Below are 57,671 nucleotides of genomic sequence, written 5' to 3'. Positions count from 1 at the left end.
GTAACGAAAAAGCGATTGCTGAAGCTTTGGCTGAGCAACTCGGTGAACTAGGTTTTGAAGTTCACAAACTGGCGGTTCCTGAAGAAGTGTCTAATGGTTTCAACATCTACGCTCGTCTAGATGGCACTCTTCCAGGTAGCACAGTGTTCAGCTGCCACATGGACACAGTAACGCCAGGCATCGGCATTGAGCCAATCATCGAAGACGGTATCATCCGTTCAAAAGGCAACACAATTCTAGGTGGTGACGACAAGTCTGGTATCGCAGCTATCATGGAAGCGGTTCGTTGCATTAAAGCTGAAGGACAAGAGCACAAAACTATCGAGATTGCATTTACTGTATTCGAAGAAGGCGGTCTGTTCGGCTCTTTGAACTTCGATATGTCTTACATTCAATCTGAGCACGCAATCGTACTTGATACAGGCGGTCCAATTGGCACTATCGTAAACGCAGCGCCTGGCCAGCAGAAGATTGTTGCTAAAATCAAAGGTCGCCCTGCTCACGCTGGTTTAGCACCAGAAGAAGGCATCAGCGCAATTCAAGTTGCTGCAGACGCTATCACTAAGATGAACCTACTTCGTATCGATGAAGAAACGACAGCAAACGTTGGTATTGTTGAAGGTGGTCAAGCAACTAACATCGTAATGCCAGAGCTTAAAGTCGTGGCTGAAGCACGTTCTCTAAACGGCGAAAAGCTAACGGCTCAAGTTGAACATATGATCTCTACATTCCAAGAAAGTGCTAAGCAGTTCGGCGCTGAAGTAGAAATCGAATCAACTCGTGCTTACGATGCATTCGTTATTGCAGACGATCATCCGCACATTCTTTCTATCAAATCGGCGTTTGAGAAGCTTGGCGTCACAGCGAACACTAAACGCACTGGCGGCGGTAGCGATGCAAACAACTTCAACGCAAAAGGCCTGACAACAGTTAACCTTTCTACTGGTATGGCGAAAGTTCACACCACTGAAGAGTACATTGCAGTGAAAGACATGGTCGCAATCACTGAGTTTGTTGTGGCTTACGTAACGCAATAATCGAATCCATTAGTTGGGTAGTCACTTCTATCTAGCACAATGAAAAAAGCCGAGACATCAACACGATGCTCGGCTTTTTGCTATTTAGGTGAACATAGAAGGTCGAATCTAAAACCCTCTACGCTTCCAGAATTGGCCTTCGTCTTTTGCTACGAGGTCGAATGTCTTATCAGCAATAATGTTGCCTTTTAGCTCAACCGTCATGCGCCATTTACCTAACTTGTTCGAGACAGGTGCCCAGATAGTGTCACCTAAGTAGAAATCCCAGTCATTGTTGCCGACATACTCTTCACCATCGAACGGTTCGAGCACTTCGCCCTTGTCTGTGGTGATATTCGGGTGATAGATGCAGTAGCGGATCTTTTCGCCTTTGGCTTTTTTGATATTCAAGATATAGCCAAATTCCACGTCGATTTCAGCATCAACGGTGGTGGTGAACTCTTGGATTTTTGGAAGGTCTTTAGATTTGGAATCCCACGTGGAATAGATACCATAAGAAGTCATGTCGACCACAACTGAGCGCTTTGCCATTTCAATCTTTACCTTGGAGTTATTCTATTAATTTAATTCTATTTGCCATTCAGCCAAAGTGGATAAGCACGAGGCTATTCTTGCCAATCTTTTGCCATGCGCTTAATCACAGACGGTTCGATGTCGTGAATGCTGCCATATTGCTCTCGGCATACTTCGATGATCAAGTCAGCTTTGTATTTTCTTGCAAGTTGACGGTAAGCCTTCATTTCCCAATGCTTAATAAAGGTATTCGAAACAACCACATCCAACCCTTGCTTCAAGCCATTTTCTGCCGTGTTCTTACACCACCCATGAGCTTGTTGCAGCTGCCTAGGGTCAAAATGGTACTCACCTTGCTCATTCACGTAATACATATCCGCTTCGACATGCAATGCATCGTAGGTTTTTGCTTTTGTTGATTTGCCAGAACCGGGCAACCCTCGAATGAGTATTAACTTCATCTGTCACTGTACAGGCTAATTTGAAAACATGAGTTTATCGTAAATAGTAACGAGTTGCTCTGATAACTGCCTCTGCTCAGCATACGAAAACCAAGTACTTACACACGACTCAGACAATCACTGAATACAATGAGACTCCCCTCGAAGCGCGTGGATTGCTTCTGATAGAAAACACAAATAATTTACATCTATCCATTTTGCATATCGACAAGCGTATCAAACTACTATAGATTTAGATGTATAGACGTCTACATATCTAGCTTAGGGAGAAAGCTGTGCCTATTCGCATTCCAGACCAATTGCCAGCATCCGATGTTCTTCGTGAAGAAAACATCTTCGTTATGCCGTTATCAAGAGCATCGACACAGGAAATTCGTCCACTTCGAGTCTTGATCCTCAACCTAATGCCGAAGAAGATTGAAACTGAAACTCAATTTTTACGCCTACTATCGAACAGCCCATTGCAAGTGGATGTAGAGCTGCTGCGCATTGATGACCGACCAAGTAAAAACACACCGACTGAACACCTTGATAACTTCTACCGCCAATTTGAAATGGTCAAAGAAAGAAACTTTGATGGATTGATCATCACTGGTGCGCCGCTTGGCTTGGTTCAATTTGAAGATGTGATCTACTGGGACCATCTGAAAACCATCATGGAATGGGCAAACAAGCACGTTACTTCAACGCTATACGTGTGTTGGGCAGCTCAGGCTGGTTTGAAATTACTCTATGATTTGCCAAAACGCACTCGTAAAGAGAAGCTGTCTGGTGTTTACAACCACGAGATACATAACCCATACCACCCTATTTTACGTGGCTTCGACGATACATTCTTGGCTCCGCACTCTCGCTATGCGGACTTCTCTCAAGAGTACTTAGCGGAACATACTGACCTTGATGTTCTTGCGACTTCTGATGTTGCGGGCGTATACCTAGCGGCGACCAAAGATAAACGAAACGTGTTTGTAACGGGTCACCCTGAGTACGACTCTCACACACTTCACAATGAGTACATTCGTGATTTGGGTGAAGGCATGGAGCCTGTGATACCAATCAACTACTACCCGAATAACAATCCAGACAACAAACCGGTTGCAAGCTGGCGCAGCCACGGACACTTGTTGTTCTCAAACTGGCTAAACTACTGCGTTTACCAACAAACGCCTTACGATCTGGATCATTTCAGCGAAGACAACTTTACCAAAGACGATTAAGTTCTTTCTTCCGATTCACAAACACATAAACCGTGTTCAGTATGTTGTTGATAAAACGACGAATTGGACGCGTTTTTTTTATGGTGTGTGGGTCGCATTCCATGATAGATTTACGACTTCAATGGGTTTGATTTCATATGATGGGTTGGTGTTCATAAGGAGCTTCACATGCCTGCCAAGCCATCATTTTCAAATCCGATTTCGTTGTCCCGCCCTCTTTCGTTATCAAGTGTGGTACTACTTGCCTCGCTTTCCTTGGCCGGTTGTGTCTCTGTCACTGAAGGACCGCCAAAGATTGAAAGTGATCCTATCGCGATGTCTGAATCTCGAATCGAATTAGGTTTGGGCTATATGGGACAAGGCAATATGGTGAGAGCGCGTGAAAACCTTGAGCTCGCGATTAAACACGCACCTAGCTACTACCGTGCTCGGCTTTCAATGGCGCATTACTACGAACAAGTGGGTGAAGTAGATGAAGCGAGAAGCACTTACCGCAAAGCACTCAGTCTTGATTCAAGAAATGGCAATGTATTGAACAACTACGGTACCTTCTTGTGTAAACAGGGCGAATACGAACAAGCCGATAATTACTTCAATCGCGCCATCGACCAACCCTACTACTACTTGGTGTCTGCAAGTTATGAAAACGCCGCGTTTTGCGCATTTAAGGCTGGCAATACCGACCAAGCGAAGTACTACTTCAGCAGAGCGATTGACCACGATCCAAACCGCGTAAAATCGATACTACAGTTATCAAAAATTGAAGTGAGTGACGCCGATTACAATGACGCTCGAATCCGTTTATTCAAATTCCACCAGCGTTATGGCTATCAAATTCCATCGCTTAAAATCTTGGTCGATCTCGAAAACAAAGCAGGTAACAAAGCTCTAGAGCAGAAATATCAGAGTAAGTTAGATGAGTTGCTTTCTGGTTAGGTTATATGCAAAACACAAAAAAAAACGGGCTTGTTGCGTTAACAACAAGCCCGTCCGTATTTCAGCTTAATATCTTAACTAAGTGCAGCCGCTATTTTAGCGCGATCCACTCTTGTCTTTGCTCATCGTCCATAAAGGTCCATGCGATAAAGCGACTTACCTTCTGGCCTTGTGACATCTCGACGACTTTCACTTGTTTAGCTCTAAGCTTGCCAAGCTCTGAACGAACCATATCGACGTTATCTTTCTTAGAAATCAATGTCGTAAACCACAAAACTTGAGTAGCAAAAAGTTGACTCTCTCTCGCCATCTTCATAATGAAAGCGGCTTCACCACCTGGGCACCAAAGCTCGGCTTTTTGACCACCAAAGTTTAAGGTTGGTTTAGCTTGCTTAGTTGATTTATCTAACTTAACTGGCTTCTTGTTCGTTTCAGGCTTGAATGACTGACCGGCTTTCTTAGCACGGTTCGCCGCTAGATTATCCAGTTTACGTTGTGACCCCTTTTCAGCCTCTTCAAGAGAGCTGTGGAATGGCGGGTTACAAATAGTGACATCGTAACGTTCATTATCCTTAATCACGCCCTTAAAGATAGATTCAGAGTCAGCTTGTAGGCGAGCGCGGATCTTACCTTTTAGATTAGGGTTGCTTTCCGCTATGAAGTTCGCTGTTTTGATGGAGACTGAATCAACATCTGTCCCTGTACAACGCCACTTATACTCTGTCGCACCAATGATTGGGTAGATACAGTTTGCACCGACACCAATATCTAATGCTTTCACAGACGCGTGGTTATAGGGTTCACCTTGGCCATCGCTATTAAGGATGTCGGCCACTCTGTGAATGTAGTCTGCACGACCAGGAATTGGCGGGCACAAGTAACCAGCAGGAATATCCCAATGTTTAACGCCATAGTGATGCGCCAACAAAGCTTTGTTGAGTAGCTTAACGGCCAATGGATCAGAGAAATTAATGGTGTCTTCGCCAACCGGATTCTTGATCAGATGCTCTTTTAGCTCAGGCAAGGCTGCAACTAGTAACTCGAAGTTATAGCGGCCAGTGTGCTGGTTTCTTGGGTGTAATCCACCTTGAGGTTTTTCAGCCGAGCGTCTTTTCTGAGCTGCGTTCTTGTTAAAAGCCGTTTTATTGAAAGAACCCTTATTCGATGATCCTTTATTGGCACCCGGTTTACCTCTGCTATCTTTTGCAAAAGGTCGCTTTGCTTTGTTATTGCCCGCGCCTTTAGGTGCACTATTCTTGCGGCTTTTATCAGATGTGTTCTTTGTAGAAATACGCTTGTCGCTGCTTGGCTTAGCTGTACTTGGCTTAACATCAGCTTGGTTGTCTTTTGTTTTTGCTGATGAAGTGCTGTTTTTCGACAGGCTTAGCGTCGTTCTATTTTGTGATTGGCTCATTGGGCTACTTCTTTAAATCTAAATACATCATGAATAAACGGGCATCCAACTCAAGTTGATGATATTCCGGTTCCATGAGACAGCATAGTTGGTAAAAGGCTTTGTCGTGCTCTTTCTCTTTGATATGCGCCAGTTCGTGTACCACCAGCATTCTTAGCAAAGGTTCTGGTGCATTTTTAAAAACACTGGCGATACGAATTTCATTCTTTGATTTGATCTTTCCACCGTGATTCTTAGCAACGTAAGAATGCAGACCTAACGCATTATTGATTAGGTGTATCTTGCCGTCGTAAATCACTTTGCTGATCGGTGGTGTTTTTTTCATGTAGCGATTTTTTATCTCAATCGCATAGTCAAACAGGGCTTTCTCGCTTTTTATTTCATGATTCTTTGGGTAGCGAGCTTCAAACCAAGGCACCAATTTACCCGACTCTACAAGTTGAGTAACAGGATCAAGAATGTGCTTAGGATAGCCTTGAATATAGCGTAAAGAAGGATGCATGCTGAAAGACCGTACAAGTTACACCACGACAATACGTTGTGGTCTTGAAAATTGAGCCGCATAGTGTAACTGATCACACTTTTCTAATCACCTAGGATTCGTTACACTTTAGCGAGATTCACCAAGAGAATGAAAAAATGAAACGTGTTGTATTGTACGTCGCAGACAAATGCCCGCACTGTAAAGATGCCCAAAGGTATTTAGACTCTAAGAAAATTGTTTACCGCCTGACGAATGCAAAGATGCAGCGTGGCCGTAAAGAATTGCAAGCAATGGGTGCTCGTTCTATCCCCGTGCTTAAAATCGGCGATCAAGTGATGGTCGGCTGGAATCAGAAAAACTTCGATAAGATGTATAACTCAAAGAACACCTAACGTGCTCTGAGCCAGTCATACTTCTATACAACAAAGCCCGAATATCCAATCTAGGATGTTCGGGCTTTGTTTATTTAAATCTTACTAAATCACACATACCGCTTAACGAAATCAATAAAGGTTCTGTCAGCTTTCGACAAATACCCTTCCTTTCTCCAGGCCAACGATAGATTCAGTTTTACAGGGTCTTTAAATGGCACGCCTATCACGTCTTTCTCATATTCCGTCACCAAGCTAAGCAACGCGGTGATGGCAAACTCTCGCTTCACGATAGAAAGAATCATTGGCAATAAATTGGTTTCGAACGCAATGGTCATATCGAGATTGTACTTCTTACAAGTCGCATCGATAAAATCGCGGTGGAAGTAGCCCGATTTGAACATGATCAGCTCTTGAGCAAAAAATTCTTCAAAGGTGATGGATGGTTGCGTTGCCAGTGGGTGATCTTTGCCAACTACAGCTAACATTTCTGAGCTTAACAGGTGGTCAGTTTCAAGATCATCAGGCACGTTTTCATGGTTGATTACGCCAATATCGAGTTCGCCGTTTAACAGCATTTCACGAATAGATGCGGTGCCTGCATCAATCAAGGTCAACTTTAGGTTTGGGTATTGGCTTTTAAATGCCATCACTACTTGGGGGAAAAAGTAACTGCCCATCATACTTGGAGCGCCTAATCGAACCTCGCCTTTTTCTAGCCCCTTTAGTTCATTCATCGCGAGCTGAGCATCATCAAACTGCTGGGCGATTCGCTTTGCATGCTCAAACAGTACTTTGCCCTCCTCCGTTAAAGTGACGGATTTATCGCCTCGACGAAATAGAATCAACTCTAGTGTCTGTTCTAGTTTTTTAATAGAAATACTCAATGCAGGCTGAGCGATATGCAGCGCTTTGGCGGCCTGAGTGAAGTTACCAAACTGCGCAACAGCCAGAAAATGTCGAAGTGGTTTTGATTCAAGCATGGCGATATATTAAATATATAGAGGTGATATTTTTAATATATTTCTTTAATCACACTTGTACTGATAACTTGTTCACAAATAGCTTACTAACTCGTGCAGGCACAACGTAAATGTTTGATAAAGGCAGTCCTCAATACAAACGCATCACCCAATCATTGGCGATTGGCTCGTTTATCATTTTCTGTAACCTTTACCTCTTTCAGCCAATCTTGCCGCACATGGCGGAGCACTTCCAAGTATCGGAAACTCAAATCAACTGGCTGTTTGCCGCGACAACACTTGGGCTTTCCATCAGCTTGGTGCCTTGGGCAATTGCCTCTGAAACCTTTGGTCGTAAACCCATTATTCTGTTCAGTCTGTTCGCTATCCCATTAATAGGGTTAAGCATGGTGTTCACGACTACCTTGTTGCAACTCGTTATTGCCCGCGCATTTATGGGCATCGCTGTGGCGGCGTTTGCTGGTGTGGCGGTTGCCTATATGGTTGAGGAGTTAACACCCAAAGCCTTTGCTGTCGCGATTGGAGGTTATATTGCGGCCAACTCATTGGGTGGAATCTTCGGACGTGTATTAGGCGGCTTAATTACAGACTATTTCGATTGGCATGCAACTGTACTGTTTTTCGTTGTCGGTTCATTGCTTGGTGCACTCTTTATTGCCTATCGCCTACCTGACCAACAGAACTTCAAACCTCAAAAAGGGCTGTTCTTTCATCACAACCGCTCCGTTGTAATGCACTTAAGAAACCGTACCTTGTGGCTTGCCATGTTGATTGGTGGTGCTAACTTCGCGCTGTTTGTTAACCTGTACTCTGTAATGGGCTTTAGGCTAGTCTCTGCGCCTCATTCAGTGCCTGTAGGTTTAGCTTCGCTGATATTCCTATGTTACTTGGCCGGTACGGTCAGCTCTAAGCTATCAAACAAATGGACACTTCGCTTTGAACCGTTAAACGGAATTTTGATGGGCGTGTGCATTAGCTTAATTGGAATGCTGGTTTCTGCGGTCGATAAAGTCCCGTTCATGTTAGCTGGCTTGTTATTGATTAGTGGCGGTGCGTTCTTTGCCCACACTCTTGCCTACTCTTGGGTGAGTCAAAAAGCACCGAGCGCTAAGGCGACAGCGACCGCGCTCTATCTGGTTCACTATTATATTGGCGGTAGTTTAGGTGGATTCTTGCTTTTATATTGCTGGCAACTGTTCGGTTGGAATGGCGTGATTGCAGGTGGTTCAATCTTCTATGTTGCGATATTTGCTTGGGTCTACCAGTTGAAACAGCTACAAGTATCGGCGTCCAAACTCGCACAAGCATAACTACGACTGAGTTTGTAACTCAATTATTGCTTTTGATTAACGTCCGTTCTGATATCCTACGCAAAATTTCATTTCGGAACCTGTTATGTCGAACACTCAAAGCACAGATCTTCAAACCATCCACGACCAAGTTAAACAATGGTTAGACGATGTCGTTATTGGCCTAAACCTGTGCCCATTCGCAGCCAAGCCACAACGTAATAAACAGATTAAGATCTTTGTGAGTGAAGCGAATACGGAAGAAGCGTTGTTGGAAGACATCATGACGCATTTCGTAGAGTTAGATAACACGCCAGTCGCCGAATTGGAGACGACTTTGGTGGTTGTACCTAACATGCTGCTAGATTTCTTCGACTACAACATGTTCATTGATTGGATTGAAGCGTTGATCAAGCAAGAAGATTGGGAAGGTGTTTACCAAGTGGCAACCTTCCACCCAGACTATTGTTTTGGTGGTGCGGATCCAGAAGACGATGAAAACCTAACGAACCGTTCTCCGTACCCGGTTTACCATTTGATTCGTGAAGCGAGTATGGAAAAAGTGTTGAAGCACTACCCTAACCCTGAAGCGATTCCTGATACCAACATCGCGAGAGTCGAGTCTTTAACGCCAGAAGAACGCCGTCAACTGTTCCCTTACTTGTTTAGCTAATAGTTCAGTTAATCGCTAACATGATGGCTCATATTCCTGAGCGCTCTTGATGATATGGACGAGAAATGAACTGATCTCGTCCATTTTGTTTCGCAATGTACAGACACTCATCGGCAACTTTGATGAGCTTATCTAACGCCGACATCCTTTCCCCTTTGGTATCCCCTGTACTCAACTCAAAATGACACGCACCAATTGATATAGTGACAGGCTTTCGATCCAGTGTGATTTTCTTCATCTCTTGCAAAAGAGTCATGAACTTATCTTCAACATAATTTGGTGTTTTATTTGGATACCAAAGAATGAACTCTTCACCACCAAAACGCGCCACAAACTCACCCTTTTGAGTGTTATTGTTCAGCACGCTCGCCACTTTCTTTAATACAACATCGCCCATTTGGTGACCGTAAATGTCGTTAACCTGTTTAAAGAAGTCGATGTCGACAACCGCCAAGGTTCCCTTTCCTAAAGAGCCTTTTAACTGCTCGACTTCCGCATTCAACGTTTTAAACAAGCAACGTCTATTTGGCAAGTGTGTCAGAGGATCATACAGAGCTTGATACTCCAATTTCTCATTCAACTCTTTGAGTTTTCGTTCTTGCTGCCTTCTAACCAGCTCCACTTCGATCCATGATGCCATTAGTCTCATCACGTCGACATCGAACTCTTTGAACTCACGATGATAGGGTGCTGGGCTTGAAAAGTTTAAGGTGCCATAAAGCTCATCATTAACGAAAATGGGAACCCCAATATAAGACTCCAAGCCAAAAGACTGGTAAGCAGGATGCTTCGCATACTTATCGTGTTTGCCACAATGCTCAATACAGATAGGACCAATCGATTTACAGGTAATTTCGCAATAGGTTGAACGATAATCAAAAGTGTCACCGCTATTGAGTTCTACCCCTTCAGGCGTAACACAATGTTCAACAACATAAGTATTGCCATCGACTTTCGATAAGATACCAATATCAAGGTTGAAGCGTTCAAGCCCCATAATAAGCAGCTGAGCGATCTGAATATCGAAGCCCTTTCGATAATCATTGGTGATTTGATACAAGCGGCGTATAACAATTTCGCTTTCACTGGCTTGGTTCATAAATGGGATTCCACTACTGCTGACATTAATGGCAACATTAATATTTCGTATATTAAGAAGAGTAAAGTGTAAAAAAACATAATAATCAATTAGTTTGTATGCAAAATACCTCATTGGTCCAATGAATAAAAGTCGCGTTCTTCCACTTTGCGTTAGCACCCCATTCCTACCTTTGTTAAAATGGTCCATTAACGAAACAGAATGGATAGGAATATGAACCTTTCTCAACTAAACCAAGAAATCTACGATCACCTTTACCGCGACATTGAAGAGTTCCGCAGTACTTTTGATCTGCCGGTTGCTGCTCCTGAAACAATGGACGAAAAAGGCGATACGCTACATACATCTCTAGCGATCGAAGAGCTAACAGAACTTGCAGAAGCTGACTCTAAAATCGAACAAGCGGACGCTATTGTAGACAGCGTTTATGTTTTGATGGGACGTTTGGTTCACCTTGGCCAAGCTAAGGTTGAAGACAACCTAGCAATCAGCTACCTGATCGACCTACTGTTGAATGTTTCTAAAAACCGCTCAATTGACTTCTTACCTTGCTGGGACGAAGTACACTCAAGCAACATGAGCAAAGTATGTCGCAACGAAACTGAATATGCTGAAACAGAAGCTTTCTATGCTGAGCAGAACATCAAGCTGATGGCGGTTCAAAAAGGCGAATACATCATCGCTAAGTGTGCGGAAGATTTCGTATCGGAAGGCAAGACAGTTCGCCAAGGTAAAGTACTAAAATCTGTACACTACCGTCCTGCGAACCTTGAGCCACTAACGGCTTAACTAAGTTTACGACTGAACTAAGGTTATGGCTGTAGCTCTTTAAAGCACCAGCGCACCAAAATAGCAAACGCCACGTTTAAATAACGTGGCGTTTTATTATCTGTCAGTTAATTCTAACTGTGTTAATCGTAGCTGTGTGTTAATCGTAGCTAAATGCTATACCAGTCGAGCCATATGATAAGCCGCCACATATTCGCCATTTCTGAAAGCGAACCCTGCGGACTCTCCTTCAATCACGAAACCGAACTTCTTATACAGGCTGATCGCTCTTTCATTATCGGTGTATACCGTTAACTCCATTCGCTTGATGTTAATCCAGTTATCACACAAGTCGATCGCGGTCGCGAGCAGCTGACTACCCACACCTTTGCCTAGCACATCGTCTTTAACACCCATACCAAATGAAGCCACATGTCGTCTTCTTGGATTCACGCACACTTCCATTCCCAAGTTGCCAACAATCTCATCGTCGATCATCGCGACATACGAGTACACGTTGTCAGGTATATTAGAGATTCGTTTTTGCCAGCTTTCCAGAGATGGATTTGGGAGTTGCAGCGTACCGGTATAAGCATTAGTGCATTCGTAAACTTCTTTTATTCCCTTCGCATCTGACGGCTCAGACCGTCTCACTATAATACTCATCGCAACTCCTAATATTTCTTCGCTAAATATGAAACACATCCTCAATGTGCACCTAAACACACTAACAAATAGTGAATATTTAACAATAGGTTAGATGAACTTATCTTATTGGGCTTAGTTGATACTGAGTAAACGCCCTCTCTCAATATCTTGTTCAAGTACCTCTGGCGTTAAATCGCCATGTCCATGGTGATCGTGATTATGGTTATGTCCATGATCGTGGCCGTGTGAATGACTTTGATGTTCATTTGCTCTTTGAGCTAACTTGTGTGAGTCCAAATAGGTATCAGTTAAATCAGCACAATATTCTTCGGTCCATAAACGTCGAGCCTCATCATCACTCATGATTTGCTCGGCTTTAGGGCCCAATTTGTCCATGTAGAACATCCCCAGCTCCTCACCTTCTACATTGGCGTGGTTGATAAGGTTCATAAACGCAGGCTCTTGATTCTCATCTGATAGATGACCATTTTTGTAACACACGGTTAGACCAATAATATCGTCGCCAAGTTTCTCTAATTCAGGGTTAAAATGATTGTGACTATGATTATGTTCGGCAGCGGCGACAAGCATTGGAGTAAGTAAAACACATGCGATAGCCAGTAGCTTAATGGTATTTTTCATGGGATAGACCTTCTGTATTTTCGAATACAAATTTGATTAGTTGGCTGACTTAGCTTCTTGTGAGATGAGCTAAGTTAAGGGGAACTTCAAGACCATTTCAGCCTGAGTACCCCTCTGTCTCACTACAAATAATCAATATGATTGGATAACGAGGCTCGATATAACGAGCGTTCTATAGACAAAAATCACTTATCAACTATGATTCTTGCTGGTGCGATGGTGTAAGTCATTGGCTTCACCTCCCATTCACCTTTTGCTTCCAATGCAACCGCTAGTGCTTGCGCCTCTTCACATACCTTCGCTGGTTTTCCGTCAGCCCAGTATGATGGACCCGAAGTGTAGCCGCACATCACTGAAAACGTGTGTTGCCCATTCTTTGTGGTGTATTCCGTCATAATGACACCACCTTCTCCATGCGTTATTTTTAGCGAGCCTTCATCGGCGACATGCATTGCATCGGAAGGATTCGGTTTGACATACGTTGTGTAGGTCCCGCCATCAGACATGGATTGGTTGTCATACATGGTGTAGCCTTCTTTTTCTGAAGGTAAGGTCAGTTCGTAGTTAGGATCAATATCCGCTAAACGTTCTGAGTTATTCGTCGCACCAGGTTGATAGTTGTGAGCATTTGATTGTCCGTTAGCGAAAACAGACGCTGACACTAAAGATAGAATGACGACCGCTAAAATTGATTTTTTCATAATGAACTCCAGATATTCTAAGCAAAGATGTTGTAAGCAATAGTTTTTATGATTGAGTAAGAGAATGGGTTTATTTACCTAACTTTTTAGGATGTGAGGGCAATATCAGCCCTCGCTACAAATACCCTATTTGTTGTCGGTTCCTGCTCCTTCACCAGGCTCAGTTGGACGACTTACCGACTTGCGCTCAAGATTGTGGTGAGCACGCACTCTATCCATGTATTCTTGCTTGGTGTTCATACCTTGCTTCATTGCTTCTGGTACTTGTTCAGCTGGGATCACGATGTCACGGTCGACTGGCCACTCAGTTAACAGCTCTGGGTGGTAGCCTTCTGGGTAGTACAGTTTTGGATCCAACTCTAAATCACGAATCTCTTGTTCTTGTATGTCTTCACGGCTGTTTTTCGGTAATGGAATTCTAAAATCAGACCCATCGGCCATATCAAATTGTGGCGCTCGCGCATTCGGGAAATCAGGTAAAATACCTTCACGAACCCACGCATTATCTTTAGTCATGTTAACGACAATGCCATCTGGCGCACCGAAGTGGTAAGGCCCTTGCCAATGGTGGCGAACCTCTGCAACGGTTTCCTCATTGAGATATGGGTCGAATGTCATGTGCGTTGTCATGAACAAGCGCGGTTGTACTTCATTCGCCACATAACCCGCCGCGTACGCTGGTGTATGGTGAGTATCAACGGTGTAACGTGCTAAGAATGGCGGCACACCTTGAATAATCGAAGACACACCAAACGTTTCGGTTTGCAGCTCAGTAATGAACAAGTCTGCACCTTTTGCGTATTTCAAATCTAACTCGGTTGGGCGACCGTCTCCTGTCCAAACAAACGAAAGCACTCGACCGTCATCTTGAGTCCAATTCAAGCGGTAACCAGACGCGCCATCTTTTGCGTGACTGCGTCGCCAGTGAATCACTTCCACATTGTCTTGGTCATAGATAACACCTCCGTCGTCGCGGAAATCAAACTCGTGTACCACTATGTCGTTGCCTGATGGGAACACATCAAATGCGTCGGTGTGCCAGTTCAACATTTGCTGCATGCCTTCAATCATATGACGAGTGCCATATTCTGGAGTCGCACCACTCGGACCATAAATGTTAAGCGGCTTTTCCCAGCGACCATTCCAACCACCAAATTGATACAGGTAAGGTAACGAGCCGTAATGGTCTACGTGTAAGTGAGTAATGAAGATATGGTCGAGTTCATTCATCGCGACACCCGCCGCTACGTAGTTCGCAATTGATCCTTCACCTAAATCAAAGACAAAGTTAGAGCCGTTACCCAATTCGACGTATATCGAGGTGTTTGCCTGCCCCGGGCGAATCATTGGTGATGTCCCCATGAACGTGACACGCATTTCATCCGGTTGAACTTCTTCAGTGCGTGGGAACCAGTTGGCGCCCGACACCATGTGATCGCCATAAGGTGCAATGCCCTCAAACATCAGGCCTTCTTTCCAACCTGAATTGGTTTCTTTGCGATAGTCACCATTGTTTACACCGCCCATTAACACAGAAAGCACTTCTTCTTCTGAAGAATACAAGTTCCCCTTAGGTTGAGTGCTCAGATACTCTTCAAGGGTTTCACCCTCGTGATATTCAAATTTCTCGAGTTTTTGAATATCAGAGTTAGTTTGCTTGGTGTTGTATTGCATCATTGGGTCAGCAGCAAAAGCGGTTGTCGTGATGATCATTGCTGTAGAGATGATTGATAATTTTGCGAAAGTTCTCATAGTTTCACCTATCGGTCTGAGTATTTAGTAAATGAATGAAGTTCCTTCCTCACTCCGATGCAAACAAGTTTATTAATAAACAGAACCTTGATATATAGTGTAAACTTTACTTAAAACCTCCATTTCATTTATGAGTTAATGATAACTCCACCATGATTTGGATGAGTGGCAATAAGAATAGAGGGAACTGAATTTGGACCTTAATCTACTGACGACATTTTTGGCCGTTTACAAACACAGCTCTATCACCGTGGCATCAGAGCAGCTCGATATTTCTCAACCCGCGGTAAGCGCGGCGATTAAGAGACTCGAAGGTGTCGTGGGCAAGGCTTTATTTGTGAGAGAAGGACGAGGTATCGCGCCCACTGGAGCAGCGGTATCACTCGCTAATAAGATAGAAGACCCATTGAACATCATTGGAACGGTTGAGCAGCAAAAGAATGACCTTAAAGTCTATTGCACAGAGAGCTTGCTTCATTTCGTTAGCCAGGTTGAAGGCGTAAGCTTTACGGAAGCGCCACTCGAAGAGGAAGAACTGTTTGATGCGCTTACTGCACAAAAAGTAGATATCGTCATTGATGTACTTTCGAGTAAGAAACACTCATTGATTGAAGAAACCATCGTCGATGAGGAGCCCGTGTGTCTGACTCGAATCAACCACCCTCGAATTGGTGAGACACTAAGTAAAGAAGAGTATTTCCAAGAGGAACATATTGCGCTCAAGATCAAACGCGCCAACATGAACACGGTCGAGTTTTTATCAGAGAGCGATATCGAGCCGAGAAAAGTCAGAATTGAAACCAGCTCAATTTCAAGCATGCTGATTTTGGCAAGCACGACAGATTATATCGCCGCTTCTACTCGCTCTTTTGCAGAAATGCTTGCACCAGCGCTTGGCTTACGCGTTCACCCTATCCCCATCAAATTAAGACCGATCACGTTTCGAATGCTCTATCACCGCCGCTACGCTAAAGACGAACAGCACATCAAAACCCGTGAAGCAATCAAATCAGCATTAAGGAAACATAAATGAAACTGAGGTTTTAACTAAAGTTAACCCTATTAATATAAATTCAGTTTAATCACATACTCTCCAGCAAGTTAATTCAATAGAACGACACTGGAGAATCCATGAAAAAACTTAACCTTATTGCTCTACCACTTACGTTACTCAGCAGCGCAGCGTTTGCGACTTCGACTCAAGTTTACATCGAACAAAACGTTGCCTCTAATGCTGCTGATAACGGTGTCTACACCACAGAAGCTGGCGCATTAATCGATACCTCAGAAAATGGACAAGTCTATATAGGTTTTGATGACCAGGGTTGGTTGGCAGCGGGTTACGGGCACGATTTTCACATCAGCGAATCTTTCACGTTCAACTTATACGGTGAACTTAGTAAATGGGACAACGGTGAAGAGTTATTAATCGAAGGTATTATCGATTATCAAGTGAACGACAACTTCAATGTATTCGGTGGATTGGGATATAACCAGTCAGGGCAAGTACTCGAGAATGTAAGCGACACCACGATCAACACCAATAAGTTCATCGCCGGTGCGGGGTACTCACTCGCAGGCTGGGATTTAGCTTATCAATACACTCACGAAAACAGTGATGGATCCAATGGCGGGTTTACCCACAACGATGACAACGTAATCTTTCATCAAGGCGACTACCGTACCAATGAGCACGAAGTCGTTCTCTCTAAAAGCATCGACGACTGGACACCCTACGTGAAATACACCTATTTCAACACCAACGAAGGTGACCTTTACTTGAACGGCCAATCGATGGGCCCGATCGACAACGACAGCATCATCACACTTGGTTTGTCTTACGACTTCTAAATATCTCAGATTCAATTCTCATAGGCAGATGGATTTGCCCACCTTTCGAGGGCACTACTATGAAAATTACTTCTCAACGTAACAAAGCCATTAATATCGCTGCAGCGATCAGTATCGTTTTGTTTTCTGCGATTCCCACCTACGTAAGTGCTGATCACTTAGACTCCCATTATCTAGAGCCGAGTTATCTAGAAACCAGCTATCTAGACTCCTCCTTCGTCGAATTCATGACACCAGATTTTGATCAGGGGTATCTTAACGATGAGATTAAGCAAAACCTTACTCTGGAATAATTCTTCAACACATTACAAAACGTTATATAGCTCTTGTTTTCTATATAACTCTCATCTTGTTATAGAGCCGTGCTGAGTGATTAAGACTCCGTTCCTGAATCACTTTTTCTAGGCTGATGACATTCAAAACCGCAAATGCAGACGCTAAAAAAGACACCACACTCGTCAAAAAGTGTGGTGTCTTGGTTATTATTGCAAGGCTAATTAACTAACAATAGTTAAGATTAGTTGGCTGGACGCCAAACGCCCCATTTGTCATTTTCGTAAGTCGCTTTAGGGTTAGTACCACCTTGAACCCACCATTGTGCTTTCCATGACTGGTTCGAGTAAGTCACGACTTCGCCACCAAGGTAAGTCGCTGATGAGTCCCACGTACCTGGATCTGGCGTAGGGTCTGGGTCAGGAGTCGGATCAGGATCCGGCGTTGGATCTGGGTCTGGTGTCACGCCACCGTCATCGACAATTACTTCAAAAGTGAAGGTTTCAACACTGTCGCTTTCAATCGAGCTAGCCATAAACGATAAAGTTTCGTTTGCAGTGATGCCAGTGGTATCAACTACGATAGAAGCCGTGCCGTTATTTTGAATGCTTACAGAAGTACCTTGAGTTTGAGTCAATGTCGCCGCTTCGCTTGTTGCAATTACAACTTTGTCGCCAGCATTCACTACGTTGTCACTCTTCACTAGCTCGTAGATGTCACCTTTCAATGGTTCAACACCACCATCAATCAACGTTAACTGACCAGAAGCACGGCTATCTTTTGAGTTGAAGAAGTTACGTGAAGGATCGTTTTGGAAGTACATGTAGTGCTGCATTTCAGCATGCCAGTCACCAATGAAGATCGCGCCATCTTTAAACTCTTCGTGCCAGCCATTAATTTCTGAAGCTAACAAACGAGCCCAATCGTTAACGTTTGAAGCATCAATGACGATGTCGAAGCTTCGCGCGACTTCACCATACTTGTTGATGATGTCGTATTTAACCGTATCACCAATTTCTGGCGTGCCAAACTGGTCAGAAACAAACAGGTCACCACGCACTAGATCAGGCTCTGGACCCGGCTCTGGTGGAGGGGTTGTGCCACCCGCGATAGTGATGTCTGAACAGTTGTAGAAGCCTTCGCCCGCAGCATCATCACGTTGCCAACGAACGAATAGAATCGCATCGCCAGAACGGTCTGAAGGAATAGTGACATTAATGCGGTACTTGCCGCCATTAACCGGAACGTTACCCTCTTCTTGGATAAGATCTAAGTCTCCCCACGCTAGGCCTTTGCTTAGGTCCGCGTTTGGTTTCGTTAGGTAGAACTCCCAGAAAGAAGGGTTGTGTGGCGCTGTCGCATTGAATACATATTCAAACGTACCAGTATTTAGCTCGGTACGAGTCCAACCAGTATGAGGCGCACCCATGCCGCGTTTTTGCGAATCGTTGGCATAACATAACGTGCCGTCAGGAATCGCCGCTTTTACAGCATTGATATTATTGAAATCTTGGACATTTTTCGCGTACTCGTTACGTTGAACAAACGGGTATGAACCCGAAATGTCTTTTGCTTGAGCACACGCAGCATTAGGTGGTGTACCCGACCAAATCCCGCCTTGCTCGTAACACGTGTTCTGACGCGCGCTTGGAAACTCAGACCAACCATGAGCATTTGCCACTGACGGCACACTCGATAGCATAGCCATACCCACTGCTATTTTTAGAATATTATTATTTATTGTTGTCACTTTCCCACTCTCTATTATTTTACCCTAAACACAAAACCAATTGGTTACTAACCAACCAGCACTGTAATTCGAAGGTTTATAGTTTCCGACTTAAAGAACAACGAAAAATATATACGTCAATTTTATCAATAACAGCGGGTTTTATATTAATAGGAATCAGCATCACACAACTCAAACAAATGCGTTGTAGATAGATGATATTGGTTCGAATTATCAATTTTTACCGACAAAAATTACGCATTCCCTAAGAAAATAGAGCGCTAGGAAGGTATTTTTTCATTGAATTAATTGGAGTGAAACGCTCGCATAAATAATGATATTGAGTGCTTTTTATCATCATTATTATTACGTTGTTGAGACTGCTGTAAAGTCGCTAAGCTATTGAGCGTATACGTTTATAAATGGATAAATCATTAAACGTTAATTTGAACGAGCTAAACTAATAGCGGCTATTCATGCCAAATCGATTCGACATATCATCGTCCATACGACCGCCCTTCCAACCACCACCGCCCAACAAATTAAGTACATCACGCGCGTTATATTCCTCACCACCGAAGAAGTCATTAGACACATTATTACGCAGCAATTGAATGGCTGGAGCAATTTCAGCAGCAAGGTCTTGTGGATCAGCAAACAATGCTAAGGCAACCAGTTGTTGGCGCTTACTTAATTCACATGAACTCGTTTCTACTTGCCCAATAGAGAAAAAGTCACTGCTTCCGTACGCTTTCACCAACTTTGCAGAAAGTGATTTGATTACTTTCTTGATTCGTCGTCGTTGAATATATCTAAACATATAGATTGCCTTGTATTGATGAGCTTAAGTTAACCAAACAGCAGATAAGTTTGATTGTCGACCGAGATGCTTTTTACTTGCGTGTTAAATACGGATTCTAGCTGTTCAGGCACAAGCACTTGCTCTGCACTGCCAGATGCTTGTAGTACGCCCTTTTCGAGCAGCAGTACTTGGTCGGCATGCCTCAAGGTTCGGTTCAGGTCGTGGTTAGCCATAATAACCGCAATGCCCTTCTCAGCCACTCGTTCGATAAGCTTATACAGCAACGCTTCTTGAGCAATATCCAACGGCGCTGCAGGTTCGTCTAGGATCAGCAGCTTTGCGTAAGGATTGAGCGTCGGCCAAATTTGCAGGCACATTCCCGCCAAACGAACGCGTTGCCATTCACCACCAGACAGTGTCTGAATTGAACGATGAAGTTTGTCTGTGATGTCCAACATCTGGCTTATCTCTTCCAAAGCCGTGTTGATTTCAGTATCAAGGCCATGTGATGAACTTGGCAGTGACAATGCAAGATATTGGAACACTTCTAAGTTGAAGGCTGGCCTTGCGCTTTGGCACAAGTAAGCACGATGCAATGATAAATCTTGTAAAGACAGCTCCGACAAATCCTGCCCGTCGATCTTGATATCACCTTTGTAACCATCACCAATGCCAGATATCGATTCGAGTAAGGTACTTTTACCGCTGCCATTCGGGCCGATAACGTGAGTCACCTGCCCTTGCTTGAGCTCAAATGATAGTGGTAATAAACGAGCGCCAACGCTCAGGCTCTTAATTTGAATCATGATTTTTAATTAACATCCAAATGAAGATAGGCGCACCGATACTGGTGGTCATCACACCCAAAGGTAGCTCTGCGGAATCGAGTAATGTACGTGCGCAAATATCAGCAAACACCAACAACGCAGCGCCAGCAACAGCAGACAAAGGAAGAAGGTATCGATTATCGGTACCAATCGCTAAACGCAATAAGTGTGGCACAACCAAGCCAACAAAGCTGATCACGCCACCTAAGGCAACCGCACAGCCGACTAAAATAGACACAGCGAAAATTAGACGCCAACGTAATCTCGGAACGTTCACACCCAGTTGCGCGGCATGCGTTTCGCCAATCATCAGCTTGTCTAGCTTGCTACCTTGTAGACACAGCCAAATAATCACGGGGATCATCACTAACGTGAGCGAGTGTTGATACCAAGTCACGCCACCTAAGCTGCCCATCAGCCAATACATCAACAAGCGTAGGCTTAAGTCATCACTAAAATAGAACGCCCATGTCACCATCGCGCCAGAAAGAATACCTAGCGCCACACCCACCAGCAGTAGTTTAGCCGTGGTGAGTCGCATCGTTTTTACCATGCTCACCAGTATCACGGTGAAACAGAGCGAGCCTAAAACGGCGGCAATCATGAACAGTTCTGGTGTGGGAGCAAACGGCAAGAAGAACAGTACGATAACCATCGCCAAGCTTGCGCCACCAGAAATGCCGAGCACACCTGGCTCTGCTAATACATTACCCAATAAGACTTGTAGGCTTGCGCCAGATACTGCTAGCCCTGCCCCGATAGCAATAGCTGCTAATAATCGAGGTAAGCGTAAATCAATCAGTAGTTTTTGTTCTAACGTGGACAAGGTGTCCAGAGGGGAAATGAAGAGATCGCCAACCATTAGGTAAATCGCACTCAGCGCGACAAGCAGTGCTGCCATCAGATAAATGGCTCGGGTCCATTTGCGCTGTTTTTGGTGAAGAAGTTGTTGGAAATCCATATCAAGCTACTTTGAAATTGTTCGCGTAACCTTACCTGTATCCCTAAATAAACTCAAGGCTCACACAGTAATGTGAACCTTGATATTTCAACCAGTTGAGCGGTTGTTTTCGTCGCTTTAACCCAGCTCAGTATTAATCGTATACAAGCTGACCGTGGTCGAATCGTGTTTCAACTTCGCACACCATTAAGGCCGCTCGTTGACCGATAGCCACGTTACGATTTGGGAATACCACTGCTTCGTTTTCATTCTTCGCCATCAATGGCTTATCACCATCATGACCAAACACTTCTCCGTGCTTGAATGCCGTAAAGTTTTCTACGTCATCAGAGAACATGAAATCAAAGTCATCGTGCAAACGAACAATGGTTCTGCTCACGCGATAAGTGATGGTTCGCTTAGGTAAATGCTCTGGCTCAACTTCAGCAATCAAGTTACGCATCGCCAAGTCAAAAGCCGTTAGCTTATCAAGTTGGTTCTCACCAATTCTCGCGACCTGCCCTAGTTCCATTGTCAGTGCTTGCGCTTCGAAGTTTTCAGCACTGTACCAACTGAATGTACTGGTTGGCGCATTTGACAACAACACTGCTTCCACGTGCGCACTGTTAATGAAATCAAACAGCTCTTTACTGCGTACTTCGTGGCGAACTTTAGGGCTCACTGCAAACGAGTAATGCTTAGATAAACGGATTGCACAGTGCAAATCTAGATGCCAACGAGTGGCAGGTTCCGTTTCTTTGTAAAACTCAGTCACCAAGAACTTCAAGTTCTTCGCGATATCCACTTCTCGATTGCTCTCGTACTGCTTTTCATCAAACAGACGATTCATGTTCACATCAAGAAAACGAGTATGCGCGTTAGTGGCTTCTGGGTGAGCTATGATAAACAAGCATCTCGCGTTTACTACTTGGAAACCTGTTTCAATATCCTCAATGAGCTTATCGATCAGCTCCATTGGTGAAGTTTCGTCGCCATGAACACCGGTTGAAAAAATGATGTTCTTGGTTTCAGAATTAAAATCCGCGGGAATCACTTCCAAGACACCGCGTTGATGAAGCTTAATTTGAACACCGTTACTCAGTACGGTCTGTCCTGCAAACACTTCTTGCTCAAGATCTAGGCTGTCAAAAAGAAATGATTGGCGAAAGAGGGTCTTCGTCATGCGCTACTCCTTAATTGCACGGCCGTATGTTAATAAATTGTACATAGAAATTGTGTTGCTAGGATCGCACTTATCAACAGAAACTCCGTTATCACTCACAAATACTACCCATATATTTTTATATTACCTGCTGACTTTACTAACCGACATCTGTTCCAAATAACTTTCTCTATTTAAAGAGACTTTTGGTTGTTTCGGCTTATCTCAGGTTATGCCAGCAAGATAAGAGCCACGTAAGCTAACACAGCTCTTACCTGCTATGAACAGATTGAGATCAATTAATCTTCCTGATCGAGCAATCTTTCAAATTCATCGATTTGAACTTTGACCATGTCGATGCTTTGTTGCCAAAAATCAGCTTGAGTCAGGTCCATTCCTAAGTGCTTTTGAACGACTTCTTCCGCCATCATGCTGCCCGTATCACGAAGCAACGAAACGTAATCGCCGTAGAATTGCTCACCTTTCGCATCGCGCTGAGCGTAAACACCTTTACTGAACAGGTAACCGAACAAGTATGGGTAGTTGTAGAAGCTTACTTGAGAGATGCTGAAATGCAGTTTGCTCGCCCAGAAGTAAGGGTCAGCTTCTGTCATTGCATCGCCATACCACTCTTTCCAAGTCGTTTCCATCAAGTCACACAGCTGCTGAGCCGTTAGCTCGCCTTTTTCACGCTGCTCGTAGAAGGCTTTTTCAAACTCAAAACGAACGGGAATGTTCACCATTAATGCCAAAGAAGAAGAAAGCTCTTCCCACAGCATTTCAAGTTTCTCATTACGTGTTTGTGCTTGTTTTAACAAATGGTCTCGAACGATATTTTCAGCAAAGATCGAAGCGGTTTCTGCTAGCGTCATTGGGTAGCGTGTTTGACACAACGGCATGTCTTTCATCACCCAGTTGTGGAACGCGTGGCCTAACTCGTGTGCCAATGTCATTAAATCTGAGCGGCTACCGCTCCATGTCATGAACACAAGCGGAGTGCGTGTAGCAGCAAACTTGGTGCAGTAAGCGCCTAAACGTTTGTTGGCTGCTGGTGCGGCATCAATCCAACCATTATCAACCATCAAAGCGACAAAATCAGCCATCTCTGGATTTACTTCAGCGAACGCAGTTTTGATCACGTCGATCGCCTCATCAAATGGGTAAACCTTAGATTCAGCGTCACCCAGCGGCGGCATCGCAGCTAAGTGATTCCAAGGCTTCATTTCATCTAGCCCGTGAACTCTTGCCATTAACAAACCTGCTTTCTGACCAACAGCTCGATTAGCTTTCGCTACCGACATCATGGTGTCTAGCGTTTCTGGCACAATGCGGCTGCCGTGTAGGCTTGGATCTAGGAAATGCACATCGCTAATCTTCGAACGCTTTTTGTTTTCAGTCAGTCGCCAACCCGCCAATGCATTTAGAATCGAAGCAAAAGACTCTTGGTGCGTTTTCATCGCACCTTGAACCGCGCGCCATGCTGGTTCTTGTTTGTCGAATTCGCTGCCGTACAACAGGCTCGCGGCTTGTGAAAAGCCTAGGGCTTCCTCTTCACCGTCCAGCTTTAGCGACAGTTTTAAAGATCCGGTTAGGTTATCGTATAAACGACCCCATCCGTCACGACCATCAACCTTCATCGCTGCCAATAACTGCTCTTCAGCAACACTGAGTCGGCTGCTTGATAACTTACGAGAGCTTTCAATCGCAAAGCGCTGCCCTGCTACGTCCGCACTATCATGCTCTAATACTGCATCAATAAATTCTGGTTCTGCGTGAATTAGCGTATCTTCGTAAGGGCTGAACGCTTGAGACATTTCAGAGTTCAGCTTCGCTACACGACCAAGCAATACTTTCGCTTCTGTGTGTGTCGCGTCGACCGATGCGTGGCAATTAGCGAAGGTGTTGATTGTACTCAGTAATGTGCCTGCCGCTTCTGAAGTCTGAATCGCGTTTTGCATCGCTAGAATGATATGACGCTTTTCAACGTGTAGGTTCAACAGCTCAATGCACTGCTGAATGAGTTCAATGTCCTGTTCGATTTTTGCATCATTAAGATCGCTATAAGCAATGCTTAGATCCCAACTTGGTGTTGTCATGACTAAATTCCTTTCACGTAGGTAGTAATACCAATCAGGTATAGCGGCTGTGAACGCCGCTTTATACTTCTATTTATATTTCTGTTTCTATTTACGGATCTAAAAGATTGTTAATTCTTAAACTGTGTTTTTTGAACACTCAGAGAACAGGTATCCCTATCGATTTAACGCTGATAAAGCTCTGCGCAAACTGAGTGATTTGAATATGCGTTATCGATGCGTTTTCTATCGATAACTTCGAGTACAAACTCGGGTTTTTCCAATCAATATTAAGGCAGTGCGCTAGCAGTATGCGAATCACACCACCATGAGTAACCAACAATATGTTGTCACTTGAATCATTCAAAAGTTGCGACCAAGCTTGAGTTACTCTGTCGTGGAAGCTCTGTAAACTTTCTGCGCCAGTTAATTGATGATTAGCAGGGTCTTTCCAAAAGGTTTCTAACATTCCCCACTTGTCTTCAAGTTCATCAAATGGGACACCATCTACTTCACCGAAGTTCATTTCCTGAAAACCCGATACAACTGATAAAGGCACAGACATACGCTCTGCAAACAAGCTCGCGAGATCACCACATCGTCTTAGTGGAGAGCTAACCACGCTATCAAAGGTAATGTCTTGTGTAGTTAGTGCCTCACATATCTGTTCTTGAAGATCAGAGTTGACCAGCACATCAGATAAACCATTGAGCGCAGCTTTTCCTTCGACTTTGCCATGTCTTAACAAATAGATGTTTTTGGTTGTTCCATTGACCATGTGTGCGACCTAGCCTTGAATATCAAGCAAGTGATTAGATGGTTTTAAGTGCAGCGGCAATCCGGCAGCAATCAGCGTGACGCGCTCAACGACACGAGCTAGCGCTTGGTTCATTCGTCCTGCATTGTCCACAAACAAGCGAGACACTTTACCCAGCGGCACCACACCTAAACCGACTTCGTTAGAGACCATGATAATTTGCGCCGGACTTTGCTCGACGCTTTTGACCAATACTTCAACCACGGCTTCAACCTGTTCATTAGTTGCGTCATCACCCAGTTCAAAGATGATGTTGTTCAACCACAAGGTTAGGCAATCAATCAATACCACATCTTCTTTCTCAAAAGACTGCAGTTTTTCGGCTAATTCGACGGGTACTTCATGCTCAATCCACTGCTCGCCACGACGTTGTTGATGGTGCGCGATTCGTTCTCGCATTTCATCATCAAGATATGTCGCTGTCGCAATATAATTGAGGCGTCCATTTGAACATGCTTCAAGCGCACATAATGCTTGTTGCTCCGCAAAACTAGACTTACCAGAACGAGCCCCGCCCAATACCAAATGGCTGTTTCGCTGACTTGCTTGATTAATTTGATTAGCTTGAATAGTTTCATTCGTGTTGGTCATAGGAAGCCGTTATAGAAAGCCATTGTAAAATGCAGTAATGAATACAAGGTAAGTCAGCAACTCCATTAACTGTTGAGCCGCACCCAAGCAGTCCCCAGTAAAGCCGCCAATTCGAGCCGTTAACCACGTTTTAAAACCTGTTCTGAACAGATAGGCGACGACAGATAAAACCAAAGCGAATTCAAGACCAAACCACAGGCTAGGCAGCACGCCTACCAGCAACAAGAAGACAAGTTCGCCTTTGGTTTGCTTGTTGGCCAATGGTTTACTCTTGCTCGTGTCTAAATCACTGACATAAGGCATGTCGTAAATTAGCGATGCAGCAATCGCGCGGCTAAAGGTATAACTGGTCACGATTACCATAAACAGTCCCGTCATGCTTATGAGTTCATTCAACAGCACCCACTTGCCAAGCAGAGCCATAATCAGAGCAGACGCACCATAAGTACCGATTCGACTGTCTTTCATGATGGTCAAACGGCGTTCTAGGGTCATGCCGCCACCAATGCCATCGGCCATATCAGTCAAACCATCTTCATGGAATGCGCCAGTGAGCATCAGGCTAAAACTCATCATCAAAAAGATCGCTACTGCACTCGGCAGTACCACATCAAGTAGCAAGAACACACCGCCACACAGAACACCAAGCAACAAACCAACCGTTGAAAAGTAGCGACCAGAACGGTTCATTCGCTCTGTAGAATAGGGCGTGTTTTTCGGCATTGGCAAGCGAGAAAAGAAACCCATCGCCAGCGCAAAAAGCTCCCACTGATAAGTAACTCGATCTTTCAACGATCTTTCTGGTGCATCACTCATTAAACCGTGACTCCAGCACTTTCGAAGCTCGCCATGTTGTTATAGAACTCGGCTGCCGCACGAATGATTGGCATAGCTAGCGCAGCACCTGTGCCCTCGCCTAATCTCAATCCAAGATCGAGCAGTGGCTCAGCGTCGAGCAGATCTAACAGAATTTTGTGTCCTGACTCTTCAGAGCGATGGGCGAAGATCATATAGTCTCGGCAACTCGGTTCAATTAAAGTCGCGACATACGCCGCAACCGACACGATAAAGCCATCGACTAATACTGGGGTTTTGTTTTGGTAAGCGCCAAGGAAAGCACCGACCATTTGAACGATTTCATAGCCACCGACTTGTGCGAGTACCTCTTTAATATCTTTAACTTCATTCGCATCTAAACCTTTGCAACGCGCGACACCTTGCTCAACCACAGCCACTTTACGTGCAAGCTGTTCATTGTTGATGCCAGTGCCTAGGCCAACACACTCCGCTGCAGCACGATTCGCTAATGCACTTAAGATCGCTGATGCGCTGCTGGTATTTCCGATACCCATTTCACCAAACATGATGATATTGGTGCCATTCGAAATGGTTTTAGATACAAGATCTGTACCCAGTTCAATCCCACGTTCAACCGTTTCTAAACTCATTGCCGCTTCATTGGCAAAGTTATTGGTTCGCGTACCCAAACGCTGAGAGATCAACATGTCACTGTCTGATTCCACAGGCAACAATATCCCCGTGTCGACTACCGTGATATCGATATTATTCACCGCACAGAAGCAATTGATCGCCGCGCCATCGCTTAAGAAGTTCAACACCATCTGTTGTGTTACCGCGCTTGGAGCAATACTCACGCCTTCGTCAGCAATGCCATGGTCGCCAGCAAAAATGATGATACTTGGCTTATTCAATTCGATGTGTTCAACCGCAGCTTCTTTGCCTTGGCTCTGAATCAAAGCCAGTTGATGTGCGACTTTTTCTAGTAAGCCAAGTGCGCCAAGTGGCTTGGTTTTTTGGTCAATTCGGTGTTGGATGTACTGCGAGTATTGGGTATCTAACATAGTTTTTAAAAACGCTTATTCTGGGTACTTTGATTTAGGGACTGCTACTTAAGGATTGTTACTTAGGGCGTGCGACAGAAAACACATTGGAAAGCGTCGTGTATTCACCGCCACCAAGGCGAGACAAAGGGTCCAATGCCAACGCATCAATCTTAAGACGTTCACTCTCTTTATCGATCACTTCTTCGGAAATATACACGGTTTCGACTTGAGCAAAGATGAGGCTTTGTGGCACCTCTCCAACCTCTTTTACTTCGTATAAGGTGCAGCCAAAAGCGACCGCGCACTCTTTCACTCTCGGTAAAGAGAAGCCTTCAAATTCAACCAGCTCAATGTTATTCGCGGTGACTTCCGAATCACCATGTTCAAGGGTAGCTGCTGTCGCCGTCATGGTTTCGGCAGAACTTGAAGAAGCAATGTGAATCACTAGCTTACCCGTTTCTAGGGCATTACGAGTGGTATCTTTGATTTCGCCGGACGGCTTCTTCCCAACCGATAACATCAGTAACGGCGGATTGCTGGAAACAGGCGTGAAATAAGAGAAAGGCGCTAGGTTGTACTCTTGTTCAGAAGATTCCGTCAATACCCACGCAATCGGGCGAGGAACAACGGTTTGTGTCATCAGGTGATAAATCTGAGTGGGAGCAAGAGTATCAAGCTTGAGGTTCATAGCACGTCCTTGGTCTATGTGAATTACGACTCAGTTTACGTGTTAAGCAATGCTGTATCTATGCCTAATCAACAGAAACCGTAGAGAGTGTTCTTAATTTAAACAGATCACACTGGTTTTTTCTCAAATTGACAATCAAATTGACGAACCCTAAAACACCTGCAATGCTGATAATAGATTTATCAATAACTTACATTTTGGCATCGTTTATGCTTTATCTAAAGTACTTGTTAATCTCTCCATTGATAAGTACCCATACAGTGAATGCCCACAACACTGACGCTACACAAAGAAAGACAATCGATTGAAACACAAAACAGAACAACGATTTAGGAGGTGTAATGATTCCAAACTCAAGTAAAAGAAAACCAAATAAATCAAGTAAGAAAACCAGCAAAAAGGTAAGGAAAATCCCACTATCCTTCACCTAGAAAGCAGCAAAGTAAGTAACAAAGCCCGTCGCCCAGCGGGCTTTGTTATGTTTAACATCTTAGTTATGTTTGACGCCGTACTTATGTTTCAGACCGCATTTATATTTCGCACCACAATTATGTTTCATACCGTATTAATGCTTGAGACCGTACTTATGCGTCGAGCCAAACTAAATCATCTCTTTTTCCATAAACAGGCGACTCCCCACATACTACTGACCACTCGTTTAACAAACTTTTATTCGCTTAAAATTCAAACACTGTTTATATTAAACAAGCACTTGTGGAGTAAATAAGGGATTAAAATGAGCATTGCTGGAGACAAAACATCGGTTGTTGTGGCTGGTGCAACAGGGCTAATTGGTCATCATGTGATGAGGCAGCTCATTGATGAGCCCGCTGTCGACAATATCTATGCGTTATCCCGAAGATCACTCAATGCACAGTTTGACTCCAATAAACTCCACACACTCATTCACAATGACCTGCAAGTCACGAGTTGGGATGATACGAATGCGACGCCTAAACTTGGCGTTATCTGCTTAGGTACGACTAAGAAAAAGGCAGGATCAAAAGAAGCACTTCGCAAAGTCGATGTTGAATTGGTTAGCCAAGTTGCACAATCGATGAAGTTTCTTGGGGTACAACGCGTTGCCGTCGTTTCGAGCTATGGCGCTTCACCAGATTCTTATTCACACTACCTTCGTTGCAAAGGGCAAATGGAGCAAAACTTAAAACGTATTGGCTTCAAGCAACTTTTCATCGCACGTCCGGGGCCGCTGGTTGGTGAACGTGATGAACCAAGAGCCGATGAAAAACTCCTGCAAAGCATCTTTCCTTTAGTCTCTCCCTTTATGTTTGGTCAGTTCAAAAACCTACGCCCTATTCAAGCGGAAGACGTCGCGAAGGCAATGTTGTTCCGATTATTCGAAAATAATTTCAAAAATACCGAAATTTACTCGTCAAGTGACATGCTCAATTTATTGGCAAAATATCGCTAAAAAGCTCACCTATTCATCACAATGTTGAATATCCACCCATACCATTGAGTGGATATTACTAATCGTTCTAATAAATTACTTTTCCTTATTTTACGTTTTGTAACAGAACGCTATTTTAGCAGCAGTACTGACACCTATACATCTAGGTGCCTAATTGATTTAGAGTTATTCATAAGGAAAACAAATGTCATTTTCAGCTATCGCTGCCTTAGCGGTATTCACTGGTATCCTCTTTTTTCTCTACGGACAGCAGAAAAAAGAAAACACACTTTCTCGCCTCGTTTTACTCGGTTTAGTTTTTGGTAGTGCATTCGGCCTAGGCTTACAGCTGCTATTTGGCGAAGGCAATCCAGCCATCAAAGAAACGTTGGATTGGGTAAATGTTGTTGGCAGTGGCTATGTTGGCCTACTAAAAATGGTGATCATGCCATTAGTCTTGGTTTCAATGATTGCGGCTGTAGTGAAGCTTGAAAAAGGCGGTTCACTGGGCAAGATTTCTGGTATCACTATTTCAGTATTACTCGCAACAACAGCGATCTCTGCAATTGTTGGTATTGCAGTGGCTCAAGCATTCGGTCTTTCGGCTGAAGGCTTAACAGAGGGCGCGCGTGAAACAGCTCGTATTGCAACACTAGAAAGCCGCATGGGAAGTGTTTCTGACCTAACCATTCCACAAATGCTGGTTAGTTTCATTCCGACTAACCCGTTTGCTGATCTAACCGGTGCTCGTTCTACTTCAATCATTGCGGTTGTTATCTTCGGCGTGCTAACAGGTATTGCTGCTCGTAAAGTAATGGCTGAGAAAGAAGAGCTAGAATCACCGATCCGTACGTTTGTTGAAGCGGCGCAATCTATCGTTATGCGCTTAGTTAAGATGATCATGGCACTCACGCCATACGGCATCGCTGCGTTAATGGCGAAAGTAGTCGCAACATCGAGTGCTTCAGACATCCTAAGCCTACTCGGTTTCATCGTTGCTTCTTACGTAGCAATCATCCTGATGTTTGTTGTTCACGGTGTGTTGGTCTCTTTTGTTGGTGTAAACCCGAAAGAGTACTTCCAAAAAATCTGGCCTGTCCTAACGTTCGCTTTCACTTCGCGTAGTTCTGCTGCAACGATTCCACTGAACGTTGAAGCTCAAATCACTAAGCTAAATGTGCCACCAGCGATTGCTAACCTGTCTGCTACTTTCGGTGCGACGATTGGTCAAAACGGTTGCGCGGGTATCTACCCTGCAATGCTAGCAGTTATGGTTGCGCCTACAGTTGGCGTCGACCCAATGGACATCAACTTCATTCTGTCTCTGATTGCTATTATCACAGTGAGCTCATTCGGTATTGCTGGCGTAGGTGGCGGTGCAACGTTCGCGGCGCTTATCGTACTTCCTGCTATGGGCCTTCCTGTAACGATTGCAGCACTGCTTATCTCTATCGAGCCACTTATCGATATGGCACGTACGGCGCTTAACGTATCTGGTGCTATGACAGCCGGTACGATCACAAGCCGCCTATTAGGCAAGAAAGACAAGCAACAAGATCTGGAACAAGCGAACGCTTAATGGGTTCGATTGATTCAAGCACTTGAGTCTCGTTAAACAAAAAAACCGATGCACATGCATCGGTTTTTTATTATCTGTTACTTCTAACTTCCATTACTTCACGAGCAACAGCTTAGAACACAAGTTGAATGACTTTTTCGGCAAGTGCTTCATCGTCGTCTTCACTTAATCCGCTGACACCAATAGTGCCAATCACCTGCCCATTTAATTCAATGGGAACACCGCCTTTAAAGCCAGTGATCTTTGGGTCAGTCCAGTAACTTAAGTCTTTACCAGTTTCTCTCGCCCAAGCACCTAAGTTACCGCTTGGCTGTCTATCTCTTGCAGATGTATAAGCTTTGTTCTGTGCTAACAATCCGGCTTGAACACTCACATTATCCATGCGAATAAACGCCAGTAACTCACCGTGCGTATCACACACGCTCACCGCGATTGCTTGTTGATTACGCTCAGCAATGTCTAGAGCGTTAGACACCAGTTGTTGCGCGATCTTTTGATTCAACATATTCATTCCTTATGGCAGTGCTTGACCACGTGAGTACACGTATAGGTTGTACCACTCTTCACGAGACAGGTTCATCTGAGTCGCGACTGCCGAAGCTTTGATTCGCTCTAGATTTGTGGTGCCAATTACAGGTTGGATACGAGCAGGGTGACGAAGCAAAAATGCCAACACAATCGCTTCACTTTCTACGCCATATTGGTTCGCTAACTGAGCCACGTAGTGCGCTGTCTTTTTCACGTTTTCATGTTCTGAATACAAACCTTGCTCAGCAAATCGGCCTTGTGCCAAACAGCCCCAAGCTTGCAGTTGGATGTTATTCAATTGGCAATGTTCAAGAGTGCCTGCGGCGAAGTCTGATTGATGGTGCCCTTGCGAGTTAATCATCACCCCATCATTCAACCAATCCAATTTGGCTAAGCTCATCTCAACTTGATTCGCGACGATGGGTTGCCCAAGCGCAGATTGCAGGTACTGAATTTGATGGCTGTTCATGTTCGACACACCAAAATAATCGACCTTACCTTGCGCTTTTAAGTTCTCTAACGTTCTTGCTAGCTCATCGAGTTCCATCAAAGGATCAGGGCGGTGCAATAACAGCACATCAAGCTTTTCAGTATTCAATCGATTGAGAATACCGTCTACCGATTGGCCTACCCAATCAGCCGAGAAATCATAACGACCAACATTGCCCTCGCCTTCAAAACGAATCCCACACTTAGATTGAATGAACATCTGTTCACGCAGATCAGGCGCTTGTTGTAATGCTTGACCAAAGGCTTGCTCAGCTTTGCTGAAGGTATAGATATCCGCATGGTCGAATAAGTTAATGCCCGATTCTAGTGCGGTGCCGATTACGCTTCGTGTTTGAGCAACATCCGCACTCGTCACTGGATTATCATTCCAGCCACCACCTAACCCCATGCAGCCATAGGCAATTTGCCCAACATTCGGTAGATAATTTGATAATGGGATACGTTTTTTGTCATTCGTTTTGTTTGTAGATTCAGTGCTGTTCGTCATATCGATTCTCGCTTAGAAGATTTGCTGACCAGAAATATGCCTCTATCATATTGTTCTTTTTAAAAAACAGAATATGCTAGTTACGAAATGATTGTTTGATATGACGAACAATAGATTGGTAGGAACGCGCGAATGAACGAACACAAAAGAATAGAACGACTGATCCTGTTTGTAGAACTTGCTCAGCAACTCAACTTTACCAAGGCAGCCGAAAAGCTCGGTATCTCTAAGAGCTACCTTTCTGAACAGATCAAACGTTTAGAGAACGATTTACAGTGCCCGCTTTTGGTCAGAACCACTCGCAGTGTTCGTTTAACCCAAGAAGGCGAACGCGCGTTACAACAAGGCTTAACGATTCGCTCGCAAGTCTTACAGCTTGAACGCAGTGTTTCTGAGCAACACGACATCGTCAAAGGCCTATTACGCCTCACTGCGCCAAAGATGTTTACTGAGGTATATCTATTCGATATCTGCCAACAGTTTAGGCAGCAATACCCTGAGATTCGTTTCGAGATAAACAGTAGCTACACCAACTTTAATCTCAATCAAGATGATATCGATATCGCGTTTCGTGCCACCAATACGCCACCTGACAACATGGTGGCGAAACACTTGATTAGCTATCAACATGATTTAGTCGCGACTCCCGGTTATCTTAACCAATTTGGTCGCCCTACCAATGTGAGTGACTTAAGTGATCATCAATGCTTAGCAACTCTGCACCAAACCGAGTGGCCTTTAAAATCGGTAAATATTGATGTGTCCGGCTGGCTTTCAAGTAATGACAACCACCTGCTTAAGCAACAAGCTATGGCAGGCAGTGGCATCATCCGTATTGCAAGTTACTACGTTGCGAAAGAGGTCGAACTGGGAGAATTAGAGCGAGTGCTGCCTGATGAATGTCTGCAACAAGGCAACAGTATTTATCTGTTCTATCCGCAAGTTATTTATCCGGCAAAGAAACACCAAGTGTTCGTTAAATTTGTTCAGCATTACTTTGAAAACTTGAGAGCTTGATAGTTTAAGATCTTGAAAACTGGAGAGCTCGATCATTTAAGAGCTTGAAGATTTGGTAGTTTAAGAATATGAAAGCTGAGTTAACGAGTTGAAGAAACGGAAACCGATGAACAGATAAATCAAATAACACGAAATAAGGTTTAAATAACCCTCTTGATTTATATACCTATATTTAAAATGGGATTATCGAACAATAATAAAGCGATTTTTCGAATGCTCTCATCGATGATTGTTCTTGATAGAAAGAAATCGTGCATTTGTTCAATAATACAATGAGTTACCTATGAATGATTAACATAACTGATATATGATGCACCGCTTCAGTATGTCACATCATCTTGGCACCAGTTCGATAACAGGATCCTCATGAGCTTTATTATATTATTACTTCTTCTGCTATTCGTAGGCTTTACACGTTTACTTCAGTGGCGAAAAACCTCTCTGTTTTTATCTCTTGTTCTTATATCGTCATTTGTGCTGATTGGTTCAGGTTTAATTCCTCGTTATTTACTGAACGATCTGCAAGCCGATTACGAAAATAAGCCTGATATCCAATGGTCTGACAATAACGCCATTGTTCTTCTGGGTGCGGGAACGCAGTTAATTAAAAGCACGCAAGAGTTCGAGCCAGCCTTTTTCTCTTTTGGCCGAATCAGTGAAACCGCCAGCCAATATAAAGATTGCGCCAAAACCCAAACCACATGCAAAGTGATCATCAGTGGTGGCGATGCACAAAATAACGGTGTTGCCGAAGCAGAAGTTTATCAGCAACAATTGCTGAGACTTGGCGTTCCGATGGGTGACATCATTCAAGAGCCAAATAGCGTCAACACTTGGAAGAACGCTCAGCTCACTAGTGACCTAATGAAGCATCATAAATTCGACAATATTGTGTTGGTTTCATCTGGCCTACATATTCGTCGTAGCGAGCTCTACTTCAACCACTTCGGCTTGAATGTTATTCCAGTGAGAGCCGACTATATGGCTGCTCAAATTTCATGGTTGCCATTGTGGTACAACTTTGCGGTCACAGATTTTGCTTTGCATGAACAGATTGGCTTTGCTCGTTACAACATTTACAACTTTATGGGTTGGAACAGCAAACGCGAAAAACCAGGTGATGCTTAATCTCTTCCAATTAAGTTAACTCGAACAATAAAAAATGCAGCAGCAATCGAACGGTTGTTGGCTGCATTTTTCGATCTTGCTTATCACAACATCCCTCCTTATTTGGCTTACTCAGTACTTCCCCCTCCTTTAAACAATAAACCTATCTAATCCATCTTGCTGGCCTAAATTTTCCAAGCCAACATACCAAATAACGAGGCTTCAAAAACAGAAACGTTCAACAATTAATCACCCATAGATTGGATTGTTGAAACTAATTGAAGTCATCAAGATAAGTCTTTATCAAACAACAAGTTGATCAGTACAACCTCCTGATATCTATAAGTATTTATTTTCAATTCATTTCAGTATTTTTGGCATTGTTTTATATGACAAAGTACACCCCGCTAGAGCCCCTCGGCTTTAAATAATATCAATAAAATCTAATAACTCGATTCTAATAAAAATAGCCAAATAATGGCATTTAGGAACTTATTCATGCTTAACGTCAGTAAAACCGTTCTATTTAGCTCTGCCCTCTGTTTCATCTCTTTTGCCACTCATGCCAAGATATATTCAGACCAAATCGTATTGGATAACCTCGGTGAAGATATCTGCCGTTCCGATTATCGTCCGCTCAGTAATACAGAAGCTCAAGAACACAAAACCGCCCTACTATCTCGCATGAATGTGTGGGACATTGCTGGCCTTAAAAATGACTGGGTGATCATGGGGTCTGGCTACCACGGGCTCATCAAACAAGGACAACCAAGTGACAATACTTGGTGCTACCCCAATACCCCAGACGCAGGCCTGCCTTACTACGAAGCGCAAGCTATCGAAACGAACAATAACCTTGATATTCAACGCGCCTTAGTCAGCGACAACACGAACTTTATCAGGCCACTGAGTTACTTGGCCCATAACCTCGGTTACGCTTGGGTTGGAGGCGATAGCGCGCGTTACGTCGGCCAAGACATGGCAATAAAACCGCTTAACAATGGTTGGGAGATTAAAGGCAATAACGATGGAAGCTGTGCCGGTGATCGCTGTGATGAGAAGACAAGCATCACTGTTGATAACTTCGCTTACACGCTCGATAACACATCGTTTTTACACGGTTCTATGACAGAGACCGACCAAGAACTGATTGAAACCGTCTCGGCTTATGCAATCAATGACGACGATCAGTCTAAACAAATCGTCGTTGACCTTCATTTTGAGCAATCCACACAATGGAGTAAAACCCAACGCTTCGACCTTGCTGATTCAGTCGTCATTGATGAAACCTTTCATTGGCCACAAGTTGGAAAGACAGAAGTAAGAGTAGCGCTAGAAGATGGCCAACGTTTCTCCGATACCAACAGTGGTGCTCGTTTTGAACCAACAGAACTGGAAGCCATCATCACCGTGCCTGCTCACTCAGTACTTCCTTTTCAAGTAGAGTTCTTACGCTCTACCATCACTTACCCATACCGTATCAAAACCAGCATGAGTTACGACGTGAACTTCACAGGTTTCCTTCGTTATAGCGGCAATGCGCTAAGCTCACACCCAACAAACCGCCCGACGGTCTCTCACACCTTTACCATGGGAACCACCAGCGAAGATCAAGCCAATATCCGCTACCAATGGGATCACCGTTATATTCCTGGAGAGATGAAATGGTGGGATTGGAGCTGGGCAATCAACACCAATGGTTTAAGTAGCATGCAGTACGCCGCAGGTGCCAGTGTCCGTCCTTTCTACACCTATGTTTCAGGCCAGTTTAGTGCGGAGTCACAATATTCTGGAATGATCGATATTGGTACCGAGCACTCTATTGATTCATTTAACGCCATGACACCTTCAGGCGATTACAAACCCTACTACGCTGGTGACATCAAGGTTCTGACTGACTTCGACCCTGCAGCCCTAGCGCAACTGGGTTATAACAGCGCTCAGCTAACGCTTACCCCAATGCAGCCATAAGCCCATAGAAAGTTTCAGCTGTTATTCCAAGCCCATTGCGTCTGCTCTGGGCTTGATTCGTCTTACATTCTCTCAGTCATACATCTGTATTAGCCGCTAAGTATTCACTTTCTGAATCGTTTTTCATTGACTTAAAAATGAAATCATAACGACACACTAATTTGCGTAACTTAGGGTGCAAATTGGCAATCAGATTACAGTGCCTATCAGGAGGATGTATGAAACCAAATCGATCTACGGTACTCACTGGACATGTAAAACACTGCCCATGCTGCTCTACCGAACTGGTCATCAAAGACCACATTCACGTTTGCCCGCGCAATGAAATTGGCGACTGTTACTTCGATGGCTATGACCAACACGAACAGCGCGCTAATACCGATTTTATCGATCATGCAAGTGCCAACGATAGCCTTGTTTACGGCATGTCAGAACACTAAGCGTTATTCAAGATTTGTTGAAGTCATTTCGCGCCAAAAAAAATGCAGCGCCAATCGAGTGATTGTTCGCTGCATTCTTAGATCCTGTAAACTTAGCTAACCATTAAAATGGAGCTAGGTAAAACGGATTACCACATTAGATCATCTGGGATCACGAAGTCTTTGTACGGGTCATCTTCGTCTACTTCGTCTGTGCTACCTGCCTGCGTATCAACGATAGATTCTTCGTCGCGCATAGCAATCTTGTTCGCTACTGCTGTTGGAATAACAACATAGCTCTCGCCTTGACGAGCAATACTTAGAATGCCTTTACTTAGTTGCTTTTGAGTCAGCTCTTCTACGTAAAGATATTTAACTAGCGTACCGTCGGTGAAGTTGTATTTGATCTCACCGTTCTTCTGTTCGATCTTGTTCATCTCAATCAGTTGCTTCACTTGAGCTTTAATTTCTTTGCTCAACTGTTGTTCTTTCAACTGTTGGTTTAGCTCTTTGTCTTTCGCTTGCTGCGCCAGTTTAGTTTCTTCAGCTGCCGCTTTTGCTTCACGAGACTGAACGCGAGACTTTTTAGAGCCTTTCTTCGCCTTCTTTAATTTTTTCTCATTTACCAAGCCAGCTTTAAGCATCTGCTCTTGGAGTGTTAACTTTGCCATGACTTTCCCAGTTCAGGATTAAAAACGGCACTATCATACCTGTTTTTGAGGTTTCTGTTTACTGAACAAGAGTAAATTACAGAACAATCGCAAAATTTATGCTGATAGCTCTAAGCTGTGTCCATATTCCCTTCTTGTTGCTCACAACCTCCACTTTACCGCGACACACAGTTTTCACTTAAGCATGCCAATATTGGCTGTTCCACCGACTCGAAAGCATTAACTGACCCTATTATTCGCGCGCGTACCACTTATCATTCCGATAAGACAATATGTTAATTTTCAATGGTTGATCAATTTTATAAAACCTTGTCATATATCTCATATTTGAATAAATGCCATAGAGTTATAACTCCAATGTCATAACTCTTGACTACGTTATTCTAAACATCAATCAATAAGGATAATGTAAACGATGAAAACTCAATGGACTTGGTTAGCTGCACTTGTGGCATCCACATCAATCGCTTCGACCTCTGCGATCGCAGACACCGACGTGTATCTCACCAATAACACCAATCAAGTGATGACCATTCAAGCCAACCACACTGGTACCGACCTGCTTCAACTCGGTGATGAGTGGCAACAGCATGTTGAACAGATTGGTCCTTGGGAGACGAAGAAGCTGATAAGTTTCAACCGCTGGACTGGTGTGAAATCTGGGAAGACCTATGAGTTTGACACTGTGGTATCAAACGCTGTGGGCGAAAGTGTCACGCTCAACCAAACCATGAAGGGACATTGGTATAACTCGACACTGCAACATGGTTTGAGTGCCGCAGACGTCAACCTAACATTGCATGACGATCGTAATATTCATCGCAGCACAACCGATGCGTTCGGGGTCAATGCAGAGCTAGCCCTCAAAGCCGATTCTACAGCGCGCTATGATGATATTTATTACACCATCACCCCACCAAAAGTGGATGAGCAACCAGAGCCGGATGCCAATACACTCAAGGTCATGACTTACAACATCTGGGCGCTGCCTGCCATCGCTTCACATATTGGTGACCGCTATGACCTACTCCCTCAATATGTAAAGGGCTATGACGTGTTGGCGCTTCAAGAGGTGTTTGCCAACGGCAGAGATGAGTTCTTGCGTGAGCTTGCGAAAGAGTATCCTTATCAAACTAAAATGCTCGATAAAGATGGGATTAACATATACGACGGTGGTGTGATCATTGTCAGCCGCTATCCTATCGTTAATGAAGCGCAGTATGTTTTCCCTGATTGTACGGGCACAGATTGCTTTGCTGATAAAGGTGTTAACTACGCGGAAGTGATCAAGAATGGTCAGGCTTACCATGTTTTCGGTACCCACACGGCATCATTCGATACGGACACCGCTCGTGATTACCGACAACGTCAATTCAAGCAGATGCGTGCACTGGCGCAGTCTCTGAATATCCCGGCATCAGAAACTGTGGTTTACAGCGGTGACTTCAACGTGAACAAGCTCAAGTTCCCAGACGACTACCAACAGATGTTCGCTAACCTGCAGGCTGATGAACCAACCTACTCAGGTTACACCGCTTCTACCTTTGACCCACGCATCAACAACTTTGCGGGTGAACCTATGTCGGGTGGTGAAAACGTTGAGTATCTCGATTATGTGGTAGTGAGCTCGGAATATGCCGCCAAAGCTCATAACGACAATCGTGTGGATGTCCCAAGATCAACAAGCAGTGAGTTATGGAAGCACTACAACCTTTCAGACCACTTCCCTGTTAGCGCCGTCATTAAGTAACTCGGTGAACGCATAATGCATCGAGTTATATTAACCCTAATGCTCGTCTTAACGGCGAGTATTATTGGCTATTCGTGGTCATCAAAAACGAACGAAACAGCGCTATCTTCTGCTCAACACACAGAACCTAAGCCGCGTGTTTCTACGACAACTAATGACGATAATTCCACGCCTACTGCAACCGCTAGTTCGGAAAACTCCGCATCGCACAGCAATCAAGCCCAAGCTGGAGCACTGGACGGTAAAATTCTTGCTGAAAACTTGAGTGAGCTTGAAGGCAAGGCTTTGTTCGATGAACTCGATGGGTTCTGGAAGCTTTGCCAACAACGCGATGACTGCGCAGAGCAACTCGCACGATTGAAATCAGAATTGCCGGGCATATGGTTTGAGTTACTGAGCGACTATCCGCAGCTATCGGCTGACTGGCAATTAACACAAAGCACTATCCCACTTGAATCCATAGAGACTCTTGAAGATCGTGTTGCCTTATTCAAGCAATCTGCACAACAAGTATGGGGAGAGTTGGCCCACCAGCTATTCGCTGACCAGTTTGCTCATCTGGATTTTACGCTTGACGCTAACACCCTTGAAAAGAACGAAGCGAGCCAGTTTTTGGCCAACTATCAAGATTTGCTTAGTGAATGGCAAAACAATACGGGCACGTTAAACGCCGAAACACAGCTTCAAAAATATGAACTGGCAGTATCTTTGATACCCAGCAGCTATAGCCCTGCTGAAGTAGCATCAGTCAAAGCCGACCTTCAAGATGCCTACTTAGATGAAGCGCAGGCCAGCAACATTGCCGCGCGAGAACAACAAGTCGCACAACAGCAACAAACCGTGATGAGTTATCACGAGCAACTGGATCAGCTCAAAGCAACCTTAGACTCTCAGCGCTCATCAAGTTATGCCACTTGGACTCAACAAGATTGGGACAGTTATTATCAACAGCAATTCACCGATTTCAGGGAGCAGTTCTTTAGCAAGTAACGCCTTAACTTAAACCATCACGAAACTGAGCGGGCGTTTTATTGAGCCAACCTTTAAACGCCCTTCTGAAATTTGCAGGGTCGCTATAACCGAGCCTTTCACCGATGTCATCAATGCTCATGGTTGTGCCGAGTAATAGCTCTTTGGCCAGCTCCACTCGAACTTCGGTAAGCAATATTTGGTAACTGGATTCATGGGTCACTAGCTCTCGCCTGAGTGTACGAGAGCTACAACCAAACTCATCCGCGAGTTGTTCAATATTCGGGAAACTACCTGCGGTTTGATAAAAGATCGTTTTGATCTGATTAGTCAGCAGATGCTCAGAGTCCAACGTTTCGACTATCGACTGGCAAGACGCAAGATAGCGCTTCAGTGTCGCGGCATCATGAGTCAATAAGGTCTGTGATAAAACCGAGGCATCAAAACGCAATTCACAATGGCTCTGCTCAAAAACTACAGGGCACTGGAAACGGTCGTCATAGAGCTTAGCGTAATTGGGACGAGCATAAGGCAAAGCCAAAGTGTGAATATCCAGCTCATGACCAGTCAGTTCTTTGAACAAAGAGACGATGGAACTTAAGAAATACTCACTGCAGAAAGGGAGCAGATCGCCCACTTCCAAGGTGTTCTCAATCTGAATCACTGCATGCTCGGAATCTAGAAACAATTTAACCGAGAAAATAGGACCGTTCAGGCGCAGATATTTAAAGCCCGACTTGATGGCCTCCCCGACATTTTGACTGGTAGATAGCGCATAACCCAACACACCAAAGTGGCTCAAGCTAGCGTGTTCCCCCAGCCAAAGCCCTAAGCCATCGTGAGGAAAGCTCTGATTCGCCACGCTAAATAACGCTAGTTTATCAGCGTAAGTCAGCTTTCCATTCGGGTCTCGCCAATCTATGTTCGGCAAACCCACATCATTGAGTAGCCTTTCAATATCGATACCTCGTTGCTCTAGCGTATTCAACAGCAGCGCGATATCTAATGTACCCAACTGATGCCGATGTCCGGTCGGCTTATACTCCGCGATAATCTCCAATCGTCTCTCCTTATATCGAGCCCATTCCCATAAACATGACTACTCAGCTTCAACAACACTACTGACAAAATCGTGATTGGTAACGCGCTCTTGTCCGAATATGACCTCCCAATTCTACGCTACTCATCGCACAATGGCTTTAGTTGTTAAATTAATGTGAACCATCGCAATGATAAAAACCAACCCAGCCCCACACAGTTTGATTAATTCTAATGGTCAGCCGATCATTGGGCATTTCGATGGCATCCTTAAACACCTAAACATCGAGAACTTTGACTACCGAAACTCGATGGATTCAAAAGCAAACCCTTGGCAGAAGCACTTCCACTATAAGCAATTCCAGTTTGTCAGCATCGTCACCGACACACACATTATCGGCGTCGCTATCGCGGATATTCGCTACTTAGGCTCGGCATTTTGTTATCTGTACGACATAGAAAACAACCATCTGCAAGAGTCATCTTGGTTGAGGCCATTAGGGTTTGATAAGCATGTAACGCCTTCACCATTTGAAGGAAAGACAAGCATTGCAGATCAAAGCATTGCTTTCTATATCGAGGGCGGACAATGGCGAGTTCGCTTGAATACGAAATTCATCAAGGCCGATATTTCTTTAGAGCCTGAAACCGACAGCTTGCCCATGGCGATGTGCAGCCCAACGGGTTATTCAGGTTGGACTTACACCCAAAAGCACAATGCTTTGCGCATCAGCGGTGAAATCCAAATCAAGGGAGAATCACTCGTTCTCGAACAAGCTCGTGCCGGTTATGACTTTTCAGCGGGTTACATGAGACGTGAAACCAGTTGGCGCTGGGCAAGCATCAACACGCAATCCAATGGGACAGATATTGGCTTGAACCTCGCAGCAGGCGTCAATGAAACCGGAGGCTGCGAGAACGTTTTATGGATCAATGGAACTCGGCACTTACTTAACCCGGTACAGTTTGCGTTTAGTCGCCAAGACACCAATTTACCTTGGCAGATAACATCACAAGATGGACGTATAAACCTGACCTTTACGCCCTTAAATAATCGCAGCGAAAAGCTCAATTTATGGCTGTTAAAAAGTAACTTTCGTCAGTTCATTGGTCACTTTTCTGGCTCGATTGAAGACAACAATGGAGTGACACATCAACTCGATGGTGTTCTTGGCCTAACAGAAGATCACTTTGCTCGCTGGTAGCGAAATTTTGCTAACTGAATTTCAGGCGAGCAAGTCTAAGTAAACTTGATACTAAGAACGCGTATGGCGTCTCAACAAGGATAAAACATGAATATCGACGCATTAATCAATTACCCAGAATGGCTACTGCTGGTATTAGCGCCCTTGTTCGTGGTGTGCATGTTGGCTGAGTATTTTATCGGTCAGAAGCAAGGTCGACTGCCTGATAACTCCAGCTATAAGCTTTCAGAAGTGATGTGTAATTTCACGCTGGCGGGAATGCATCAACTCTCCGATTTGCTCACCGGGTTATTGGTCGTGCAGCTGTATCTCTGGATGTTTGGTTGGCGCTTAATGGACATTGAAATGGGCGTGCTGAGTTTTGTTGTATTGATGGTGTTGCAAGACTTTTGCTATTACTGGTTCCACAGAGCAAGCCATCGTGTTCGCTGGATGTGGGCAGCACACGTCGCGCACCACAGCTCAGAACAGATGAACTTCAGTACGGCTTTCCGTCAAAGCTTAATGTACCCACTTGCTGGGATGTGGCTATTCTGGGTACCGTTGGTCATCATAGGTTTTGACCCTAAATGGGTCATCTTTGTGGTGCTTCTGAATCTAGGTTTGCAGTTCTTTGTCCATACACAATGGATACGAAGCTTGGGACCACTTGAATACATCTTTAACACCCCTTCGCATCATCGAGTACATCACGGCAAAAACCCGCAATACATCGATAAGAACTACGCCGGTGTTTTGATCATTTGGGATAAGTTGTTTGGTACGTTCGAACCTGAAGTTGAAACCGTGCGTTACGGCGTCACCAAACCCGTAAACAGTTTTAATCCGATAGTGGTCACCTTTCAAGAATGGAAGGCCATATTCAAAGATCTGAAGAACCGAGAGTTGACCATGAAACAGAAAGTCCAGTTGATACTCTCGCCTCCATCGGATTAAACGGACGATAGACAGATTGTATTAACTAAGAAACCGCCTCAATTGGTTTCAAAACCTTCCCCACTGACTCGATTGAATAGTAAAGCACCGTTTTCCGGCAATTTATTTGTGATCTGGGTTGCACGCGTACCGCATACTATCAGATACTGAACAAAACTAACCTTCAGCCACAGTAAACGTTCCGCGCTTGCTGTTCAGGAAATTCAATGAGTTCAGATAATCAGCCAACCTACTTCTTTTTCGATTACGAAACATGGGGCGTTAGCCCAGCAAAAGACCGTCCGAGTCAGTTTGCGGGTGTTCGTACCGACCAAGATTTCAATGTTATTGGAGAGCCTCTGGTTATCTATTGCCAACCTCCCGCTGATTACCTCCCTGCGCCTGAAGCTGCACTGATCACCCGTATCACACCACAAAAAGCGGCTTCACAAGGTCTCCCTGAGCCAGAGTTTATCGCTAAGATCCATGCTGAGTTAGCGAAACCTAACACCACAAGCCTTGGCTACAACAGTATTCGATTTGATGATGAAGTAACGCGTTACACCTGTTACCGAAACTTCATCGACCCATATGCGTGGAGCTGGCAGAATGGCAACTCTCGTTGGGATCTGTTAGATGTAATGCGCGCTGTTCACGCACTGCGTCCTGAAGGCATTGTTTGGCCAGAGAACGAAGAAGGTTACCCAAGCTTCAAACTGGAACACCTATCTGTGGCAAACGGCATTGAACACGAGAACGCGCACGATGCGATGGCCGATGTTATTGCGACCATCGAGTTAGCGAAGAAGCTGAAAGCTGCGCAACCTAAGATGTTCGATTACCTTTACAACATGCGTCATAAGCGTAAGCTGAATGATCTGGTTGATATCGTAAACATGACACCATTGATGCACGTTTCGGGCATGTTTGGCCGTGACTGCAACTACACAAGTTGGATTGTGCCTATGGCTTGGCACCCAACCAATCAAAATGCCGTTATCGTGGTTGATTTAGCCAAAGATCCAAGCCCACTGTTAGAACTGGACGCTGATGAACTCAGAGACAGACTCTACACCAAACGCAGTGAACTGGGTGAAGACGAGCTACCCGTACCCATCAAATTGGTTCAACTGAACAAGTGCCCTATTCTTGCTCCAGCCAAAACGCTGACGGCTGAAAATGCCGAAACCATCGGTATTGATCGCCAACAATGCTTGAAGAACTTGGCACTGCTGCGCGAACACCCAGAGATCCGCGAAAAACTGATCGGCCTGTACTCACAAGAGCGAGAGTACGAAAAGAGTGATGATGTTGATACACACCTTTATGACGGTTTCTTCTCACCTGCTGATAAAACAGCGATGAACATCATTCGCGAAACTGACCCAAATAACTTGGCAGCTTTAGATATCACCTTCGGTGATGAACGTATTAAACCGTTACTGTTCCGTTACCGTGCGCGTAACTTCCCATGGACGCTCGACGAAGCTGAGCAATTGAAATGGGCGAACCATTGTCGTGAGTTTTATGAAAGCCGTTTAGAAGAGTACATGCTAAACCTTGAAAACCTCGCGCATGAACATGAATGCGACGAGAAGAAAATGGCTATCTTGAAGGCGGTTTATCAATACGTAGAAAAGTTAGCTAGCTAATTCCATTATCAAGAGACGTAACACTTTGAAAGAAAGATTGATCCAACTGGTTTACTGCTTAATCTCCTTCACCTTAATCATAGGTGCACTTACAGCAGGTAACGCGTTACAGCACTTTTTGGATACCTCAATCCCTGGCAGTATTTTTGGCATGTTGATTCTGTTTGCCGCCATGGTGATTGGTATTGTTCCTTCGCACTGGGTACAACCCGGCGCAAGCTTGATTATCCGCCTAATGATCTTACTGTTTGTTCCGATCAGTGTTGGGTTGATGGATCACTTCGACATGCTCATCGCGAACGCATTGCCAATTATGGCGAGCGCCGTTGGTGGCACATTATTGGTGTTAGTATCCTTATCATGGTTCTTAGACCGCTTGCTTTCGAGAGGTAACTGATCATGTGGATTCTACTCACCATCGTGGTATTCCTATTTGCTCGCTGGGTAAGTCAAAAAGTAAACTCGCCGCTGTGTAACCCCCTGCTTATCAGCATTGGTATCATCATTCCGATTCTCACGTTCTTTAGAGTACCGTTTGAGACTTACTATGCTGACAACACTTGGATTACCTACATGCTGCAGCCTGCGGTTGTTGCACTTGCTTACCCACTTTATGAGCAGCTACCTCAAATCAGAGCCAACTGGCGCATCATTACCTTTGCGTGCACGCTAGGCAGTGTGATGTCGATGACAACATCGGCAGTGATCGCAGTAGCATTTAAAGCGGACTTAACTTTGATTGCGAGCTTGTTAGGCAAATCAGTCACCACGCCAATTGCAATGGAAGTATCGAGCCATTTAGGTGGTGAAGCAGCGATTGCGGCAATACTGGTATTGATTGTGGGTCTATTTGGGGCAATTTTTGCTTACCCAATCTACAACCTCATTGGTATTAAGAGCCCGATCGCCCGTGGTTTAACCATGGGTACCGTGTCTCACGCTTTAGGTACGGCAACTTGTGCTGAAAAGAATCAGGAAGACGCAGCATTCAGTTCTTTGGCGCTTGTGCTCTGTGGCGTCATTACCTCGATTATCGCGCCGAGTATATTTTCGCTTGTGGTTTGGTTCTACTCTTAACCACTTTGATTACAGTTTATACGCGCTCTAATAGATGAGTTGGTAAATAGCTAAACTCACTGGTTCGCGACTTTTAGGCGTTACAGATATCAATAAGCCCAAGCATAACCTGATTATTTCAGTGATAGCTTGGGCTTTTTTCTCGCAATTACTCGGCAATAGCAGTCAAATCGCGCCCTGTTTAGGCCAATAAGTGGGATATCAATGGTAGTTTTTACTCTTGCAATCGATTTCATCTGTGACCTCACTCTAATTATGCAAACCAATGTAACAACAACAACGCAGTAGTGATCAAAGTCACAGAAAATTCCTGAGCATTGCATAGAATTAAAGCCTAAGGTCAATTAAGGATTTAACATGAACAGTCGTATTACCCTGGCGCTGGAAAGTGCTCCAACAGCAATCAAAGCACTTTTGAGTGACATCGTATTAGCAGACAACTTTGACGCGACATTGTCTCCAGAACAATTTGCTAGCCTACTGCAAGCAAGTGGTTTAGCGGATGACGAGCTACGTATTGCGCTACTTCCTTTTGCCGCAGCCTATTCTTACGCTCCGTTATCTGACTTTTATGTTGGTGCAATCGTGCGTGGTTTATCTGGCACTCTGTATTTTGGTGCAAACCTTGAAATTGCTGGTGCTCAACTTGGCCAAACAGTACACGCTGAGCAATCTGCAATCAGCCACGCTTGGATGAAAGGCGAGCAAGGTATCTCTGATATCACCATCAACTTCAGTCCTTGTGGTCACTGTCGTCAATTCATGAACGAACTGACAACAGCAAAAGAACTTAAAGTTCAGCTTCCACAACGTGATGAAATGTCTCTGCAAGAGTACCTGCCAGACTCGTTCGGCCCTGCTGATTTAGGTGTGACAACTGGCCTAATGACAAAGCTTGATCATAAATACACGACCGAAGAAACAACGCCTATTGTTGTAGAAGCGCTAGCAGCACTAAACCGCAGCCATGCTCCTTACACCAAAAACCTAAGTGGTGTTTCACTACAACTGACGTCAGGTGAAATTTTTACGGGAGCTTACGCTGAAAATGCAGCGTTCAACCCGAGCCTACCACCTCTGCAAGTCGCGTTAATTCAACTTAAACTGGCTGGCTTCGATTTCGAACAAATTGAAAGTGCTGCTTTGGTTGAAATCGCAGAAGGTAGCATCAGTCACCTAGCGGATACGCAATCTACATTAGAAGCGATTAATCCCGACATTCCAGTGACTTACTTAGCAATCTAAGTACATCTGATTAACAAAAATTTAAATAAGCAGCCCTATTTAACAGGGCTGCTTTTTTTATGCCTGTAATTAAAGCAACAACTTGCGCAAACGTTTGCTTTTGTCATTGAAATAAGTATGATCACCCCGTTTTCAATCAATCGTTCAAAAGATCGGAAGGAATTTCTATGTTTGGTACTGCTACTCGTGAAAATGCTACTCGTGTACTTCTATTAGGTTCAGGTGAACTCGGCAAAGAAGTTGCTATCGAGTGCCAACGTTTAGGTTTGGAAGTTATTGCTTGTGACCGTTATGCAGACGCACCAGCGATGCAAGTTGCGCATCGTAGCCATGTATTAGACATGTTAGACGGCGATGCACTTCAAGCGATCATTGAACTAGAAAAGCCAGATTATGTGGTTCCTGAAATTGAAGCTATTGCCACCAGCAAGTTGGTAGAGCTAGAAGCGCAAGGCTTAAATGTCGTTCCAACTGCGAATGCGACCAAGCTAACGATGAACCGCGAAGGTATCCGTCGTCTAGCCGCAGAAGAACTCAAACTGAGCACTTCACCTTACCGCTTCGCAGACACCTTTGAAGATTTCTCAGCCGCTGTTGAATTCGTGGGCATGCCTTGCGTTGTTAAGCCAGTAATGAGCTCTTCAGGTAAAGGCCAAAGCGTTATCAAAACAGAGGAAGACATTCAGAAGTCTTGGGACTACGCACAAGAAGGCGGTCGTACTGGCGCGGGTCGTGTAATCGTTGAAGGCTTCATCGACTTCGATTACGAAATTACGCTACTTACCGTTCGCGCAGTCGACGGTGTTCACTTCTGTGCGCCTATCGGTCACCGCCAAGAAGACGGTGATTACCGCGAATCATGGCAGCCACAAGTGATGTCAGACAACGCACTTAAAGCCGCGCAATACACGGCTGAACAAGTGGTTAATGCACTAGGTGGCCACGGTATCTTTGGTGTCGAGCTGTTTGTTAAAGGCGATCACGTTATCTTCAACGAAGTATCCCCTCGCCCACACGATACAGGCCTAGTAACATTGATGTCTCAAGACTCATCGGAATTCGCACTGCACGTACGCGCGTTTACCGGTATGCCGATCAAATCTATCACGCAATACGGCCCTTGTGCATCAGCGGTTATCCTTGGCCAAGGCACTTCAACGAATATCCGCTTTGAAGGTCTTACAGAGGCGCTAGACGCACCACAAACACAAGTTCGCCTGTTTGGTAAGCCTGATATCGATGGTCGCCGTCGTTTAGGTGTGGCGCTTACTCGTCGTAACAGCACAGAAACAGCGATTGAAGATGCCATTGAGAGCGCGTCAAAAGTAAAAGTGATTTACTAACCTGCTATTCAATTCTGAACAATCACGAGTTCAAATCTGAACCATAAAAAGACGGGCTATCGAGCCCGTCTTTTTGTTGGTGTTATCTGTTCGCTTAACTAAGCAGACTGAACTTAAGCGTCTGACTCAATCAAATACACTTCTTCACAGAAGCGAGACAAGCCTTTCTTAGCAATCTTCGGATGTTCATCGTTCGCTATATCTTGATTCAACAATGTAATTTTGTATCCTGCAAACAATTGAGCAATCTCTAACTTAGGTACGCTAAACGGAGGCCCAGCCATTTCGTTTTGGTCGTAATCCAGTGTTACCAAAAGAATCTTACCACCCGGTTTCAGTAGTTGTTTCAAACGCTCGACATACTGCACTCGCATCTCTTCAGGCAATGCGACTAAAGACGCGCGATCATAAATGGTATCGACAGGTTGGATTGGCGCTGAAAAGTAATCGCCCGTGTAGATGTTCAGTTCATCGAATTGGTAGAGCTCGTGCTGACCACTGATTTGAGTCACCGTCGGGGTATAAAGGTGCTCTGCAAAAAATGCGCGAACCGCAATCTGGCTTAACTCGACACCTTGAACATCTTCATGCTTTGAAGCTAGCCAAATCAGATCTTCACTTTTGCCACAAAGTGGAACAAACACACTCTTCTCGTAGCTAGGCTCAGTCTTTTCCCAAAATTTAATCAGAAGTGGGTTTACATCTTCGAGGTGGAAACCAATTTGGTTGGCTGCCCATTTATTGTGCCAAAATTCAGGATTATTCATCTTTCGTTCATGTTAAACAGTCATAATGCAAGGGTACAGTATAGAGAGGTAAGAGCAACCTTAGCTTGGTTTAAAGTACTAAATTGATTTCGATAAAATCAGAAACTGGCTAAGTTCAAAGTTCTGATAATTGCGGAACTAACGGTTGGGTTATTTGGCTATATCTTCACATTTTAAAGCAATATTAAACGTTAGAATTGGTTTCTGTCTTAGCTAGCCTCATTTAATATGTAGTGAAATTAGTTAAGCTGTTTTTACTCTTGTGCGTTACTGGTTACCCCTTTTGACTACCCGTTTTTTGTAACCTTGTATTTTGGAGTTTGAATGAGTGTATTTCTCCGTACGACGGCCCTAATGCTTTTGGTATTGAGCCGAGCGCCTGCATTCGCAGCAGCACCTGTTTCAACAAGTTCAACAGATCAAACGCGCACTCCTGCGCAAAACCAAGTATCTTCAAACGTATTCCGTCATAGTTTGAGCGGCCTTTACGGCATCAAAGCCTTCGACTCACGCCCGACTCAGCCTTACACCGACTTCGATATTTTGTACAGCAAAGCGCATCAAGGCCAAGCTGAACTAGAAACTATCTGTAAAAGTACTGCCCTACTCACCAATTCTGAAGCGCTATTTGCTGGCGTTAAATCTCAAGCTCGCGCAGAAGAAAAAATCGCCCTTGAGCTTGATGGTGATGTGACAAAAATTACCGACTTAGCCCGTGCAACTATCATCGCGAACGATGTAGAGAGCTTGGTTGAAGTTTACGAAGCGCTAAGCCGTGAAGCAGACGTTGTTAAGCTGAAAAATAAGTTTAAATCGCCGGCTGACTCTGGTTACCGTGACCTTAACTTGTTGGTTCGTTTGCCTAAAACCAACATCATTGCAGAGGTTCAACTTCACTTAAAAGCGATTGCTGATGTGAAAAGTGGTCCTGAGCACGAGCTGTACGAAATTATCCAAGGTATTGAGCGTCACGCAATTGCAGAACATCGCCCAATCAACGATATCGAAGCGGCACAAATCAATAGCCTACGACGCCAATCTTTAGAGCTTTACCAACAAGCATGGCAACCGTACATTACAACGCACATTAAAGCGGCTTAACACATAGATAGGCTATTCCAATAAACATCACAAGGGCTGCACTCGCAGCCCTTTTTAGTACTTGTTGAGTAGCCTCTCCACTTCCTATCCCAAATAATCAGATCGTTTAAATTTAGATCTCAGTCTCTTTTCTCCGTCGAACATTTCTGTTTCTATAGCGAATAAGCTTCTGACAAGAAAAGGAATTACGTCAATGCAGAATAACAAATCCATGCTTTCCATCGCGCTACTTGCTGCGTTTTCTGTACACGCTAGTGCTGACGAATGCGGAAAGATCACCATTGCAGACATGAACTGGAACTCGGCGAGCCTATTGCTCATGTCGACCAATTCATTTTGAATAACGGCTACGGCTGTGAAGCGGACTTAATCCCCGGTGATAGCGTCCCTACGGGCACGTCAATGATTGAAAAAGGTCAACCTGATGTTGCGCCAGAGCTTTGGACTAATGGCATCAAAGAAGCGTTGGATAAGGGTGTTGCGGATAAGCGTCTACGTTACGCGGGCAAGTCTTTGGTCAACGGCGGTGAAGAAGGTTTCTGGGTACCAAACTACCTTGTTGAACAGTACCCAGAGCTTACAACCATTGAAGGTGTGATTAAAAACGCAAAGCTGTTTGAACACCCAGAAGATGATGAGAAGTTTGCGTTTTATAGCTGCCCTGCGGGTTGGACTTGTCAGATTACCTCCGGTCACCTGTTCGATGCGCTTAAGTTAGAAGATCACAATTTTGAAATGGTTGATCCCGGCTCAGGCGCCGCTTTAGCAGGTACGATAGCGAAAGCTTACGAACGCAAAAAAGCATGGTTTGGATATTACTGGTCGCCTACGCCTGTGCTAGGTAAGTATGAAATGGTGAAGGTTGATTTCGGAAGTGGTACTGACATTGAGGAATTCCGTAACTGTACGACACAACCTGATTGTGAATCTCCTAAAGTGACCATGTATCCACCAGCACCGGTTCACACAATCACCACAGAAGCCTTTGCTAATAACGAACCTCTTGCCTACCAATACTTTGAAAAGCGTGGTTTTACCAATAAACAAATGAGTGAGTTGCTGGCCTGGATGGAAGACAACCAAGCCGACGCCGAAGAAGCCATGTATTACTTTCTAGAAAGCTCACCACAGGTATGGAAGCCTTGGGTGTCTGAAGACATCGCAAGTAAGGTTCAACAAGCCCTTTAGAGTGAAGATTCAAAGTCAGAGGCCTAGCCTCTGTTTTCGCATCTAAAGCAAGTTCTTACCGGACAGTAAATAGATGGAGTTTGAGAAAGGTTACTAAAAATTAAAGAAATGCGTTTAGCTTAAACTCTATGCAGATACAAAAAGACCACGCTAGGCATGGTCTATTGCTTGGCTACTTCTCGATTTTAATATTTTCGACACGGGCCTTTAGTTTTTGTCCCGGTCTAAAAGTAACAACACGTCGAGCAGAAATTGGAATGTCTTCACCAGTTTTCGGGTTACGACCAGGTCGCTCGTTTTTCTCGCGAAGATCAAAATTACCAAAACCAGACAGTTTTACCTGTTCGCCATTTTCGAGCGCTTTACGAACTTCTTCGAAAAACACTTCCACCGTTTCCTTGGCATCCCGCTTGCTGTATCCGAGTGTCTCAAACAGGTTCTCAGCCAAATCGGCCTTCGTGAGTGCCATAAAACTTTCCTCAAAGCTATGTTAAACATTGCTACCATCGCCAGTAGCGCCAAAGCATTTACCCTATTCAATCAATGAGATAAGGTCATTTACTAGGAAAGTGTATGCCAAGCTTCTGATTTTCGCCAACTTTTTTATCTTAACTATTTAATTATTCTTTCAAATCAGAAAGATAACTCGCTTCAAATTTCACATATATAGCTAAAAACCATCTACTCAACAGTAACGAAATGGCGTTATATTCCATACAAACAACCATTAATAGAATTTAAAACTTTAGCGAACTAAATAATAATTTTTGAGACTTTTCTCCGATACCCAATAAAATCAGCCACTTGATTTGATATGGGACTCAACAGAGGTTACTAAATAAGCGTTATTAAATATAAGATTTGTATCATTTCAGAATTTAATTCGAATTCACTTATAAAAGCCTATGTTCTTTTGAGGTTTTCGGTTACAACTTAACAGAGGATGGCTTGACGGAATCAGAACTCGATGAGTGTATCGAAATCAGAATAGAAATGATCGGTCTAGAAATAGACGATGATCTTGAGAGCCAGTTACTTGCGTGTATGGTTAGTTGATTGCTTAGTAAGTTGGTTATTTAAATAACTTCACTTCTTCGACATAGAATAAGACCTCACAAGTGCGAGGTCTTATTTGTCATTCAAAGCTGCTCATGCAATATCAGCTTTCTTCAATCACTTTTGCTTGGCAAGTGTTTGTGTCGCTTTGGTATTCGTTACATTCGCAGGTTTCACAATCAAACCAATTCCGACAAGAAACAGTATTGATGCAACAACCTGAGCCACAGACAGCACCTCATCATACATAAAGTAACCGCTAATCAATGCGAAGATAGGCACTAACAAGGTTAACGGTGCGGTCGTACTTAAAGGGTATTGGATTAGCAGCTTATTCCATACCCAATAACCAAATAGCGTGGTTGGGTAAGCCTGAAACAGCACCGCAATCGTCGTGTTCCAATCCCATTGTGCGATGCCCTGCCAGATAATTTGGTCACCGTGTAACATCACGGCAAATAACACTAATGGTACTGGAGCAAACAGCATCCCCCAGACATTGAACGCAAAAGCTTGAGTGGTTTTCGATGCCTTAACAATCACGCCCATCAAGGTCCAACTGCACGCCGCAATCATAATCAAGATCACGCCATTAACGGTGACATTACCCGTAGCTGCAGATACCAATACCGCCAACGCACACATGGCTAGCATCGCACCCATTAATTTACGAACGGAAGCACTCTCCTTGAACACCCACACGCCAACCGCCATGCCGATTAATACGTTGGTTGAAAGCAAGACCGATGAAAGCCCAGACGACAAACCCGCGGTGATCGACCATGAAGCCATACCCCAAATTCCCACACCGAACACAAAGCCATAACTGACTAAGTAGCGCCAAGCGACATTAGGTCTCGCTACAAAAAATATCACTGGAATCACCGCTAGCGAGAAACGCGCGGCGGTTGCCAACAACGGATGAACATTAGTCACACCCATTTTGATCATCGAGAAGTTGAATCCCCAAATCGCCATGACGAATACCGCTAACAACAAATCATTTCTTTTCATACTGACCCCTCCTTTGTTTTAAATGAGTATCCCTTGAACAATAAAACCAGTACAGATACAATTTTTACATTAAAAACCAGTACAGTTAACAACGGTCGTGACAATGAGTATCTACAGAAAGCTAGCCAATCAGTTTATCGATGAGATAGAAACCGGCAAAAGACCGGAAGGCGGACGCATGCCTTCGCTGCGTCAATTGGCCAAGCAACAAGCCATCAGCATGTCGACCGTGGTCAGCTGTTACCAAGAACTGGAATCACAAGGCTGGATACATTCTCGACCGCAAGCGGGGTATTTTGTCTCGCCTCACAAGCCGTCTCACTCAACGCCTGAGTGGGTACAGTTTGAGAGTAAGATATCGAGTGTTAAGCAAACGTCATCGACTCACAACTCAATCAATGGGCCTTTAGGGGTTTCGAGCACCACTAATGATGAGCAGTCGATCGTTGAATTGGAACGAAGTTTTCGTCGCGCTATTAAACGGATGGGAAGTAGGCTCAACCATTACCCAGATACACAAGGTGAGCCGATGTTGCGACAGGCATTATCCACTCACTTCGCCAAGCTCGATGTGCACTTTTCACCTGAAGAGATGGTGATTACGGCTGGCTGCATGTCGGCGATAAAAGCTGCACTTGAATCGTGTACCAAAGAAGGCGACACCATTGCGATTAGCTCTCCTTGTTTCAACGGAATTCTGGAGTTACTCGGAAAGATGTCACGCCAGATCATAGAAATCCCATCGCTCGATGATGGTGTCGACTTGCAACAACTGGAAGCGCATTTGAAGAACAAGCGAGTCGATGCCGCGATCTTTTGTACTTCTCATATGAACCCTCAGGGGATCAATATGTCGGCTGGTCAAAAACAAAGGCTTGCCGAATTAGCGAATCAATATCGAGTGCCGATCATTGAAGATGATGTGTATCTTGAACTGTCCTACTCCTCACACACACCACTTCCCGCGAAATACTATGACAAAGGCGGCTATGTCTTATGGTGTGGATCAGTATCGAAAAGCTTGTCACCGAGTTACCGTTTGGGATGGTGTTTGCCGGGGAGGTTTATCAACGAGTACAAGGCTCAGTTCTCAGTTGCGAGCTACGGCGTTGCCCTGCCTACTCAACTTGCCGTTGCTGACTTTATTGAATCTGGTCAATACGCTAAGCACGTCAGGAGAAGATGCTCTCAGATCTTGTCTTTGCGCCAGAAATACCTAAGTTATTTGTCTCAGCACCTTCCTCAAGATGTGAAGATAAGTAACCCACAAGGTGGCATGGTGCTTTGGCTGCAAATCCCAAGCTTGAACCAGTCAGCCTTTGCTCAGGGCATTACCGAGAAGAACATTGATATTAGGCTTGGACACCTGTTCAGCACTCTCGACCTTTACAGTAATTGCTTACGCATCAATATTGGGTATTCGTTAGAGGGTGAAACTAAGCAGCAATTGGATGCCTTAATCGAGCTTATCCACATTCACAGCTAACAGCCCGTAGCCTTTCAAAATCAGCTTTTTTAAAGCCTTTCGAACACCGAATTTTAATAGCCTTTTGTCATAAAAAAGAAGGCTATTATTCCTATCTTGATTCGGTTAAAGCCCCGAATCGTAAGGAAACCCACTCGCCTCAAAACCCTTAAATGCTGAGTTTGCAAGCACCCACAAATTTATGCAACTTGGCTAATGACACATCACTTTTTATCGTCAATATACAGCCGTCAGCGCTGGCGTTTTCCTGTATTTGAAGAGAACTATTATGAGTGATAAAACAAAAAACAAACCACTACCTTCCTTTATCGAAGAACGCTTGAACTTCTATATTCAAGACCTGATTACCCAGAACCAAAGCCAAAAGCATTTGGTATTGGGTAAACGCCCCCAGCGCAGTGCCGTTGTGATGCAGAGCAATGATTACCTAGCGCTGTCACACAACAAACAGATCCAACAAGCCCATCAAGCGGCGATCTGTGAGCACGATGACAACGTGGTGATGTCTGCCATTTTCTTACAAGATGATCAGTCTAAACCTGCGTTCGAAACTGAGCTTGCGAACTATGTTGGAATGGAGAGCTGTTTGCTTTCTCAATCGGGCTGGGCGGCCAATATTGGGCTATTGCAAACCATCTGCCCACCGGGCACACCTGTGTATATTGATTTCCTTGCACACATGTCGCTATGGGAAGGGATTCGGGCTGCCGGCGCAGTTGCTCACCCGTTTATGCATAACAATATGAATCACCTACGCAAACAGTTAGAACGCCACGGCTCAGGCGTCATTGTTGTCGACTCTGTTTACAGCACAATCGGAACCATTGCCCCACTACGCGACATCTACGAAATGGCGCAAGAGTTTGATTGTGCGGTCGTCGTTGATGAATCCCATTCACTGGGTACACATGGAGAGAATGGTGCAGGCTTAGTGCAAGCATTGGGGCTCACCAACCAAGTCGACTTCATCACCGTTAGCTTGGCAAAAACCTTTGCTTACCGCGCTGGGGCAATCCTTGGTCCTAAACAACTGTCTAGAACCTTGCCGTTTGTCGCGTACCCTGCGATTTTTAGCTCGACGGTGTTACCACAAGAGGTGGTTCGTTTAGAGAAAACGTTGGAGGTGATCAAAGGTGCGGAAGACAAACGAAAAGCCTTATTCAATCGGGCAAAATCGCTGACTACGGGGCTAAAGCGAATTGGCTTTAATATCCGCAGTGAGTCTCAAATTGTAGCGCTAGAGTGCGGCAATGAAAGAAACACGGAGCGTGTGCGTGACTTCTTAGAAGAACGTGATGTGTTCGGTGCGGTTTTCTGCCGCCCTGCTACTGGCAAGAACAAAAACATCATCCGTTTTTCAGTGAATGCCGACATGACGCCAAGAGACATTGACCATGTGCTCACGGTTTGTCACGAAGCGTACCATCACCCCGAGTTAGAGTTCGTGTAACCTTTTTCGAACCATATTATAACCAACACCAACGGCAGGACTGAATGGACGCTATCATGTCGCGATACAAAAAGAGCCCAGCAATTCGCTAAGCTCTTTCTTGAATCTATGTCCCGTCCTGAAATGTG

Annotated in this window: 56 protein-coding genes and 2 pseudogenes (1 of these 58 running past the window's edge); 30 read left to right on the top strand and 28 right to left on the bottom strand. The window is 44.4% G+C overall.

Features of this window, described 5'->3' with window-relative positions; all coding sequences use genetic code 11:
- On the top strand, window positions 1-1,037 hold the 3' portion of the coding sequence (locus AB4482_RS17700) for a M20/M25/M40 family metallo-hydrolase (protein ID WP_017059177.1). 70 nt of this gene lie to the left of the window's left edge; only the last 1,037 of its 1,107 coding nucleotides appear in the window; the start codon falls outside the window, past its left edge; its stop codon occupies window positions 1,035-1,037.
- A 108-nt stretch (window positions 1,038-1,145) separates the two neighbouring features.
- Here the strand turns inward: AB4482_RS17700 and AB4482_RS17695 are convergent, their stop codons facing one another.
- Together AB4482_RS17695 and AB4482_RS17690 are read right to left on the bottom strand one after the other, a co-directional pair.
- Complete coding sequence (locus AB4482_RS17695) at window positions 1,146-1,568, bottom strand: DUF3859 domain-containing protein (protein ID WP_019824122.1); 423 nt, start codon at window positions 1,566-1,568, stop codon at window positions 1,146-1,148.
- 74 nt (window positions 1,569-1,642) lie between these two features.
- Window positions 1,643-2,011: an ATP-binding protein gene (locus AB4482_RS17690; RefSeq protein ID WP_102320100.1), complete on the bottom strand. Its 369-nt coding sequence runs from the start codon at window positions 2,009-2,011 to the stop codon at window positions 1,643-1,645.
- A gap of 275 nt (window positions 2,012-2,286) precedes the next feature.
- Between AB4482_RS17690 and metA the strand changes: the two genes are divergently transcribed.
- Both metA and pilW read left to right on the top strand, forming a co-directional pair.
- Window positions 2,287-3,228: a homoserine O-succinyltransferase gene (metA, locus tag AB4482_RS17685; RefSeq protein ID WP_017066439.1), complete on the top strand. Its 942-nt coding sequence runs from the start codon at window positions 2,287-2,289 to the stop codon at window positions 3,226-3,228.
- A 168-nt stretch (window positions 3,229-3,396) separates the two neighbouring features.
- Window positions 3,397-4,164 carry a type IV pilus biogenesis/stability protein PilW gene (gene pilW / locus AB4482_RS17680; RefSeq protein WP_372181342.1) on the top strand — a complete coding sequence of 256 codons (768 nt, stop codon included), beginning with the start codon at window positions 3,397-3,399 and terminating at the stop codon, window positions 4,162-4,164.
- 91 nt (window positions 4,165-4,255) lie between these two features.
- Here the strand turns inward: pilW and rlmF are convergent, their stop codons facing one another.
- Complete coding sequence (rlmF, locus tag AB4482_RS17675; protein WP_017066172.1) at window positions 4,256-5,578, bottom strand: 23S rRNA (adenine(1618)-N(6))-methyltransferase RlmF; 1,323 nt, start codon at window positions 5,576-5,578, stop codon at window positions 4,256-4,258.
- Between the two features lie 4 nt (window positions 5,579-5,582).
- Complete coding sequence (locus AB4482_RS17670; protein WP_372181340.1) at window positions 5,583-6,080, bottom strand: YgjP-like metallopeptidase domain-containing protein; 498 nt, start codon at window positions 6,078-6,080, stop codon at window positions 5,583-5,585.
- Between the two features lie 137 nt (window positions 6,081-6,217).
- Here AB4482_RS17670 and AB4482_RS17665 point away from each other — a divergent pair, with 137 nt between their 5' ends.
- On the top strand, window positions 6,218-6,454 hold the full coding sequence (locus tag AB4482_RS17665) for a glutaredoxin family protein (protein ID WP_016786183.1): 237 nt from the start codon (window positions 6,218-6,220) through the stop codon (window positions 6,452-6,454).
- An 89-nt stretch (window positions 6,455-6,543) separates the two neighbouring features.
- On the opposite strand, the gene AB4482_RS17660 is transcribed toward AB4482_RS17665, so the two are convergent.
- Window positions 6,544-7,416: a LysR family transcriptional regulator gene (locus AB4482_RS17660; RefSeq protein WP_372181338.1), complete on the bottom strand. Its 873-nt coding sequence runs from the start codon at window positions 7,414-7,416 to the stop codon at window positions 6,544-6,546.
- A 110-nt stretch (window positions 7,417-7,526) separates the two neighbouring features.
- On the opposite strand from AB4482_RS17660, the gene AB4482_RS17655 reads away from it, so the two are divergent.
- Both AB4482_RS17655 and AB4482_RS17650 read left to right on the top strand, forming a co-directional pair.
- Complete coding sequence (locus AB4482_RS17655; RefSeq protein ID WP_372181336.1) at window positions 7,527-8,726, top strand: MFS transporter; 1,200 nt, start codon at window positions 7,527-7,529, stop codon at window positions 8,724-8,726.
- An 85-nt stretch (window positions 8,727-8,811) separates the two neighbouring features.
- Window positions 8,812-9,378, top strand: a complete 567-nt coding sequence (locus AB4482_RS17650; protein ID WP_372181335.1) for a DUF1415 domain-containing protein — start codon at window positions 8,812-8,814, stop codon at window positions 9,376-9,378.
- Window positions 9,379-9,406: 28 nt separating this feature from the next.
- On the opposite strand, the gene AB4482_RS17645 is transcribed toward AB4482_RS17650, so the two are convergent.
- A complete protein-coding gene (locus tag AB4482_RS17645) occupies window positions 9,407-10,477 on the bottom strand; it encodes a diguanylate cyclase domain-containing protein (protein WP_017070903.1) in 1,071 nt (356 codons plus the stop codon).
- A gap of 213 nt (window positions 10,478-10,690) precedes the next feature.
- On the opposite strand from AB4482_RS17645, the gene AB4482_RS17640 reads away from it, so the two are divergent.
- Window positions 10,691-11,266, top strand: coding sequence for a nucleoside triphosphate pyrophosphohydrolase family protein (locus AB4482_RS17640; RefSeq protein ID WP_304564037.1), 576 nt, complete (start codon window positions 10,691-10,693; stop codon window positions 11,264-11,266).
- 156 nt (window positions 11,267-11,422) lie between these two features.
- Here AB4482_RS17640 and AB4482_RS17635 read toward each other — a convergent pair whose 3' ends face one another.
- From AB4482_RS17635 to gntH, 4 genes are all read right to left on the bottom strand, one after another.
- On the bottom strand, window positions 11,423-11,911 hold the full coding sequence (locus tag AB4482_RS17635) for a GNAT family N-acetyltransferase (protein WP_048658534.1): 489 nt from the start codon (window positions 11,909-11,911) through the stop codon (window positions 11,423-11,425).
- A gap of 114 nt (window positions 11,912-12,025) precedes the next feature.
- On the bottom strand, window positions 12,026-12,535 hold the full coding sequence (locus AB4482_RS17630; protein WP_372181333.1) for a hypothetical protein: 510 nt from the start codon (window positions 12,533-12,535) through the stop codon (window positions 12,026-12,028).
- Between the two features lie 185 nt (window positions 12,536-12,720).
- Window positions 12,721-13,236 carry a hypothetical protein gene (locus AB4482_RS17625; protein WP_137001046.1) on the bottom strand — a complete coding sequence of 172 codons (516 nt, stop codon included), beginning with the start codon at window positions 13,234-13,236 and terminating at the stop codon, window positions 12,721-12,723.
- Window positions 13,237-13,362: 126 nt separating this feature from the next.
- Window positions 13,363-14,988: a guanitoxin biosynthesis MBL fold metallo-hydrolase GntH gene (gene gntH, locus AB4482_RS17620; RefSeq protein WP_017068281.1), complete on the bottom strand. Its 1,626-nt coding sequence runs from the start codon at window positions 14,986-14,988 to the stop codon at window positions 13,363-13,365.
- Between the two features lie 193 nt (window positions 14,989-15,181).
- Here gntH and AB4482_RS17615 point away from each other — a divergent pair, with 193 nt between their 5' ends.
- From AB4482_RS17615 to AB4482_RS17605, 3 genes are all read left to right on the top strand, one after another.
- On the top strand, window positions 15,182-16,021 hold the full coding sequence (locus tag AB4482_RS17615; protein ID WP_017068280.1) for a LysR family transcriptional regulator: 840 nt from the start codon (window positions 15,182-15,184) through the stop codon (window positions 16,019-16,021).
- 98 nt (window positions 16,022-16,119) lie between these two features.
- Complete coding sequence (locus tag AB4482_RS17610; protein ID WP_372181331.1) at window positions 16,120-16,839, top strand: hypothetical protein; 720 nt, start codon at window positions 16,120-16,122, stop codon at window positions 16,837-16,839.
- Window positions 16,840-16,898: 59 nt separating this feature from the next.
- Window positions 16,899-17,132 carry a hypothetical protein gene (locus AB4482_RS17605; RefSeq protein WP_017068278.1) on the top strand — a complete coding sequence of 78 codons (234 nt, stop codon included), beginning with the start codon at window positions 16,899-16,901 and terminating at the stop codon, window positions 17,130-17,132.
- Window positions 17,133-17,356: 224 nt separating this feature from the next.
- On the opposite strand, the gene AB4482_RS17600 is transcribed toward AB4482_RS17605, so the two are convergent.
- The 11 genes from AB4482_RS17600 to AB4482_RS17550 all read right to left on the bottom strand — a co-directional run bounded on the left by AB4482_RS17600 (window position 17,357) and on the right by AB4482_RS17550 (window position 28,587).
- The gene (locus tag AB4482_RS17600; protein ID WP_372181375.1) at window positions 17,357-18,814 is read right to left on the bottom strand and encodes a lytic polysaccharide monooxygenase; all 1,458 of its coding nucleotides are present in this window, start codon (window positions 18,812-18,814) and stop codon (window positions 17,357-17,359) included.
- A 487-nt stretch (window positions 18,815-19,301) separates the two neighbouring features.
- Complete coding sequence (locus AB4482_RS17595) at window positions 19,302-19,661, bottom strand: DUF6559 family protein (RefSeq protein WP_102320089.1); 360 nt, start codon at window positions 19,659-19,661, stop codon at window positions 19,302-19,304.
- 29 nt (window positions 19,662-19,690) lie between these two features.
- Entirely contained in the window at window positions 19,691-20,449 is a 759-nt protein-coding gene (gene btuD, locus AB4482_RS17590; RefSeq protein ID WP_372181329.1) for a vitamin B12 ABC transporter ATP-binding protein BtuD, read from the bottom strand.
- On the bottom strand, window positions 20,436-21,431 hold the full coding sequence (btuC, locus tag AB4482_RS17585) for a vitamin B12 ABC transporter permease BtuC (RefSeq protein ID WP_102427811.1): 996 nt from the start codon (window positions 21,429-21,431) through the stop codon (window positions 20,436-20,438). Before btuC ends, btuD begins: the two co-directional genes overlap by 14 nt.
- Window positions 21,432-21,564: 133 nt before the next feature.
- Window positions 21,565-22,593 carry a succinylglutamate desuccinylase gene (locus tag AB4482_RS17580; RefSeq protein WP_372098028.1) on the bottom strand — a complete coding sequence of 343 codons (1,029 nt, stop codon included), beginning with the start codon at window positions 22,591-22,593 and terminating at the stop codon, window positions 21,565-21,567.
- A 278-nt stretch (window positions 22,594-22,871) separates the two neighbouring features.
- Window positions 22,872-24,668, bottom strand: a complete 1,797-nt coding sequence (locus tag AB4482_RS17575) for a M3 family oligoendopeptidase (RefSeq protein WP_171733538.1) — start codon at window positions 24,666-24,668, stop codon at window positions 22,872-22,874.
- A 139-nt stretch (window positions 24,669-24,807) separates the two neighbouring features.
- Window positions 24,808-25,425 (bottom strand): alpha-ribazole phosphatase family protein, encoded by a 618-nt coding sequence (cobC, locus tag AB4482_RS17570; protein WP_372132399.1) that lies wholly within the window; start codon window positions 25,423-25,425, stop codon window positions 24,808-24,810.
- A 9-nt stretch (window positions 25,426-25,434) separates the two neighbouring features.
- Window positions 25,435-26,055: a bifunctional adenosylcobinamide kinase/adenosylcobinamide-phosphate guanylyltransferase gene (gene cobU / locus AB4482_RS17565; protein WP_372132402.1), complete on the bottom strand. Its 621-nt coding sequence runs from the start codon at window positions 26,053-26,055 to the stop codon at window positions 25,435-25,437.
- 9 nt (window positions 26,056-26,064) lie between these two features.
- Window positions 26,065-26,871 (bottom strand): adenosylcobinamide-GDP ribazoletransferase, encoded by an 807-nt coding sequence (locus AB4482_RS17560; protein ID WP_017066160.1) that lies wholly within the window; start codon window positions 26,869-26,871, stop codon window positions 26,065-26,067.
- The gene (gene cobT, locus AB4482_RS17555) at window positions 26,871-27,917 is read right to left on the bottom strand and encodes a nicotinate-nucleotide--dimethylbenzimidazole phosphoribosyltransferase (protein WP_372181328.1); all 1,047 of its coding nucleotides are present in this window, start codon (window positions 27,915-27,917) and stop codon (window positions 26,871-26,873) included. The genes AB4482_RS17560 and cobT overlap by 1 nt, the downstream gene beginning before the upstream one ends.
- A 58-nt stretch (window positions 27,918-27,975) precedes the next feature.
- The gene (locus AB4482_RS17550) at window positions 27,976-28,587 is read right to left on the bottom strand and encodes a flavin reductase family protein (RefSeq protein ID WP_372104406.1); all 612 of its coding nucleotides are present in this window, start codon (window positions 28,585-28,587) and stop codon (window positions 27,976-27,978) included.
- A 736-nt stretch (window positions 28,588-29,323) separates the two neighbouring features.
- Here AB4482_RS17550 and AB4482_RS17545 point away from each other — a divergent pair.
- Complete coding sequence (locus AB4482_RS17545; protein ID WP_102442782.1) at window positions 29,324-30,019, top strand: NAD-dependent epimerase/dehydratase family protein; 696 nt, start codon at window positions 29,324-29,326, stop codon at window positions 30,017-30,019.
- 184 nt (window positions 30,020-30,203) lie between these two features.
- Window positions 30,204-31,577: an L-cystine transporter gene (locus AB4482_RS17540; RefSeq protein WP_372181326.1), complete on the top strand. Its 1,374-nt coding sequence runs from the start codon at window positions 30,204-30,206 to the stop codon at window positions 31,575-31,577.
- Between the two features lie 112 nt (window positions 31,578-31,689).
- Here AB4482_RS17540 and AB4482_RS17535 read toward each other — a convergent pair whose 3' ends face one another.
- Both AB4482_RS17535 and AB4482_RS17530 read right to left on the bottom strand, forming a co-directional pair.
- Complete coding sequence (locus AB4482_RS17535; protein ID WP_372132413.1) at window positions 31,690-32,082, bottom strand: heme-binding protein; 393 nt, start codon at window positions 32,080-32,082, stop codon at window positions 31,690-31,692.
- 9 nt (window positions 32,083-32,091) lie between these two features.
- Complete coding sequence (locus AB4482_RS17530) at window positions 32,092-33,102, bottom strand: aldo/keto reductase family oxidoreductase (RefSeq protein ID WP_372132416.1); 1,011 nt, start codon at window positions 33,100-33,102, stop codon at window positions 32,092-32,094.
- Between the two features lie 132 nt (window positions 33,103-33,234).
- On the opposite strand from AB4482_RS17530, the gene AB4482_RS17525 reads away from it, so the two are divergent.
- The 4 genes from AB4482_RS17525 (at window position 33,235) to AB4482_RS17510 (ending at window position 37,637) form a co-directional block, all read left to right on the top strand.
- A complete protein-coding gene (locus AB4482_RS17525; protein ID WP_017059145.1) occupies window positions 33,235-34,119 on the top strand; it encodes a LysR family transcriptional regulator in 885 nt (294 codons plus the stop codon).
- A 366-nt stretch (window positions 34,120-34,485) separates the two neighbouring features.
- Window positions 34,486-35,247 (top strand): YdcF family protein, encoded by a 762-nt coding sequence (locus tag AB4482_RS17520; RefSeq protein ID WP_017065514.1) that lies wholly within the window; start codon window positions 34,486-34,488, stop codon window positions 35,245-35,247.
- Between the two features lie 477 nt (window positions 35,248-35,724).
- Window positions 35,725-37,197 (top strand): aerolysin family beta-barrel pore-forming toxin, encoded by a 1,473-nt coding sequence (locus tag AB4482_RS17515; protein WP_372181324.1) that lies wholly within the window; start codon window positions 35,725-35,727, stop codon window positions 37,195-37,197.
- 218 nt (window positions 37,198-37,415) lie between these two features.
- Window positions 37,416-37,637, top strand: a complete 222-nt coding sequence (locus AB4482_RS17510) for a hypothetical protein (RefSeq protein WP_017059142.1) — start codon at window positions 37,416-37,418, stop codon at window positions 37,635-37,637.
- 128 nt (window positions 37,638-37,765) lie between these two features.
- On the opposite strand, the gene AB4482_RS17505 is transcribed toward AB4482_RS17510, so the two are convergent.
- Window positions 37,766-38,287 (bottom strand): DUF2058 domain-containing protein, encoded by a 522-nt coding sequence (locus AB4482_RS17505; RefSeq protein ID WP_010441213.1) that lies wholly within the window; start codon window positions 38,285-38,287, stop codon window positions 37,766-37,768.
- 415 nt (window positions 38,288-38,702) lie between these two features.
- Here AB4482_RS17505 and AB4482_RS17500 point away from each other — a divergent pair, with 415 nt between their 5' ends.
- Together AB4482_RS17500 and AB4482_RS17495 are read left to right on the top strand one after the other, a co-directional pair.
- On the top strand, window positions 38,703-40,037 hold the full coding sequence (locus AB4482_RS17500) for a sphingomyelin phosphodiesterase (RefSeq protein ID WP_102427807.1): 1,335 nt from the start codon (window positions 38,703-38,705) through the stop codon (window positions 40,035-40,037).
- 39 nt (window positions 40,038-40,076) lie between these two features.
- The gene (locus tag AB4482_RS17495; protein ID WP_372133262.1) at window positions 40,077-41,027 is read left to right on the top strand and encodes a chromosome partitioning protein ParA; all 951 of its coding nucleotides are present in this window, start codon (window positions 40,077-40,079) and stop codon (window positions 41,025-41,027) included.
- A 4-nt stretch (window positions 41,028-41,031) separates the two neighbouring features.
- Here the strand turns inward: AB4482_RS17495 and AB4482_RS17490 are convergent, their stop codons facing one another.
- On the bottom strand, window positions 41,032-42,066 hold the full coding sequence (locus AB4482_RS17490) for an AraC family transcriptional regulator (RefSeq protein WP_017070923.1): 1,035 nt from the start codon (window positions 42,064-42,066) through the stop codon (window positions 41,032-41,034).
- A 169-nt stretch (window positions 42,067-42,235) separates the two neighbouring features.
- On the opposite strand from AB4482_RS17490, the gene AB4482_RS17485 reads away from it, so the two are divergent.
- The 7 genes from AB4482_RS17485 to purT all read left to right on the top strand — a co-directional run bounded on the left by AB4482_RS17485 (window position 42,236) and on the right by purT (window position 49,481).
- Window positions 42,236-43,249 (top strand): DUF2804 domain-containing protein, encoded by a 1,014-nt coding sequence (locus AB4482_RS17485; protein ID WP_017070924.1) that lies wholly within the window; start codon window positions 42,236-42,238, stop codon window positions 43,247-43,249.
- An 87-nt stretch (window positions 43,250-43,336) separates the two neighbouring features.
- A complete protein-coding gene (locus tag AB4482_RS17480) occupies window positions 43,337-44,185 on the top strand; it encodes a sterol desaturase family protein (protein ID WP_372133226.1) in 849 nt (282 codons plus the stop codon).
- A gap of 206 nt (window positions 44,186-44,391) precedes the next feature.
- A complete protein-coding gene (gene sbcB / locus AB4482_RS17475; protein ID WP_372181322.1) occupies window positions 44,392-45,816 on the top strand; it encodes an exodeoxyribonuclease I in 1,425 nt (474 codons plus the stop codon).
- Window positions 45,817-45,841: 25 nt separating this feature from the next.
- The gene (locus tag AB4482_RS17470) at window positions 45,842-46,213 is read left to right on the top strand and encodes a CidA/LrgA family protein (protein ID WP_004734867.1); all 372 of its coding nucleotides are present in this window, start codon (window positions 45,842-45,844) and stop codon (window positions 46,211-46,213) included.
- A gap of 2 nt (window positions 46,214-46,215) precedes the next feature.
- Entirely contained in the window at window positions 46,216-46,893 is a 678-nt protein-coding gene (locus AB4482_RS17465; RefSeq protein WP_372133231.1) for an LrgB family protein, read from the top strand.
- A gap of 357 nt (window positions 46,894-47,250) precedes the next feature.
- Window positions 47,251-48,138 carry a cytidine deaminase gene (gene cdd / locus AB4482_RS17460; protein ID WP_065676922.1) on the top strand — a complete coding sequence of 296 codons (888 nt, stop codon included), beginning with the start codon at window positions 47,251-47,253 and terminating at the stop codon, window positions 48,136-48,138.
- 167 nt (window positions 48,139-48,305) lie between these two features.
- Window positions 48,306-49,481 carry a formate-dependent phosphoribosylglycinamide formyltransferase gene (gene purT, locus AB4482_RS17455; RefSeq protein ID WP_017059132.1) on the top strand — a complete coding sequence of 392 codons (1,176 nt, stop codon included), beginning with the start codon at window positions 48,306-48,308 and terminating at the stop codon, window positions 49,479-49,481.
- A 113-nt stretch (window positions 49,482-49,594) separates the two neighbouring features.
- On the opposite strand, the gene AB4482_RS17450 is transcribed toward purT, so the two are convergent.
- Window positions 49,595-50,248, bottom strand: a complete 654-nt coding sequence (locus AB4482_RS17450; RefSeq protein ID WP_372117441.1) for a thiopurine S-methyltransferase — start codon at window positions 50,246-50,248, stop codon at window positions 49,595-49,597.
- A 324-nt stretch (window positions 50,249-50,572) separates the two neighbouring features.
- Here AB4482_RS17450 and AB4482_RS17445 point away from each other — a divergent pair, with 324 nt between their 5' ends.
- Complete coding sequence (locus AB4482_RS17445; RefSeq protein WP_017059130.1) at window positions 50,573-51,349, top strand: RelA/SpoT domain-containing protein; 777 nt, start codon at window positions 50,573-50,575, stop codon at window positions 51,347-51,349.
- A gap of 193 nt (window positions 51,350-51,542) precedes the next feature.
- Window positions 51,543-52,537, top strand: a pseudogene (locus AB4482_RS17440) (ABC transporter substrate-binding protein).
- Between the two features lie 172 nt (window positions 52,538-52,709).
- Here AB4482_RS17440 and ihfA read toward each other — a convergent pair.
- Complete coding sequence (ihfA, locus tag AB4482_RS17435; RefSeq protein ID WP_004734853.1) at window positions 52,710-53,006, bottom strand: integration host factor subunit alpha; 297 nt, start codon at window positions 53,004-53,006, stop codon at window positions 52,710-52,712.
- A gap of 449 nt (window positions 53,007-53,455) precedes the next feature.
- Between ihfA and AB4482_RS17430 the strand changes: the two are divergent.
- A pseudogene (locus AB4482_RS17430) lies at window positions 53,456-53,593 on the top strand (GTP-binding protein); the annotation flags it as partial.
- A 117-nt stretch (window positions 53,594-53,710) separates the two neighbouring features.
- On the opposite strand, the gene AB4482_RS17425 reads toward AB4482_RS17430, so the two are convergent.
- Complete coding sequence (locus AB4482_RS17425; RefSeq protein WP_372133233.1) at window positions 53,711-54,607, bottom strand: EamA family transporter; 897 nt, start codon at window positions 54,605-54,607, stop codon at window positions 53,711-53,713.
- Window positions 54,608-54,710: 103 nt separating this feature from the next.
- Here AB4482_RS17425 and AB4482_RS17420 point away from each other — a divergent pair, with 103 nt between their 5' ends.
- Window positions 54,711-56,093, top strand: a complete 1,383-nt coding sequence (locus tag AB4482_RS17420) for a PLP-dependent aminotransferase family protein (protein ID WP_372133235.1) — start codon at window positions 54,711-54,713, stop codon at window positions 56,091-56,093.
- A gap of 268 nt (window positions 56,094-56,361) precedes the next feature.
- Complete coding sequence (cqsA, locus tag AB4482_RS17415; protein ID WP_372138780.1) at window positions 56,362-57,543, top strand: alpha-hydroxyketone-type quorum-sensing autoinducer synthase; 1,182 nt, start codon at window positions 56,362-56,364, stop codon at window positions 57,541-57,543.
- Window positions 57,544-57,671: the final 128 nt, after the last annotated feature.

Source organism: Vibrio sp. 10N.222.55.C7 (assembly GCF_041473335.1).
GTDB lineage: Bacteria > Pseudomonadota > Gammaproteobacteria > Enterobacterales > Vibrionaceae > Vibrio > Vibrio crassostreae_C.
The sequence above is the reverse complement of the archived record's forward strand: the minus strand, read 5'-3'. Positions and strand labels throughout refer to the sequence as shown.

Bases quoted from the DNA above. Each gene is read 5' to 3' on its own strand.
- AB4482_RS17695 (WP_019824122.1), bottom strand. From the start codon at position 1,568: ATGGCAAAGCGCTCAGTTGTGGTCGACATGACTTCTTATGGTATCTAT.
- AB4482_RS17690 (WP_102320100.1), bottom strand. From the start codon at position 2,011: ATGAAGTTAATACTCATTCGAGGGTTGCCCGGTTCTGGCAAATCAACA.
- pilW (WP_372181342.1), top strand. From the start codon at position 3,397: ATGCCTGCCAAGCCATCATTTTCAAATCCGATTTCGTTGTCCCGCCCT.
- rlmF (WP_017066172.1), bottom strand. From the start codon at position 5,578: ATGAGCCAATCACAAAATAGAACGACGCTAAGCCTGTCGAAAAACAGC.
- AB4482_RS17670 (WP_372181340.1), bottom strand. From the start codon at position 6,080: ATGCATCCTTCTTTACGCTATATTCAAGGCTATCCTAAGCACATTCTT.
- AB4482_RS17665 (WP_016786183.1), top strand. From the start codon at position 6,218: ATGAAACGTGTTGTATTGTACGTCGCAGACAAATGCCCGCACTGTAAA.
- AB4482_RS17660 (WP_372181338.1), bottom strand. From the start codon at position 7,416: ATGCTTGAATCAAAACCACTTCGACATTTTCTGGCTGTTGCGCAGTTT.
- AB4482_RS17655 (WP_372181336.1), top strand. From the start codon at position 7,527: ATGTTTGATAAAGGCAGTCCTCAATACAAACGCATCACCCAATCATTG.
- AB4482_RS17650 (WP_372181335.1), top strand. From the start codon at position 8,812: ATGTCGAACACTCAAAGCACAGATCTTCAAACCATCCACGACCAAGTT.
- AB4482_RS17645 (WP_017070903.1), bottom strand. From the start codon at position 10,477: ATGAACCAAGCCAGTGAAAGCGAAATTGTTATACGCCGCTTGTATCAA.
- AB4482_RS17640 (WP_304564037.1), top strand. From the start codon at position 10,691: ATGAACCTTTCTCAACTAAACCAAGAAATCTACGATCACCTTTACCGC.
- AB4482_RS17635 (WP_048658534.1), bottom strand. From the start codon at position 11,911: ATGAGTATTATAGTGAGACGGTCTGAGCCGTCAGATGCGAAGGGAATA.
- AB4482_RS17630 (WP_372181333.1), bottom strand. From the start codon at position 12,535: ATGAAAAATACCATTAAGCTACTGGCTATCGCATGTGTTTTACTTACT.
- AB4482_RS17625 (WP_137001046.1), bottom strand. From the start codon at position 13,236: ATGAAAAAATCAATTTTAGCGGTCGTCATTCTATCTTTAGTGTCAGCG.
- gntH (WP_017068281.1), bottom strand. From the start codon at position 14,988: ATGAGAACTTTCGCAAAATTATCAATCATCTCTACAGCAATGATCATC.
- AB4482_RS17610 (WP_372181331.1), top strand. From the start codon at position 16,120: ATGAAAAAACTTAACCTTATTGCTCTACCACTTACGTTACTCAGCAGC.
- AB4482_RS17605 (WP_017068278.1), top strand. From the start codon at position 16,899: ATGAAAATTACTTCTCAACGTAACAAAGCCATTAATATCGCTGCAGCG.
- AB4482_RS17600 (WP_372181375.1), bottom strand. From the start codon at position 18,814: ATGCTATCGAGTGTGCCGTCAGTGGCAAATGCTCATGGTTGGTCTGAG.
- AB4482_RS17595 (WP_102320089.1), bottom strand. From the start codon at position 19,661: ATGTTTAGATATATTCAACGACGACGAATCAAGAAAGTAATCAAATCA.
- btuD (WP_372181329.1), bottom strand. From the start codon at position 20,449: ATGATTCAAATTAAGAGCCTGAGCGTTGGCGCTCGTTTATTACCACTA.
- btuC (WP_102427811.1), bottom strand. From the start codon at position 21,431: ATGGATTTCCAACAACTTCTTCACCAAAAACAGCGCAAATGGACCCGA.
- AB4482_RS17580 (WP_372098028.1), bottom strand. From the start codon at position 22,593: ATGACGAAGACCCTCTTTCGCCAATCATTTCTTTTTGACAGCCTAGAT.
- AB4482_RS17575 (WP_171733538.1), bottom strand. From the start codon at position 24,668: ATGACAACACCAAGTTGGGATCTAAGCATTGCTTATAGCGATCTTAAT.
- cobC (WP_372132399.1), bottom strand. From the start codon at position 25,425: ATGGTCAATGGAACAACCAAAAACATCTATTTGTTAAGACATGGCAAA.
- cobU (WP_372132402.1), bottom strand. From the start codon at position 26,055: ATGACCAACACGAATGAAACTATTCAAGCTAATCAAATTAATCAAGCA.
- AB4482_RS17560 (WP_017066160.1), bottom strand. From the start codon at position 26,871: ATGAGTGATGCACCAGAAAGATCGTTGAAAGATCGAGTTACTTATCAG.
- cobT (WP_372181328.1), bottom strand. From the start codon at position 27,917: ATGTTAGATACCCAATACTCGCAGTACATCCAACACCGAATTGACCAA.
- AB4482_RS17550 (WP_372104406.1), bottom strand. From the start codon at position 28,587: ATGAACCTCAAGCTTGATACTCTTGCTCCCACTCAGATTTATCACCTG.
- AB4482_RS17545 (WP_102442782.1), top strand. From the start codon at position 29,324: ATGAGCATTGCTGGAGACAAAACATCGGTTGTTGTGGCTGGTGCAACA.
- AB4482_RS17540 (WP_372181326.1), top strand. From the start codon at position 30,204: ATGTCATTTTCAGCTATCGCTGCCTTAGCGGTATTCACTGGTATCCTC.
- AB4482_RS17535 (WP_372132413.1), bottom strand. From the start codon at position 32,082: ATGTTGAATCAAAAGATCGCGCAACAACTGGTGTCTAACGCTCTAGAC.
- AB4482_RS17530 (WP_372132416.1), bottom strand. From the start codon at position 33,102: ATGACGAACAGCACTGAATCTACAAACAAAACGAATGACAAAAAACGT.
- AB4482_RS17525 (WP_017059145.1), top strand. From the start codon at position 33,235: ATGAACGAACACAAAAGAATAGAACGACTGATCCTGTTTGTAGAACTT.
- AB4482_RS17520 (WP_017065514.1), top strand. From the start codon at position 34,486: ATGAGCTTTATTATATTATTACTTCTTCTGCTATTCGTAGGCTTTACA.
- AB4482_RS17515 (WP_372181324.1), top strand. From the start codon at position 35,725: ATGCTTAACGTCAGTAAAACCGTTCTATTTAGCTCTGCCCTCTGTTTC.
- AB4482_RS17510 (WP_017059142.1), top strand. From the start codon at position 37,416: ATGAAACCAAATCGATCTACGGTACTCACTGGACATGTAAAACACTGC.
- AB4482_RS17505 (WP_010441213.1), bottom strand. From the start codon at position 38,287: ATGGCAAAGTTAACACTCCAAGAGCAGATGCTTAAAGCTGGCTTGGTA.
- AB4482_RS17500 (WP_102427807.1), top strand. From the start codon at position 38,703: ATGAAAACTCAATGGACTTGGTTAGCTGCACTTGTGGCATCCACATCA.
- AB4482_RS17495 (WP_372133262.1), top strand. From the start codon at position 40,077: ATGCTCGTCTTAACGGCGAGTATTATTGGCTATTCGTGGTCATCAAAA.
- AB4482_RS17485 (WP_017070924.1), top strand. From the start codon at position 42,236: ATGATAAAAACCAACCCAGCCCCACACAGTTTGATTAATTCTAATGGT.
- AB4482_RS17480 (WP_372133226.1), top strand. From the start codon at position 43,337: ATGAATATCGACGCATTAATCAATTACCCAGAATGGCTACTGCTGGTA.
- sbcB (WP_372181322.1), top strand. From the start codon at position 44,392: ATGAGTTCAGATAATCAGCCAACCTACTTCTTTTTCGATTACGAAACA.
- AB4482_RS17465 (WP_372133231.1), top strand. From the start codon at position 46,216: ATGTGGATTCTACTCACCATCGTGGTATTCCTATTTGCTCGCTGGGTA.
- cdd (WP_065676922.1), top strand. From the start codon at position 47,251: ATGAACAGTCGTATTACCCTGGCGCTGGAAAGTGCTCCAACAGCAATC.
- purT (WP_017059132.1), top strand. From the start codon at position 48,306: ATGTTTGGTACTGCTACTCGTGAAAATGCTACTCGTGTACTTCTATTA.
- AB4482_RS17450 (WP_372117441.1), bottom strand. From the start codon at position 50,248: ATGAATAATCCTGAATTTTGGCACAATAAATGGGCAGCCAACCAAATT.
- AB4482_RS17445 (WP_017059130.1), top strand. From the start codon at position 50,573: ATGAGTGTATTTCTCCGTACGACGGCCCTAATGCTTTTGGTATTGAGC.
- ihfA (WP_004734853.1), bottom strand. From the start codon at position 53,006: ATGGCACTCACGAAGGCCGATTTGGCTGAGAACCTGTTTGAGACACTC.
- AB4482_RS17425 (WP_372133233.1), bottom strand. From the start codon at position 54,607: ATGAAAAGAAATGATTTGTTGTTAGCGGTATTCGTCATGGCGATTTGG.
- AB4482_RS17420 (WP_372133235.1), top strand. From the start codon at position 54,711: ATGAGTATCTACAGAAAGCTAGCCAATCAGTTTATCGATGAGATAGAA.
- cqsA (WP_372138780.1), top strand. From the start codon at position 56,362: ATGAGTGATAAAACAAAAAACAAACCACTACCTTCCTTTATCGAAGAA.